Here is a 57,671-nt window from a genome sequence, read left to right as displayed (position 1 = left end):
CCTCACCGAAATGGCCGGTGGTGGTGGCATAGCCCACGGCAACCAGCAGCAGGATGAACAGGGCCGGCATCAGAATGGTGGCCGCACGCTCCAGACCACCCTTCAGACCCCGGGAAACCACCAGCACCACCAGTGCCATGAACACGGTATGCCAGATCAGCAGTTGCACCGGGCTGCCGAGCAGGCCGCCGAACAGGTCACCGATGGACTCGGCGGTACCGCCGGTAAAGTCGCCGGCGGCGGCGTGGCCAATGTAGGAAGCGGCCCAGCCACCAATCACCGAATAGAAGGAAAGGATGATGAAGGCGGCAAGCATGCCCACGATCGCCGAGATCCGCCAGACGGGGGAAGCCAGGTTACGCTCGGCCACCAGGCGGAAGCTGGTGATCGGGTTGTGCCGGCCGTTCCGGCCGATGAATACCTCGGCCATCATGATGGGGATACCGATGATGGCGATGCACAGCAGGTATACCAGGACAAAGGCGCCACCACCGTTCTCACCGGTGACGTAGGGGAATTTCCAGACGTTACCCAGGCCAACGGCAGAACCGGTCGCCGCCAGAATGAACGCCAGCCGGGACGACCAGAGGCCACGAGCGGTGTAATCGCCGTTACCCGACACAGAGTTGGATTGAGACATGTTGATTTCCTGTGCTTTTAGCTAAGGAATTGAAAGAGGATCGAGCGCCCGGGGCAGGCCCGGGCTGTTGGGTCGCGATTCTGCCAGCACTGGCGTGCCGATGCCAGTGCTGGCGTGTATCAGGCGGTAGCCGTCAGACGGGCCCGGGGGTGGAAGCGGGCATTCACCCACAGGGAAAACACGATGACCGCACCACCGATGGCCAGCCGGAGCAGATCGGCATCCCGGTTCCAGATCAACAGGTTGACCAGCAGGCCGGCGGGTACCAGGGCATTATTCATGATCGCCAGGGTGCCGGCGTCCACCTTGCAGGCACCCCGGTTCCACAGGAACAACCCGAGGCCGGAGGCGGCAAAGCCGAGCCAGGCCAGCACGCCCCACTGCAGGCCGGTGGACGGCAGTCGCTCGGGATTACCGAAGATCAGGAACGAAGGCAGGGCAATAATCAGGGCACCGAAGAAGAAATAACCAAACGTCCGGAACGAGCCCAGATCCAGCGGATACCGCTGCATGACGTGCTTGTAGCCCACCTGGCCGGCAGCAAAGGTAAAGTTGGCCACCTGCAGCAACAGGAAACCGGTGACGAAGTCCTGGCTCAGGCCGTCATAGCGGATGATCCCCGCCCCAACCGTGGCAATCGCCGCAGCCAGCAGGGCCACCGGCGAGAAACGTCGGAACAGCGCATCATCGAGCAGGGTCACGTACAGGGGCGTGAAAATGGTGAACAGCAGGACTTCCGGAACCGTCAGGTAGCTGAACGAGCGGTAGAGACACAGGTAGGTCACCCCGAACTGCAGCATACCGGTCACCAGAATGCCCAGCTTGAGTCCGGAGGGCACACCGCGCCAGCGGGTAAAGGGCAGAAAGATCAGTGACGCGATCAGCACCCGGGTCAACACAGCAAAATCACTGTCCACCTGTCCGGCAAGAAATTCTCCAATCAGGCTGAAGGAAAACGCCCAGAGAACCGTTACAAAAACCAGCAAACCCATGTTGATAATCTCTCCCATTAACCGAGGCGCGTACTGTAACCGCTTTTCGGGTAGGATGCAGGCCTGTTTCACATGGAGATCCGGGGACCAAGCGCCACGATGGACGAAACCCACCAGCCATTACCCGAAGCCCGGCAACCGCTACTGAGCCGGGTGTTTGCCGAATGGCGCACCCTCGCCATTCTTGGCGGACCGATCCTCATCGCCCAGGTTGCCCAGATGGCCAACGGGGTGATCGATACGGTCATGGCCGGCCATGCCAGTGCCGAGGACCTGGCTGCCGTAGGTATCGGCAGTAGCCTCTGGATGCCACTGTTCCTGTTTTTCATGGGCGCCCTGAGCGCCCTGCAACCCATCATCTCCGGCTACAACGGCGCCGGTAGCCGGGAAAAGATCATGCCGGCGACCTGGCAGGGCCTCTACCTGGCCGCCGCCGGCTCGGTGATCATGATCCTGCTGCTGATCAATGTGAAGCCGGTCCTCACCTTGCTGGAACTGGATGCCAACACCACCCGCATCACCCAGGGTTACCTGGATGCCTTTGCCTGGGGCGTTCCGGCCATGCTGCTGATGGCGGCCTTACGGGGACTGACGGACGGCCTGGGCCACACCCGGGTGATCATGGCATTCTCGGTGCTCAGCACTCTGATCAACCTGCCCCTGAACTACATCTTCATCTATGGCAAGCTCGGGCTTCCGGCCATGGGCGGCATCGGCTGTGGCTGGGCCACATCACTGTCCAATGGCTTTGCCGCGGTGGCGATGCTGGTTTACCTGAACCGGAGCCGCTTGTACCGGAGCTTCCACCTGATTGCCGACTGGGCCGCCCCGGACCGGGCGGGCCTGGGTTATATCCTGCGTATCGGCGTGCCGATCGGCTTCACCATTTTTGTCGAAGCGAGCATGTTCGCGGTGATTGCGCTGTTCCTGGCACCCCTCGGCCCGGTGGTGGTCGCAGGCCACCAGATTGCCCTGAACGTGGTGTCGCTGCTGTTCATGCTGCCATTGAGCCTGGGGATGGCGCTGACCCTGCGGGTGAGCTTCCTGATCGGCGCCCGGGCGCCGGACAGCGCCCGCCTGATTTCCCGCAGCTCGCTGGTACTGGCGGCAGCCATTGCCCTGGTTTTTGCCACCCTGCTCTACACCTTTTCCCCGGAAATTGCCGCGCTGTATTCCGGCGAGGCCGATGTCCAGGCAGTCACCGTGGCCCTGCTGGGCTTCGCGGCCCTGTTCCAGGTCGCCGATGTGGTGCAGGTGACCTGCATAAGTGCCCTGCGAGGTTACAAGGACACCCGCATTCCCATGTTCATCATGTTGTTTTCATTCTGGGGGATCGGCCTGCCGCTGGGTTACACCCTGACGTTCACCGACTGGATCGTGCCCGCCATGGGGGCAGCGGGGTTCTGGGTAGGACTGACCTGCGGCCTGACCTCCGCCAGCCTGCTGCTGGGCTGGCGCCTGTTCCGCTTTACGCCGGATCAGGCTGACTGAGGTACCGCGCGAATCCGGGGCTCCGCAAACACCGCCCGGTCCCGGCCGGTTTCCTTGGCCTGATACAGTGCGTCGTCGGCCCGGGCAAGCCAGCTTTCCACGCGCTCGCCCCAATCGAGCTCGGCGACACCGAAGGACGCCGTGATTGAACCACCCGGATGCTTAACATGGTTCCGGAGCAGTTGCTGGAGGTTGCCGATCACCGTCTTGAGCCCCACCCCGTCGATGGCCGGGACCAGCAGAACGAATTCTTCACCACCGTAGCGGAACAGCTGGTCGGATTTCCGGGTGTTTTTACGAAGCACGTTGACCAGATCGACAAGCACCTCATCCCCGACACTGTGACCATACTCGTCATTGATCTGTTTGAAATGATCGATATCCAGCAGGATCAGGGCACAGGAAATGCCGGTCCGGGTGGCATGGGCCTGGGCGATGGCCAGCTCCTCGTCCATGGCCCGGCGGTTCTTCACCCCGGTCAGCGGATCGATGGTGGCCAGGTGTTCCAGACGCCGGCGCTGATCCTCGTTGCGGCTGGCGAAAACGAAGGCGCAGGCACTGACCACCAGGGCAGTGGAAACGAACGAGCCCATCTGTTCAAGGCCGGAGAAGGCATCCCCCAGGGCAACCATCAGAACCACCGCCGAGACATTAATGGCGATGGCGACCCGGGGCGGTGTCAGGAAGAAACTGGTAATCAGGCAGGGGTAGAGCCAGAACAGTCCGGGGTCACCCACAAGACCCGCCACCACAACGGACCCGAACGAGGCCACGATGGCCATGACCAGGCCACTGCGCCGGGTATCCCCGGTCACCCACGCATAGACCACGCCACCGCAGACGCCGCAGAGAATCAGAACGTCGACCACACCCGTCACCACATCGCCCTGGTGAAAGCGCAACACGGCAAAAGGCGTAATGCCCAGAAAGCCGCTCAGCCCCAGCAGGGTAATGATGGACAGGCGAAAATCCGATCTAAGGCGTTGGAACATGGAAAAAAGTTTCCGACAAAGGTCGCATGGTGGTGCCAAGCGTAGCCCAACAGGTCCGACAGGTCGTCATGTCTGGCTATTTTTTAACAATGTTTCATGGTACGTACAGGTTAGTACGAAACATTCCCGTTAATGGACCTGAAAAACCATATAAATAACAGGGAATTGATAACGTAACTCCGCATTCCGGAAACCAAAATTTACCAAGCGGTAAAAAGCAGGCATCTATACTGGGATCAGCTGAAATTTCACGGTTACGGTTGCCTATGTCCAACGCTCCTACTCCCCAGTCAGACCAGGAATTACTCAACGCCCGTCTGGAACAGGCCAACCAGCAATTGCTGCAGTCGGAAAAACTGGCGGCCATCGGCCAGCTTGCCGCCGGCGTCGCTCACGAGATCAACAATCCCGTGGGCTATGTCTATTCCAACCTGCAAACCCTGGACACCTATCTCAACGACCTGTTCCGGCTGACCGAGGCAGTGGACAGCGCCAGGTCACTGGACGACCTCCGGCTGATAAAGCAGAACATTGACTACGAGTACCTGAGGGACGACCTGCGGGACCTGCTGGCTGAGTCCCGGGAAGGCATCGAGCGGGTCAAAACCATCATCGCGGCCATGAAGGACTTCTCCCACATTGAAGAGGAAGAATTCAAACCGGCGGATATCCATCGGGGCATCGAGACCACCCTGAACGTGGTCAACAACGAACTCAAGTACAAGGCCGAGGTGGTGCGGGAGTTCGGAGAGCTGCCCGAAGTGGAATGCATAATCTCCCAGATCAACCAGGTGGTGATGAACCTGCTGGTCAACGCCGCCCATGCTATTGAAAGTTTTGGCCGGATCACCATTCGCACCCGCCAGCAGGGTGACACAGTCATCATCGAAGTGCAGGACACCGGCAAAGGCATCTCGCCGGAGCACCGTCACCGGATCTTTGAACCCTTCTTTACCACCAAGCCGGTGGGCAAGGGCACGGGTCTGGGCCTTTCCCTGTCCTTCAACATCATCGAAAAGCACCAGGGCAGCCTCGACGTGGACAGCACTCCCGGTGAAGGTACCTGCTTCCGCCTGACCCTGCCCATCACTCAGCCCGACCTCAACGAATAACCGCGGCGATACGGAGACAAGCCATGATCAAGATCCAGCTGGTGGACGACGAACGCAATATTCTCAGTGCACTGCGCCGGCTGCTCAAACCCGAGGGTTGGGAGGTGCATACCTACGACAATGTCGAGGAAGCGCTCGGCAGTCTCCTGGAACACGAGTACGCGGTCATTATCTCGGATTACCGGATGCCCACCGCCGACGGCGTCACCTACCTGCAGTTCGCCAAACAGCGCCAGCCAGATGCCATCCGCCTGGTGCTCAGCGCCTATGGCGACCGGGAATCCATGATCAAGGCCATCAACCAGGCAGAAGTGCATCGGTACCTGTCCAAACCCTGGGAAGACCATGAAGTGGTGAGTGCCATCCGCTCGGCCATCGACCTGTACCAGCTGAAAAAGGAAAACCAGCGCCTGCGCCAGGAAAACGACCGCCAGAAAGACATGCTCCGGGCCCGCGAGGAAGAACTGTTGCGACTGGAGGCCGAGAATCCCGGCATCACCCGTGTCCAGCGCGACACCGACGGCTCGGTGCTGATTGGCGAGGATGACTGAACCGGACCTGCACAATGCCTGATTTCAGCCCGGAAGATAATAAGCTCGCCCTGAAGGTGGTGTTCTACGGCCCGGCCCTGAGCGGCAAGACCACCAACCTGATGCAGCTGCATTCCCTGCTCAATCCGGAGCGCAAGGGCGAGCTGATGGTGCTCGAGACCCGGGACGACCGCACCCTGTTTTTCGACATGCTGCCCATCGGTCTGCGCAGCCACTCCGGACTGGACCTGAGGCTGAAGCTCTATACCGTGCCCGGACAGGTCCAGCATGACAGCACCCGCAAGGCGGTACTGTCCCGGGCCGACGGCGTGGTGTTCGTGGCCGACTCCCAGGTCGCCCAGCAGGACAACAACGCCATCGCCTTCGGCAACCTGGAAGACAACCTGGACAAGGTAGGCCTCGATATCGACACCCTGCCCATGGTGGTGCAATTCAACAAACGAGATCTGCCTGCGGTGGTGGACGAGGCCGAACTCCAGGCACGCTGGGCCGGCACGCCCTGGGCGCCACTGGCCATGGCCTCGGCGCTGCAGGGCACGGGGGTCATCGAAACCTTCCAGGCCCTGCTCGACCGTCTTTACACGGGCATCGATGCCGAGTTCGACCTTGCCGGCAAGCACAGCATTGACCGGTCCACTTTCATTGGCCGACTGAGCGCCAGTCACGGGGTGGATGATGCGTAACTTCGAGGACGATCCGACGCTGTCCGACCTGCTGACCCCGGACCAGCTCCAGAGGCTGAGCAACGGGCTAAGCGCCCTGTGCCGGAAGCCGGTTGAGATCAGCGAAAACCGTGCCGGAGACGCCGTTCCGGTGGAGTTCAACCTGGAAACCGTCGGTTGGCTGAGCGGTGGCGCCTCTGACGGAGAACGCGAGGCCGCGGCCGAACTGGTGTCCTTCCTGATGCTGTTCGTGGCCAAGTATCGCCTGGCCGCCAATATCCACCATGACACCACCGAAGCCAGCTATGCGGAGCTTCAGCGCCAGAACGAGGCCCTCAGGGCATCCGAAGCCAAATACCGGGAACTGTCCGACCAGCTGCAGCAGAAAGTGGATGAGCAGGTCGACGTGATCCGCCAGACCCAGCAGGAACTGTACGAGAGTGCCCGGTTGCGCTCCGTTGGTCACCTGGCCGCCGGTGTCGCCCACGAGATCAACAATCCCGTCGGGTTCATCAGCAGCAACCTTCGGGTGGCCCGGGACTATGTCCAGAACCTGGAGCCCCTGCTGCCGGAAACCCTCGAGAACCGTGAGCTGCTGGAGGACTTCCAGGACCTGCTCAGCGAGTCGATCGAGGGAACTGACCGCATTGCCAGCATCGTCGCTGACCTGAAGACCTTCTCCAGCATCGATCAGGCCGATAACGCCCTGTGCGACCTGAACAGCCTGCTGCGCAGCGCCTGCCACCTGGTACAGACTGAACATGACCACCGCCTGAACATCACCGAAAACCTGGCAGAGCTGCCCAGGATCCCGGGCCACCCGTCCAGACTGTCACAGACCCTTTTCAATTTGCTGGACAACGCGGCCCGGGCGGTCGGGGACGATGGCCGCATCCTGGTCAGGACCCTGGCGGACAATACCGGCATCCAGGTGATCATCCAGGACAACGGCTGCGGCATCCCGGAGACGGTTCGCAGCCAGGTCTTCGATGCCTTTTTCACCACCCGGCCGGTGGGTTCCGGCACCGGGCTGGGACTCACCGTGGCCCGGGATACGGTCCGCGCCCACGGTGGCCAACTGACACTCGACAGCCAGGAGGGGGCGGGTACCCGAGTCGTCGTCTCACTGCCAGTCCAACAAGGTTCCTGAATGGCAAATCGCTACGCATCCCTGTTTTACGGAAACGACACCGACAAGCAACCGGCCCCGGAGCCGAGCAAGCGCACCGCGCCCTATCGCCTGCTGCTGGTGGACGACGAGCCCAACATCCTGGCGTCCCTGCGCCGGGTGTTCCAGCGGGAAAATTACGAGCTGCTGTTTGCACGTAGCGGTGCCGAGGCCCTTAAAATCCTGGAAAAGCAGCCGGTCGAGCTGATCATGACCGACTTCATGATGCCGGGGATGAATGGCAGCGAACTGCTACGGGAAGTCCGGGAGCGCTGGCCCCAGACCATCCGCATCATGCTCACCGGACACGCCAACACCGACGCGGTGATGGGCTCGATCAAGGACGGCGCCGTCTACCGCTTCATCCTCAAGCCCTGGAACGACGACGACATCCGCCTGACCATCGCCCTGGCGCTGGAGCAGTACGAGCTGATGCAACGTAACCGAAGCCTGGAGCAACAGACCCAGAAACAGGGCCGGGACCTGGAGACCATCAGCAAGCTGACCGCCACCAACCGCAGTCAATTGGCCATCCTGCTGCACAAGAAAGGCTGGCTCAATCCCCAGCAGATTCAGCAGCTGCACCGGGAAATGCAAAGCCAGAAGACACCGGTGGTGCGCCAGCTGCTCAAGCATGACTGGGTGGACTTCACCAAGGTCTTCGAGCTGCTGCGGGATGAGATGCTGTTCGAGGAAGTGGACCTGAGGGAGTTCCAGCCGGACCCCAGCCTGCTGTCCCTGATCCCCCAGAAAATCTGTACCCGCCAACTTGTGCTACCGCTGCGGGTCAGTGGCCAGCGCCTGCGCCTGGCCATGGTGGACCCCATGGACATCAACCTGATCGACGAACTCGGGTTCATGACCGGCTACACCATCCACCCCCTGCTGTGCGAAACCTCGCAGATGCAGAACAAGCTGGCGGAAATCTTTGGCGATACCAACGATCTGGACGACATCACCACCAAGGTGGGCTCTGACGATCCCTATGAAGGCATCGAGATCGTCCTGGACGAGGACGCCGATCAGGAATCCCTGGAACAGTTGCTGGGCAGCTCCGAAGAGCCACCGGCGATCCGGCTGGTAAATGCCATTATCCTCGAGGCGCTGCGCCTTGGCGCCAGCGACATCCACGTTCATCCCCGCACCAAGTCGCTGGTGGTGCGTTACCGCATTGACGGGGTGCTTCAGGACAAGATCCACATCCCGACCAACCTGCTGATGTCAGTGGTCTCGCGCATCAAGGTCATGGCCGAACTGGACATCACCGAGCGGCGTCGGCCCCAGGACGGCCGGATTACCGTCAAGACCCCGATGCGGATTGTCGACCTGCGAATCTCCACCCTGCCCACCATCAACGGCGAGAAGGTGGTCATGCGGGTGCTGGAGCGCCAGTCCTCGGCCCAATCCCTGGAGGATCTCGGGCTGTCGCAACACAACCTGGCCCGGCTCAAGCATGTCATCGCCAAGCCCCAGGGCATCATCCTGGCCACCGGCCCCACCGGCAGCGGCAAGACCACCACCCTGTATGCACTGCTGCAGCACAATGCCTCGCCGGAGCGCAATTACGTCACCATCGAGGACCCGGTGGAGTTCCATGTCGACATGGCCGGCCAGGTACCGGTCAAGGACCGCATTGGACTCGACTTTGCCAGCGTGCTGAGAGCAATCCTGCGCCAGGACCCGGATGTGATCCTGCTGGGCGAGATCCGGGACGAGGAAACCGCCGATGTGGCGTTCCACGCAGCGATGACCGGCCACCTGGTCTATTCTACCCTGCATACCAGTTCCGCCGCGGCCACCGTGGCGCGACTGCTGGATCTCGGCCTGAAGCCTTTCGTGCTGGCTTCGGCACTGGAAGCCATCATCGCCCAGCGCCTGGTGCGGCGGATCTGCACCCACTGCCGGGAAGAGACCGAACGGCCGACGGAGGTTCTCGAGCAGCTGGGGCCGCAGTTCCTGAGTGAGGATCTGCGTTTCTATCGGGGCCGGGGCTGCGAGAAATGTCACAAGGGCTACAAGGGCCGGGTCGCCATTCACGAAGTACTGACCATGAACGAGGAACTCCGGATTGCCATTACCGAAGGGGCCAGCGCCATGCAGATCGAGACCCTCGCCCGGGAAAAGGGCATGATGGTACTGCTGGACGATGCCCTGGAAAAACTGCGCGACGGCCTGACCACCGCCGACGAAATCCTGCGCCTGCTGGGACCCCAGGTACTCCATGGTTAACGCGCTCAAGCGACCGGCCTTCTGGTACTGCCTGACCCTCGCCCTGGCCATATCCCTGGGTTCCGTGGGTCTGATCATCCTGATCGACTTCGGCATCAGTGGGCCGGAAGGTGTCGGCCGTCTGTCACTGCGTCCCGGCGGCGGGCTGATTGCGCTGACCCTGTGCGCTGCCTTCCTGGCGCTGTTGCTGCGCTACCGCTGGCTTGCGACCGGCCTTGGCTTCGGCCTCATTGCCCTGGCCTCACTGCTGACGCTGGCACCCCGTTTGCCCGAGAGCGACTGGCTGGACATCGCCGCTCTCAACCCGTTACTGCTGCTCGTGATTCTGCTGATCAGCCTGAGCGGGCTGGCTGCCATGCACCTGTCCCGGGGCTGGTTTGTCGGGCTGGTCTGCGGCCCGATGGTGTTCGGCCTCGGCCTGGTGTCCCTGCTGTCTCACTGGTATCCGGGACTGTCCGCTCTGGGGCTGGGCAATCTCACGGAAGCCACCCTGGTTCTCAGCCCCCTGGTGATGCTCGCGGGCTTGATCCTGCCGTTCCTGTATTCCATCTATCACAGCGAAGTGCAGTTCTATTCCAAGGGCCTGCTCGTACTTGGCATCCTGGGTATCCTGATCACCACTCTGAGCTGGCACGCCCTGCGCCTGCAATCCGGCGAGCGCCTGATCGAACGGGCCGAGTCACTGGCGAGTCAGCTCGAGGCTTCGGCCGACTCCGCGTTTGGCGTCAAACTGGCGTTGATCCGCCGCCTGGCCGAGCGTTGGGAGCTGCTCGACGGCGTCCCCTCACAGTCGTTCTGGGAGCAGGAAGTGAGCAGCTACCTCCGTGATTTCCCGGACCTGCGGCTGATCACCATCCTCAACCGGGACCACAGCCCGGTGCGCACCGAATCCCGCACCCTCGACTACCGCGGCTGGCTGGAAATCTTCCTGTCAGACCAGCGAAACCGGGATTGGCTCAATCACACCATCGAGGCCCGCAGCGCACATCTCAGTGCACCACTGGTGGACAACCAGGACCGTTATCACGCAGCGATCGCCGTCCCGATCACTCCGGGCCCGGGTTATTCGTGGTCAGTTCTTGCCGTCGTGGATCTCCAGACCGTCTACGAAAAGTTGACGGCCTATTACGACGGCAACCTGCACGTAAAGGTCTACCACCAGAACCAGAAGGTATTCGATACCGCCCCCGATATTACCGGGGAACAGGAATCCATGCTGGCCTCCCAGCGGATCACGCCACACCACGACAGTGAACGCCGGATCGAAGTCTACACCCGCAGAGGAAGCCTTCCCCCGGGCGAACTCTACCTGCCACCGGCGGTTTTGTTCACGGGCCTGGGACTGAGCTTCCTGGTGATGCTGTCGCATTTTTTCTGGCGTCAGTCCGAACAACGCACCCGAAGCCTGGCGGAACTGAACGAGGTGCTGAACCAGCACCTGGAGGAGGAGCGGGAACTAAGGACCACCAACGAGACCCTGTCCCGGGAACGGGACCAGTTTTTCGCCCTGTCTCCGGACATGTTCTGTATCGTTGACCTCAACAGCCATTTCTTCGAGCTCAACGAAACCTTTGTCCATACCCTGGGCTACACCCGCGACCAGCTGCTGGGCAGCTCCTACATGAAGCTGGTTCACGCCGAGGACCACGAGAAAACCATCCGGGCGGTGCAATCCCTGACCGAGGGCCACGAGGTCAAGGACCTGCTGATCCGGGTCCTGGACTGCGACGGCAACCCGCACTGGCTGCAGATCAACGCCATTCTCAGTGCCGATGACCTGATCTACGTGGTCGCCCGGGACACCACCGACCAGCTGGCAATTGAAGAGAAACTCAGGGAAAACGAGGCCCTGCTCAAACTCGCCGAGCGCCTGGCGCAGCTGGGCGGTTGGGTGGTTGACCTGTCAACCGGCAAATCGGTCTGGTCGGATGCCGTCTGTGACATCCACGAGTTACCCCGGGGCCAGGCGCCGGACGTGGAGGACGCCATCAATTTCTATGTCGACGAGCACCGGGAGCAGATCCGGGCAGCGGTGCTGCTGTGTGCGGAAACCGGCATTCCGTTCGACGAGGAACTGCAGATACGCACCGCCAAGGGCAACCTGCGCTGGGTGCGGGCTATTGGTCATGCCGTGCAGGACGACGAGGGCAAGGTGGTGAAACTCCAGGGCGCGTTCCAGGACATCACCGCCAGCCATCAGGCCATGGAGCAGATCCGACGCTATGCGGAACGACAGGCGATCATCTTCGAGAGCATCACCGACGCTTTCTACACCGTCGACAACGACTGGCGCTTTACCTACGTCAACCGCAAATCTGAAGAGCTGCTACGCAAAAACCGGGACGACTTGCTCGGTCACAACCTCTGGGAGGTCTTCCCCGACACCATCGGCACGGAGCTGGATGATCAGTATCGCTACGCAATGGAAACCGGCAACTCGGTGTCGTTCGAATTTTATTACCCGCCCCTGAACGAATGGCTCGAGGTCAGCGCCTACCCGTCCGACGAGGGCCTGGCGGTCTACTACCGCAGCATCTGGGAGCGCAAGGAAGCACAGCAGAAACTGGAAGCGGCCATGGCCGAACTGGAACGCAGCAACCGCGAACTCCAGGACTTCGCCTTCGTGGCATCCCACGACCTGCAGGAACCCCTGCGCAAGATCCAGGCTTTCTCCGACCGGCTGATGACCAAATCCGACCAGTTCGGCCCCAGCGAACAGGATTACCTGAAACGCATGCAGTCCGCTGCCGGACGCATGCAGCAGCTGATCGAGGATCTTCTAAGTTATTCCCGGGTCACCACCCGGGCCAAGCCGATGGCGCTGTGCCACACCGATGACGTCCTTACCGGAGTACTTCAGGATCTGGACACCGCCATTACCCACGAGCAGGCCCGCATCAAGGTTCAACCGCTGCCCGACCTGGTGGGAGACGCGACCCAGCTGCGCCAGGTGTTCCAGAACCTGCTTAGCAACGCCATCAAATTCCACGCTCCCGACACACCACCGGAAATTTCCGTCTATGCTGAGAATGTCAGTGACTCGGGCTGGACCCTGGTGGTGCAGGACCAGGGGATCGGATTCGATCCACGCTACACCCAGAAACTGTTCCACCCGTTCCAGCGCCTGCATAGCCGGGACGGGTATGCGGGTACCGGGATTGGCATGGCCATTGTGAAAAAAATCCTGGATCGCCACGGTGCGGAGATCACCGTGGTTAGCGCGCCCGGGGAAGGAACCACGTTCCGGATCCGGTTCACAAGCAGTCCTGCACAGGAGCAGAGCAAGGATGAATAAACCTGTAAAACCCGCCCTGGTGGTGGTTGCCGATGATGACCCGGACGACTGCCTGATGATCCGGGAAGCCTTCGAGGACCAGTGTGCCGACTGCACCCTGTGTTTTGTCCACGACGGCGAAGAACTGATGGATTTCCTCCATGGCCAGCATCCGGACCGCGAGGGCCAGACCTGTCCGGTTCCGGACCTGTTGCTGCTGGACCTGAACATGCCGCTCAAGGATGGCCGCCAGTCCCTGCAGGAGATCAAGTCGGATCCCCGGCTGCAGGTACTGCCTACGGTCATCATGACCACATCCAGTGACCAGGATGACCGGGACTTCTGCCAGCAGCGGGGTGCCAACGACTACATCGTCAAGCCCCGGAAATACAGCGATTTGCTGGATGTCGTAGAGTCACTCACAAAACAGTGGATTAACAAGGAACATGACTGACCCGATGCTCCGTGTCCTGCTCATCGAGGACGACGAAGACGATTACCTGATCACACGGGATCTCCTGCACGACGTCAGCCCTTCTGGCGTTGAACTGATCTGGCGGGACACCATGCTGGCCGGACTTGAAGCCCTGGAGCAGGAGCGGATCGATGTCACCCTCGTCGATCTGCGCCTGGGTCCGGATTCCGGCCTGGATGTCATCCGGGAAGCCCAGGACCGGGGAATTACCTCTCCTTTTATCCTGCTCACCGGCCAGGGCGATGCCGATCTGGATGCCCGTGCCGTGGAACTGGGCGCGGCGGATTACCTCGTCAAGGGCCGGCTGGACGGTCATATCCTGATTCGCAGCATCCGCTATGCAGTAGACCGGGCCGCCGCCAACGAGGATCTGGCCAGCAGCGAAGCCCATTATCGCCTGCTGTTTGAAAACAATCCCGCGCCCATGTACCTGGTGCAGCCGGAATCGGGGCGTATCGAGTCCATGAACCGTGCCGCCATGGCGCTCTATGGCTTCCATACTGGGGAAGCCGTTGACCTGTCACTGCCGGATCTGCGGTGCAATACCAGCCCCGTTGCCCGGGAAGGCGTCATCCTGCGCGAGGGCAGCACCCTGGAAGAACACCGGACCCGGGATGGCGACAGCCTGTACCTTGAACTACTGACCGAGCGCATTGTTCTCGATCATCACCCCCTCGATCTGGTGATGGTCACCGACATGACCCGTCAGATTGATAACAGCCGTCGGCTGCGTCTACTGCAACAGTGCATCGAATCCAGCTCCAACGGCATCGTCATCGCCGATGCCCAGCAGCCGGACATGCCACTGGTGTACGTGAACCCCACGTTCGAACGTATCACCGGCTTCAGCCCGGAAGAGTCGGTCGGCCGGAACTGCCGGTTCCTGCAGGGCTACAGTGACGATCCGAGCAACGAACAGGCGCTCGCCGAGATCCGGAAGGCCCTCGCCACTGGCGGCGAAACCTCCGTGGTACTGCGCAACTTCCGCAAGGACGGCACGCCGTTCTGGAACGACCTGTACCTGTCGCCGATCCGGAACGACGAGGGCGAGGTGACCCACTTCGTCGGGGTCCAGAACGATATTTCCGAGCGCAAGGATGTGGAGAACCAGCTGGCCTACAACGCCAGCCATGACGTACTCACCCAGCTGCCCAACCGGGCGCTGCTGGAGGATCGTCTGGAACAGGCCTGCCGCTTTACCCAGCGCCACGGCCGGACCCTGGCCCTGTTGTTCATCGATCTGGACGGCTTCAAGCTGATCAATGACTCCCTCGGCCACCGTACCGGGGACAAGCTGCTGATCGAGGTGGCCCGCCGGCTCATGGAGGTCTGCCGGACCGGCGATACGGTGGCGCGGGTCAGTGGCGACGAGTATGTGATGTTGCTGCCGGATCTGGCCCGCAATGAAGATGCGCTGATGGTGGTCGAGCAGATCATGCGCACCCTCTCCGCGCCCTATAACGTCAACGACGAAAACCTGCACCTGACCGCCAGCGTTGGTATCGCCACCACCGACGGCAGCATCAGCCAGCCCACGGAACTGATCCAGCAGGCCGACCTGGCCATGTACCGGGCCAAGCAGATGGGGCGAAACACCTATCAGTGGTTCTCAGAGCAGCTCAACACCGAGGCCAGTTACCGGGTCAAACTGCGCAACGAGCTGCAGGATGCCATCGACAATGAGCGGCTCACCCTCTATTACCAGCCACTGATCGATTCCCGAACCGGCAAGGCACGGGCCGTGGAAGCCCTGGTGCGCTGGAACCACCCGGAACGGGGCCTGGTATCACCGGGAGATTTCCTGCCCCTGGCGGAAGAGACCGGGCAGATCATCGCCCTGGGCCAGTGGGTACTGGAGCAGGCCTGCAGAGACATGCTTCGGCTTCACAAGGCCGGGTTCAAGGACTGCACGGTAGCCGTGAACGTGTCACCCATGCAGGTACGCAAGGCCGGCTTTATCGGCGCCGTAAGCGATGCGCTGGAAGCCTCCGGCCTGCCCCCGGAAGCCCTGGAACTGGAAATTGTCGAGTCGGCGGTGCTCTACGACGCCGACCAGGTGATCCGGACCCTGCATGATCTGAGAGATCTCGGGGTCGGTATTGCCATTGACGATTTCGGCACCGGTTTTTCCAGTCTCAGCTACATCAAGCTGTTGCCGGCCAACAAGATCAAGATCGACCGCTCCTTCATCCGGGATGTCATCCAGGACCGCAGTGACGCCGCCATCACCCAGGGGGTGATTTCCATGGCCCACCACCTGTCCCTGGACGTGGTGGCGGAAGGGGTGGAGACCGACGCCCAGGCCGCTTTCCTGCGACGGAACCAGTGCGACCTGCTGCAGGGGTTCCTGTTCGCCCGGCCCATGCCGCTCAACCTGCTGGAAGAGTACATGCATACCCGCGGCGGCTACGCCAGCAGCGCTGCCGATGATCAGGACAGCCCGGACAAAACCCTGTTGCTGCTGGATGACGAGAGCAACATCCTGCGGGCACTGACCCGGGTATTACGGCGGGATGGCTACCGGATCCTGACCACCACCAGTGTGCATGAAGCATTCAGCCTGCTGGCCGAGAACGACGTCCAGGTGATCATCTCGGACCAGCGGATGCCGGAAATGTCGGGCACGGAGTTTCTCAGCCGGGTGAAGGCAATACACCCGGATACCGTCCGCATCGTGCTATCCGGTTACACCGACCTGAAATCGGTGACTGAAGCCATCAACGAGGGCTCGATCTACAAGTTCCTGACCAAGCCCTGGGACGACAAACAGATCCGGGAGCACGTGCAGAAGGCGTTCCAACACCACCAGACCCTTCAGGGCTGATCAGATCAGCCCGAGGGCCCTGGCATGATGGTTCAGGTGATCGTCGATGAACGAGGCGATGAAGAAATAGCTATGGTCGTAACCCCGGTGCATGCGCAGGTTGATGTGGTGGTGGAACTTTTCACAGATGTCCGCCAGCGCCTCCGGGTTGAGCTGGGTCTCCAGAAACTCGTCGGCGGTGCCCTGGTCCACCAGCAGCGGCAGACGTTCCCGGGCCGTGGGGATCAGCAGGGTAGCATCCCACTGCTCCCAGCTTGACCGATCGTCCCCCAGGTAACCGCTGAACGCCTTCTGGCCCCAAGGGCATTCGGTAGGATTGGCAATCGGCGCAAAGGCCGACACCGACTGGTAGCGCCCCGGGTTTTTCAGGGCACAGATCAGGGCACCGTGTCCGCCCATGGAATGGCCACTGACCGATCGCTGGTCCGTCACCGGCAATTCGTTTTCCACCAGCTGCGGCAATTCCTTCACCACATAATCGTACATCCGGTAATGGGGAGCCCAGGGCTGCTGGGTGGCATTGATGTAGAAACCCGCGCCGGTTCCGAAATCGTAGCTGTCATCCTCGCCCGGCAGGTTGAGTCCCCGTGGGCTGGTGTCCGGGCACACGATGGCCAGACCCAGTTTCGCGGCCAGTTTCTGGGCACCGGCTTTCTGCATGAAGTTCTGGTCGGTGCAGGTCAGCCCGGACAGCCAGTAGAGTACCGGTGCCGGCCTGGGTGAGCTGCCCACGGCGGAGGGAGGCAGAAACACCGCGAACTCCATATCGCATTCGAGGCTCGCGGAGGTGTGGCGGTAACGGCGGTGCTCGCCACCGAAACAAACGTTTGTGGATAGCAGTTCCATAATGGATCCCGGTCTGAAAAGGTGAACTCAGTCCTCGTCCGCGCTGGCGTATTTCGGCAATTCAAGACCACAGCCGGTTCGGGCCAGCTCGGACAGGATAGCACTACGTGTGACAATGCCGACCAGTTTGCCATGGTCGACCACCGGATACACTTTCGGCTTGCCGGCGCCAAGATTCTGCGCCAGATCCACCACCGCCATCTCCGGTGAGATGGTCAGGGGCTGACGGAACATGACATCGTCCACGATCGGGTCACCCTCACAGTGGTAACTGCTCACCAGCAGGGAATGGATGCAGTCCTGCTCGGAAACAAACCCCAGGACGCGCCGCTGGTCATCCACCACGGGCAGACCGGTGACATGGTTGATCAGCAGGGTCTTGACCACCTTTGTCAGTGGTGTGCCGCAGCGAATTGGCTCAATGTGGTTCCACATCACATCGGATACTTTCAGTGACCGCATGGGCAAATCCCTCCACTTCCGTTTTCATCGCAGGCCAAACCGGCACGCCTATCCCTAAACATAGGCAATCAGGGGACAAAAGGAAAACCGATTCGGTGAAAACGGTTTACAGGTGAAAATAACTGACTAAACTCAATCAGTTATACCCAAGACAGGGTAAATCCACTTTCTCAATCCATGGCAAACGCAGGGAGATCCCCATGTCAGCCATTGAAAACTTTATTGGTCAGATCAACGGTTTGGTGTGGGGCCCTCCCATGCTGGTCATGATTCTCGGGGTCGGGCTGTTCCTCAGTATCGGCCTCAAACTGATGCCGGTCCTCAAGCTGGGAGCCGGCTTCAAACTTATGTGGCAGGGGCGCAAGGCCACCGGTGCCGAAACCGAAGGTGAAATCCCGCCGTTCCAGGCCCTGATGACCGCGCTCTCGGCAACCGTCGGAACCGGTAACATTGCCGGCGTGGCCACTGCGGTGTTCCTGGGTGGACCGGGTGCCCTGTTCTGGATGTGGCTGACAGCCCTGGTGGGTATGGCCACCAAGTACTCCGAGGCGGTACTGGCGGTACGGTTCCGTGAGGTGGATGAGCGTGGCAATCACGTGGGTGGTCCGATGTATTACATCCGCAATGGCCTGGGCAGCAAATGGACCTGGCTGGGTGTCCTGTTCGCGATTTTCGCCGCTATCGCCGGCTTCGGTATCGGCAACACGGTACAGGCCAACTCCGTGGCGGATGTGATGGAAGCCAACTTCGGTCTGCCCCACTGGGCCACCGGCGTGATCCTTATGGTGCTGGTCGGGATGGTACTGATTGGCGGTATCCGCCGGATCGGCCATGTGGCCAGCGCCCTGGTTCCGCTGATGGCCATCTCCTATCTGCTGGCCGGCATCGTGGTGCTCGCCATCAACGCCGCGGATATTCCCGCCGCCTTCGCGCTGGTGTTCAAGCATGCCTTCAGCCCGATTGCCGCCGAGGGCGGTTTTGCCGGTGCCGCCGTCTGGGCCGCCATCCGCTTCGGTGTCGCCCGTGGTGTCTTCTCCAATGAGGCGGGACTGGGCTCCGCGCCCATTGCCCACGCCGCCGCACAGACCCGTGACCCGATCAACCAGGGCATGGTGGCGATGCTGGGTACCTTCATCGACACCATCATCATCTGCACCATCACCGGCCTGGTGATCATCACCTCCGGGGTCTGGACCAGCGGCGTTTCCGGTGCCGAACTCACCTCCCTGGCATTTGCCGATGCACTCCCGGGTGTGGGCAACTATATTGTGGCTATTGCCCTGGCGGTGTTTGCCTTTACCACCATTCTGGGCTGGTCGTTCTATGGCGAGCGCAGCATCGAATTCCTGTTCGGTGTGAAGGCGATCGTGCCTTACCGGGTTGCCTGGATCATTGCGATCCCCATCGGCGCCACCCTGAAGCTGGGATTTGTCTGGCTGGTGGCGGACACCCTCAACGCCATGATGGCGCTGCCCAACCTGGTGGCCCTGTTACTGCTCAGTCCGGTGGTGTTCAAGCTGACCCGGGAGCACTTTGCCCGGGAGAAAGCACTGGGGGTTGATTGATAGGCAGGTTCTCAAATTCCTGTTATATCGATGTAAAAAAGTGTTTGGATGAGATGGATCATTGCACCCTTGTATTCACCTCATCCAGCACCAGAATACTTGTATACACTCAAGAAACCGGAACGACCATCAGAGGAGAGAATCTATGAGTTTGCGTCTTGGAGATACCGCACCGGATTTCGAACAGGATTCAACAGAAGGCAAGATCCATTTCTACGACTGGCTTGGCGACAGCTGGGGGGTCCTGTTCTCGCACCCGGCAGACTTCACCCCGGTGTGCACCACCGAGCTCGGCCTCACCGCCAAGCTGAAGGACCAGTTCGCCAAGCGTAACGTCAAGGCCATCGCCCTGAGTGTCGACCCGGTCGACTCCCACAAGGAATGGGTAAAAGACATCGAGGAAACCCAGGGCTGCTCGGTGAACTTCCCGATCATCGCCGACGAGGACCGCAAGGTTTCCGAGCTGTACGACATGATCCACCCCAATGCCGACAGCAGCCTGACCGTGCGCTCCCTGTTCGTAATCGATCCGAACAAGAAGGTGCGCCTGATCATCACCTATCCGGCCTCTACCGGTCGTAACTTCAATGAAGTACTGCGGGTCATCGACTCCCTGCAGCTGACCGACGAGCACAAGGTCGCGACCCCGGGTAACTGGGAGCGTGGCGGTGATGTGGTAATCGTACCGTCCCTGCAGGACGAGGAAGAGATCAAGGAACGGTTCCCGCAGGGTTACAAGGCGGTGAAGTCCTACCTGCGCATGACACCGGATCCCAAGACCAACTGGGGTGGTGACTGAGGAATGGAGAAGGGGTCAGAAGAAAAACTTCTTCTGACCCCGGAGTTAGGACCCAAGATGGGGTCAGATGAAAGCTTTCATCTGACCCCTTTTTTATGAGCCGGAGTCTGAAGCCCACGGGGTCTGAAGAACTCGTTCTTCTGACCCCTCTTTTACATCCCTATCAGAACGCCGGAACAACGGCACCCTCATACTTCTCCATAATAAAGTCCTTCACGGCATCGGACTTCAGCGCCGCCGCCAGCTTCTGCATGGCTTCGCTGTCCTTGTTGTCCGGACGGGCAACCAGGATGTTCACGTACGGAGACTCGGAACCCTCGATCACCAGGGCGTCTTCAGACGGGTTCAGGCCCGCTTCCAGCGCGTAGTTGGTGTTGATCAGAGCCAGGTCCACCTGGTTCAGGATGCGCGGCAGGGTGGCTGCTTCCAGTTCCTTGAACTCCAGGCCCTTCGGATTTTCGGCAATGTCACGCGGGGTCGCGGTGATCTTGCTCTCGTCCTTCAGCTTGATCAGACCGGCCTTCTGCAGCAGGAGCAGGGCACGGCCACCGTTGGTCGGGTCGTTCGGAATCGCCACCACAGCACCGTCTTCCAGCGCGTCCAGGGAATCGATCTTGCTGGAGTAGGCACCGAACGGCTCAACGTGAACGCCGGTGACAGTGACCAGGTTGGTACCACGACCTTCATTGAACTCGTCCAGGTACGGCTGGTGCTGGAAGAAGTTGGCGTCCATCCGCTTCTGGTCCACCTGGATGTTGGGCTGGATGTAGTCGGTGAATACTTTCACGTCCAGCTCCACACCTTGCTCAGCCAGGGTCGGCTTCACAAACTCCAGGATTTCCGCGTGGGGAACCGGAGTCGCGGCGACGGACAGTTCCTCGGCGGAAGCGGCAACGGAAAAAGTGGCGGCAGCGGCAAACGCGGCCAGTGTTTTCTTGATATTCATAACCTGTTCTCCTGTGTAAAAGACATTGAAGTTAGATGATCCTGTTGGCTCGGGCCGCCGACGGGCGATGCTTCCCGAAAACGTGGAGCGCCAGGGATGGCGCGACCGAGCCCTACAGGGACGTATTCACGGGCGTTTTTCGGGAAGCATCGCCCGTCGGCGGCTCCCCCCAAACTCTGACGGTTATTTGCGGCTGAAATAGAGCACCAGACGGTCGCCAACCATCTGGAGTACTTGTACAAAAATCACCAACAGCGCCACAGTAATCACCATCACGTCGGTCTGGAATCGCTGATAACCGAAGCGGATGGCCAGGTCACCCAGGCCGCCGCCACCGATGACGCCGGACATGGCGGCATAGGACACCAGGGTAATAGCGGTAACGGTAATGCCGGCGATGATGCCCGGCAGTGCCTCCGGCAGTAAAGCCCCGAGAATGATCTGGCGCACGTTGGCGCCCATGGCCTGGGTAGCTTCGATGATGCCCCGGTCCACTTCCCGCAGTGAGGTTTCCACCAGGCGGGCGAAGAAAGGCGCACCCCCAGCCACCAGCGGCGGAATCGCACCGGCGACACCGAGCGAGGTGCCGATCAGCATGACGGTGAACGGGATCATTACGATCAGCAGGATGATGAACGGCACCGATCGCAGCACGTTCACGACAAATGACAACACCGCGTAAGCCACCGGCTGCTCCAGCAACTGGCGTTTGCCGGTAAGGAACAGCAGCACCCCGATGGGCAGGCCGATCAGCACGCTGAACAGCAGGGACATGCCCACCATCACCAGGGTGTCCCAGCTGGCCCAGCCGATTTCGCTCCAGTCGACGTTACTCAATAAGGCTTCCATCAGCGCAGCACCTCCACATGGACGTCGGCGGCTTCGAATTCCTGCATGGCCACGTTCAGGTCACCACCGACCAGAGACAGTGTCAGCTGGCCGTAGGGGGTGTCCTTGATGTGGTCGATGCGGCCGGACAGGATGCTGAAATCCACGCCGGATTTGCGGGCCACGCTGCCCAGCAGCGGCTGGTAGGTGGATTCGCCCTTGAAGGTCAGGCGCAGGATGCGGCCATCGGCTTTCTGCAAGTCTTCCTGCAGCTCCTCGTGGTCGATACTCTCGCTCTCGAATACAAAATCCCGGGTGGTGGGATGCTGCGGGTGCAGGAACACCTCACTCACCGGTCCCATTTCCACCACGCGACCGGCATCCATCACTGCCACCCGGTCGCAAACGCGGCGCACCACATCCATCTCGTGGGTGATCAGCACGATGGTCAGGCCCAGCTCGCGGTTGATGTCCGCCAACAGTTTCAACACCGACTGGGTGGTCTGCGGATCCAGCGCACTGGTGGCCTCGTCGCACAGCAGGATGGTCGGTCGGCAGGCCAGGGCACGGGCAATGCCGACCCGCTGCTTCTGGCCACCGGAGAGCTGGGACGGGTACTTGTTGGCATGGTCGGTCAGGCTGACCCGGGCCAGCAATTCCTCGACCCGGTCCCGGATCTCGGTTTTCGAGTAGATACCCGCCAGCTTCATCGGAAAGGCAATGTTGTCCGCCACGGTCTTGGAGGACAACAGATTGAAGTGCTGGAAGATCATGCCCACCTTGCGGCGGAATGCCCGCAACTGGGCCGGGTTATAGCCGGTGATGTCCTCGTCGTCGATCAGGATGCGGCCACCGGTGGGTGGTTCCAGCAGGTTGATCAGACGCACCAGCGTGGACTTGCCCGCCCCGGAGTGACCGACGATGCCGAAGACCTCGCCGGTTTCAATCGTCATATCGGTGGGATGCAGCGCAGGGATCGCCCGGCCGCCCACCTGATACGACTTCTGTACCTGGTCAAATACAATCACAGTCAGCGCCTTGTGGGTGCAGCGTTAAAACCGGCGATTATAGCGCAATCCGTGACCAAACCCGAATGGGAATGAATTACGAACCCTGGCCGGGGCATGGGTACATGCCCTTACAGCCGCGGTCCAAAAGGCCAGAAAATGGGGTGGCAGGGGCAGGAATGGTGAGCGGTAGCCGTTGCCGGCTACCGCATTGTCGGTGTCAATGCAGGGCGCGCATCTGGCGCGGGTAAAGTGCGGCACTCACTTCCGGTTCCTCAAGAAGATCCGCCAGCTCGCGATCCACATCCGTTTCCTCACCCTCGGCCGGCAACGGCTCAAAGAGCGTATTCAGCCAGGCAGTGACCGACGGTGCCTCGTCCCGCCGGTAATCCGTGGACAGCGCCTTGATCCGGCGGAAGCCGATGATGCGCTGGTGGCGTGGATCCCGGATCTGTTCAAACCCCCGCCAGTAAACATGATCCCGGGTGTGGAGCTGAACAAACAGGGTGTCGATGGGGCCGCCGTCATCGTCGTCCGAGGCGGCTTCATTTGCGTCGTTTTCTTCGCCTTCTTCGGTTTTCTTATGGCGAATAGTGGTCCAGGCCGGGTAGAGCACCGCCACGGCGTCTGCTTCCACGTGCTCCCGCGCAGCACGGAGAATCAGTCCCCAACGGGCCTTGTCGGCATTGCTTTCAAGGGAGTTAATGGGCAAGTCGTAGCTTTGTTCACTGGACAGGACGATTGCCATCATCGGGGCGTCAAGTTCCCCCATGGCCTCGGCCTGTGCTACTGATACCAGTTCGTCGATTGCCATCGGTTGGTTCATAAGACGCTCGCCTCCTCGATGCCATCTGGTGGGTCAGGAAGAAGATGCCTTCCTGACTCACAGCATAGCCTGTTCCACATACAAAGATAAACGTGGAGTTTCAGGAGCCGGATCACAACCCCTCAGAATGCATCTTCCAGGCGCTCATAGTGACTGAACCAGGGCGCGGCCTCCTCAAGCTGCGCCGCCAGCTGGAACAGCACATCCTCACCACCGTGGGGTGCCCCGAACTGGACACCGACCGGCAGTCCCGACAGCGTCCAGTGCAGGGGCACGGACATGGCCGGCGTACCGGTCAGGTTGGCCAGCTGGGTGAACGGCGTGCGTGCCAGGCTTTCCATGGCCATCTGGTCCACCTGGCCGCTGCGGTGCACCAGCCGGCCCGCTTTCAGCGCCAGCATCATCTTGGCGGCGAATTTCAGATGGGACGGCGTATCAAGTTCGCCGATGCGGGCCGGCAACTGGCCCGTGGTCGGACACAGGTAGAGATCATAACTCTCGAAGAAGGTGCCCAGCGCCCGGGCGAAGTCGTTCCACTGCTGGCGCCGGCGAACATACTCCGGTAAGGGCATGGTCCGGCCGAGCATGGCGATCAGCCGGGTGTCCAGTTCGAAGTCATCGTCGGTGGCACCGAACTGCTCCCGGGCCCGCTCCATCAGGGCCGACACCTCGCCGAAGTACAGCCCGAGGTAACAGCGAGCCAGCGCCATGCCGTCGAATTCGGGCTGGGCGTATTCGACCATATGCCCCAGACGCTCCAGGGTGCGCGCAGTTTCCTCCACGGCGGCGATACACTCAGGCGCGACCTCGGTATCATAGGGGGATTCGGTAAACACACCGATGCGCAGCCGGCCTGGGGCCTTCTGCATCAGCTCGGCGTAGGGGGCCGGCGGTGGTGCAATGACAAAGGGATCACCCGTGGCGGGCCCGGCCAGCACATCGAGCATGGCCGCGCTGTCGCGGACGGTTCGGGTCACCACGTGGTCGACGGACGCCCCGGTCCAGGTCTCACCCAGGAACGGCCCACTGGATATCCTGCCCCGGGAGGGCTTGAGCCCGAACAGCCCGTTGTAGGCCGCCGGAATACGAATGGAGCCACCGCCATCGTTGGCACCGGCCATCGGCACCACACCGGCGGCCACGGCGGCGCCGGAACCCCCGCTGGAACCACCCGGCGTGAGATCAAGGTTCCAGGGGTTGCGGCTCGCGCCCCAGAGCTCCGATTCGGTCACGGCCTTCAGCCCGAATTCGGGGGTGGTGGTTCGCCCCAGGAATACGAGGCCACCCTGGCCGGCACGCCGGGTAAACTCGGAATCCACCGGCGCAATATTGTTTTTCAGACCTCGGCTACCATAGCTGCACGGGTGACCGGCCTGCTCCTGGGCCAGGTCCTTGAACAGAAACGGGACACCGCTAAAGGGAGCGGATTCGGTAAACTTCTGTTCCAGTGCTTCGGAAAACTGGGGGTGGCAAATGGCATTCAGGGTGCCATTGACCCGGGTTGCCCGATCAATAGCCGCTTCGCAGACATCCCGGGCACGGATCTCGCCACGTCGGATCAGGTCGGCGAGGGCAGTGGCATCAAGTCTCAGATACTCGGATTGCTTCATGATCACGTCCGTTTGTTATTGTGTTATCTGAATGGTGACGGGTATTAAGATATGAACCGGAAAATCGGAAGCTTACGCCAGCGCGTTCTGTTTTTCATCCTGGCCCTGCAGGCCTTTGCAGCAACCGGAGCTGCGTCACAGGACGACAGCGAAAACGACGGCTGGACCGGCATTATCCGCGAGTCACCGTATTGGGTCAGCCAGGGGGTCTATCAGAACATCCAGACCATCCGCAGCTGGGTGCTCGCCGAGAATGCCTATTGCTCGGAATCCGAACGCCACATCCTGTTCGACATGCGCGGCCGGTTCCTGGGCTGGATTGCCGATGGCCCCGACAGTGCCAGCACCCAGCAAAAGTTGAACAGTACCCGCCAGTCTCTCCATGATCGCGGCGAGGTGGACAGCTGGCTGGCCGGCAGTGAGGGGCAGACCGGCTATCCCTTCGCCCTGGCCTGTGATCAGCCTCACGTCAACCTACCGGAAGCGCTCGCCCGTTATCTCGGCACTCTGCCCGCCGACCGCCTATGGGGCCGCTGGGACGACCTGAGCTTCGCCAGCAGCGAACAGCCGGGCAACCTTCACGATGCCCTGCTATACGTGTACAACACCCGCCAGCAACAGGGGCGACTGGACCTGCCAGCCACCATGCCCCTCTATCTTGCCGGCCAGCTGTTGATCGAGAGCGGCGGCCAGGCCCGGGCCCACTCGGCCGCCAACGCCCGGGGCATATTGCAGCTTTCCCCCAGCGCGCTGTCCGATTGCGGCCTCAGGCCCGAAAACTATTGGCACCGCCTGGCGCAGATCGACTGCGCCCTGCGCCTGACCAACCAGAATGCCCGCAATCTTCGCCCGACGTTCGAATCACGGTTCGGGCACCTGCCGGCGGACAAACAAGACCGGCTGTTCACCCTGCTGCTGATCCAGGCCTATCATGGCGGAGCAGCGCGGGTGCAGTCGCTGCTCGACGATGAGACCCTGGCCCGGCCCGCAGCCTATTTTGCCGAACACCAGGAGCGCTTTTCCGCCGGCGATATCGCCTTCGGCATGGTCTTCCACAACCTCGGTCGCGACCGGTTCGGCCTGGCGTCACTGTACTATGTGGCCGACGTACAGCTTGCGACCGAGGCCCTGTGCCGTAGCCCCCGACTCAAGGACACGGATTTCTGCCAATGGAACTGACCCTGATCCCGGAGGTGCTGTCGCCGGGGATTGCCCTGTTCCTGCTGGCCTGCTCGACGCTGACCTCGATGATCACCGCCAGCCTGGGCGCAGGCGGTGGCCTGCTGTTACTGGTCCTCATGGCGAGCTGGCTACCACCCACCGCCATCATCCCGGTTCACGGCATGATCCAGATGGGCTCCAACGCCGGTCGTATGGTACTGACCTGGAAACACATCGACTGGAAAGTGATCGCCGCCTTCGCACCGGGTGTTGTCGCCGGTGCCGGCATCGGGGCCTGGCTGCTGGTGAACCTGCCTGAACACCTCTGGCAACTGGCCATTGCCCTGTTCGTGCTCTATCTGTGCTGGGGACCGGCCCTGCCGAAAGCGGCCTTCGGACGCCTGGGCGTTTTCCTAGCGTCCGGGCTGACCAGTTTCATCAGTCTGTTCGTGGGCGCCACCGGTCCCCTGGTGGCCGCCTTCATCAAGCAAATCCACCGGGATCGGTTTGCCACGGTCGCCACCTTCGCCACGACCATGACCCTGCAGCATTTGCCCAAGGCACTGGTGTTCGGATTTGCCGGTTTTGTCTTCGCCGACTGGCTGGTGTTCATCCTGGCCATGGTGGCATTCGGCTTTGCCGGCACCTGGCTCGGGCTGCACGTGCTCCGGTCCATGGGTAACCGCTGGTTCACGCTGGTATTCAACGTGATGCTCACGACCCTGGCTCTGCGACTGCTCTGGCAGGCGGGCATCACCGCCGGCTGGTGGTCAGCGCCCTTCTAGCTAGCCGGGGGCACGGGCACCACCACGACGGCATTTCGCCCCCGGGATTTGGCCACGTAACAGCCCTCATCCGCCCGGGCCAGCACCTCACGGGGGCCGCTGTTCGTGGCCGTAAGTTCCGTCAGGCCTATCGATGCGGTCACCCCGAAACTGCGGCCCTCATGCGCAATACGCAGCGCCTCTACGCCGGCGCGGATCTTTTCCGCCAGCAGCTCAGCCGGTCCGAGCCCGCAGGAAGGCAGGATCACGCCAAACTCATCGCCCCCGAGGCGGGCGACCGTATCCGAATGGCGTACGGAGTCCTTGAGCAGGTCCGCCAGCCGACGGAGCAGGTCGTCACCGAGCAGGTGGCCACCCTGATCGTTGACCGGTTTGAAGTGATCCAGGTCGATCAGCATCAGCACTGAAGGCGTATCCTGCCGAGCAGCTTCGCCCAGCAGTTTAACCAGGGTTGCGGTAAAGGCACGGCGATTCAACAACTGGGTCAGGCTGTCGTGGGTTGCCTCCCAGGACAACCGCTGTTCCTCCCGACGGCGCTCGGTATCGTCCCTCAGCACAAACACCATCTGCTCGTTGTGCAGGCCCTGACGGATGTGGAGGAGGGTCAGGTCGATGTCGAACTCCAGCTCCCGGCGATTGCGCAGGGTGGCGTACAGACTGTCGATGTCCTCGCCCTGGAGAAAATCGGTGCGATGCCAGGGTTTGCCATCCACCTCGATGGTCACCCGGTCGAAAAAATTCTCGCCCAGGCAATCCTCGTCGACTCCGATGAACCGACAGGCCGCCCCGTTGGCAAAACGGATCATGCCGTCTGTATCGAGCATCAGGACCCCTTCCTGCAGGACACCCAGAATACTCTCTGCCCGCTGCTGCTCCTGGTGCAGAGTTTCGGTCACTGTGTTGAAGACCTCGGCAACCCGTCGGATTTCGCGGCCACCGGCCACGTCCACGGGGTTTCTCCGGGTACCACGATAGCGCTCCTGGATCTGCTCGCTCAGGGTCTGCAGGGGAGCCATCAGGCGACGGAAACGCCACAACGCCAGCGGTACGAGGATGACGATGACGGCGAGCAGAATCCAGATGAAGGTGTCCGCCACCCGAGTGAGAGGTGCATAGGCTTCCCGGGCCGGCCAGACAGCGACCACGAACCAGGGCACCTGGGCCATCTGTTGAAAGGACATAATGCTCGTCTTACCAACACTGCTCTGATTGAGAACAGTACCCTCGAAACCTTCCAGTGCCTCACTCAGGGAGGAATATTCCCTGCCTACCGGGATCATCATCTCACCGGTACCGCCATGGCTGATAATCATCCCTCGCCGGCTGACCACCTCGATATAGCCGGTTTTGCCCAGAGTCAAACCGGCGAATTCCTCAAGGAAGTTATCGCTTTCAAGCAAGATGGCGCCACCGAGCATGCCAATAAACCGGCCCTTGTGATTGAAGATCGGTGCCGCAATCATCACCGCCGGCTTGTCCTTATAGTTGGACGTGTATGGCTCGCTGATCACCGGTGAGAGCTGACTGGTGATCTGACTGAAATACTCCCGGGAGCTGACGTTAAGTCCGGTCTGACCGTATGCTTCGGGGTACTCCGCCAATACTTCGCCCGTCGGATCGATCAGGTAAACCCCATCAAACTGGTGATGCAGGGCAACCTGTTGCTGCACCAGCACCCGCGCACGCCCCCGCAGCGCCGTTTCACTCATGGTGAGACTGGCGGCTACCTCGGTCAGGATCTCCAGCCGGCGCCCGAGCTTGTCATCCAGCTCCACCGCGACCAGCTCGGCGATGGTGGCGACCTGGTTACGAGCCTGCTGCTCCAGTTCCGCCCGGCTGAGCAGGGAGCCTGCTCCGGCGACAATCAACGCGGTCACCAGTATAACGATAGTCACCAGGGCCACCGCCCGGTTCACCAGACTTCCGAACCACCGTTGGATCAGCACGTCGGGCCAACTCCCCAGTCGAGTATCAAGGGTGCGATAGATCTCCCCCCGTTGAACAGAATTCCGTCATCAGCCAGTTTAGCGAGCCGGCAACCCCCTGCAAAAGACCAACACAGGCCAGTCCACAACATTTAACATGTTTGAAATTTTACTGATAATCGTTATTATTTAGATCCAACCTTTAAAGCCGAGAGGATTCCAATGTCTGATCCTGCCAATGTAGTCAGTTTTCCCTTCCTGCAGGGTCCGATTGCGCAACTGATTGATATGGGTGGCCCGGTCATGGTGGTGTTGCTGGTTCTTGCCGCCCTGGGCTTGGTGACGTTTTTCTACCTGATGCTCTCGGGCACTCTCTACGCCCCAAGGCTGAACCGGCACCTGAAACAGACCCTTCGCCATTGGCAGGCCAACCCCGGCGCCGTTGACCCGGAGCACCTCCGCAGCCAGGCCCGATTCCGGGACCGGATGAACCCACTGCTTCACCTGGTGGCGGACACGATCGACGCCTGCAAGAAGCGTGTTGACGGCCAGCAGATCCGGGAAACCGCTGCACGGGACGCACAGCATGCCCTGGAGCCCTTTGAAGCACCGTTGAAAATCATTGAAGTGATTGCCGCCCTTGCCCCTCTGCTGGGGCTTCTCGGTACGGTTATGGGAATGATGGAGGCCTTCAGTGCCATGGCCGCCACCGAAGGCCGCGCCAACGCCGCACAACTCAGCGGCGGCATCTACGAGGCCCTGACCACCACCGCGGCCGGTCTGGTCGTGGCCATTCCCTTTGCCGCCCTGGCCGCCTGGATCGAATTCCGCCTGCGCCGGATTCACAAGACCATCAACAGCACCCTGGTCAGCATCCTGAGCGTAGCGGACACACCCCGGAGCAACGAGGACGAGCTTTCGCCCTCCGGAGAGGCCGGCGCCGCTAGGCCTCGGGAACAGGCTGAGAACAACGGATTCACCGGCAGGCAGCGGTTTGCCCATGCAACTGGTTGATCCCCGGCCCAACCGCCCCATCCCGATCCGCATCACGCCGTTGATCGACGTGGTGTTCATCCTGCTGGTGTTCTTCATGCTCACCAGCCGGCTGTTGCCGGTGGGCGCCCTGGAACTGGCCAACGACACCAGCCAGCGCGGTGGCGCAGAAGGCACCCCGTTGCCGGCATTGACCGTCATCAGTGACGGAAAGGTGCGCTGGGAAGATCGCACCTACCAACCCGATGAACTGGCAACAGCGCTGAAGCAGCGGGGCATCAACGAAGTCAACCTGGCCACGGAAGGTCAGACACCGCTTTCGGGCTTCACCCGAACCCTGAGCCTGCTCGACGGGCAGGGCATTACCACCCACTGGCAACGAACAGATCCGAAACAACCATGACCAACCTGGTTCCGCCTCCGGCCACCTCCGGCAAGTCCCTGCTGGAACGGGTGGAGGACGCCCTGCTACCACTCATCAACCTGGTCTTTCTGCTGCTGATGTTCTTCATCGTGGCGGGCCAGCTTGCCAATGAGCCCTTACCCGAGCTGCCGGGCGCTGCCGCCAGCGGGCAGGAACAGACACCGGACGCCGACCTGAAAGTCACCGAAGGCGGCGGCTGGCTGGCCGGCGCCAGCAGCGTCGATGAACAGACCCTGCTGGCCAGCCTGCCGGAACCGGGGGCCGGGCAACCCTTGCGAGTGGCTGCTGCCGAATCCGTGACCATGGCCGAACTGGAGCGACTGTTCCGGATCCTCGAGCGTGGTGGTTACAAGGACGTCCTGCTATTGACGGAGCCCGGCCCATGAACCCCTCCCGTCCCCTGCAAAAAACCGGGTTGGTGATCCTGGCCATGCTGCTGACGGCAGCAGTCCTGGTATGGGCCGCTCCGCAACAGCCGCTCAATCTTGAGCCCCTGGGCGAGGAGGCCATCAACCCGGCACCGGCCATTCGCATCAGCCTCGCCGGTCAGGCGCCGGAGCCAAAGGAGCCCGATTCCCTGCAAGAACCGGAGCCAGCACCTGAACCCTCCCCCAAACCGGCGCCAAAGCCAGAACCCAAACCTGAGCCCAAACCTGAGCCTGAGCCTGAGCCTGAGCCTGAGCCTGAGCCTGAGCCTGAAACGAAGCCTAGTCCGGCTATCCCGGATCCGGAACCCGAGCCGGAGCCCGCCCCAATGACGACAACGGCGAACCCGGAGTCCCCGGACAAAACCGCCAGCGAAAAGCAGCCGGTGGCCCTGCAGAAGGCGGGATCGTCCTCGGACGTGGATAACTATCTCTCAAAGCTCAGTCGTCACCTTGCGCGCTTCTATGACTATCCAAGGCGGGCACGCCGCCTGGGGCAGGAGGGCACCCCGGTGATCGCGTTCGAATTCCAGCGGGACGGCACCCTGGTCCGCCACGACCTCAGGGACTCCTCCGGGCATGAGCTTCTGGATGAGGCAGCCCTGAACATGCTGGCCCAGGCTGCGCCCCTGCCCGAAGTTCCGGACCGGATGAAAGGACAGAGCTTCAGCTATGCCCTGCCGGTTCGGTTCCGCCTGCGCTGACGACTATCTGGTACAGGCGAGAACTTGCCACCAAGGCAAATTCTGGCCACGGATGCAGGCACGATGTTGCCTGCATCCCGCATGAAATCCGCTCGAAAATATCTACTTCATTGTTTTTAGTGCAATTTCAAGATCTGGCACGAGACTTGTTGGTGACATGGACGTCCAGGGAAGAACCCAGGGACAATCATTCATCATGTCAAGGAGCAGACTCATGCCAACCCCGTGTTACATCAGTATCGAAGGCCAGACCCAGGGCAATATCACCGCCGGTGCCTTTACTTCCGATTCAGTCGGTAACATCTACGTGGAAGGCCACGAAGACGAGGTCCTGGTTCAGGAATTCAGCCATGTGGTCACCGTGCCGACTGACCCGCAGTCCGGCCAACCCTCCGGTCAGCGGGTACACAAACCCTTCAAATTTACCGCCGCCCTGAACAAGGCAACACCATTGATGTACAACGCCCTGGCTTCCGGCGAAATGCTGCCCAAGGTGGAACTGAAGTGGTACCGCACTTCCGTTGAAGGCAAACAGGAGCATTTCTTCTCCACCATCCTGGAAGATGCCACTGTCATCAACATCGACTGCAACATGCCCCACTGCCAGGATCCGGCCAAGGCTGAATTCACCCAACTGGTGGAAGTGTCCCTGGCCTACCGCAAGGTAACCTGGGAACACGCCGTTGCCGGCACGTCCGGTGCCGATGACTGGCGTTCGCCGATCGAGGCCTGATTCCAACGTTCCGAACGAGGGAAACGGCTGGCCCAAGGGCCGGCCGTTTTCATTTGTGCTGTCTGCCCGGCGCCGTTAATATGATGCTCTGCACAACAGGTTCATCATGCGCGACTCATCTTCTGCCCTACACCAGATCGGCCAACTCATGTGCGAGGCCACCCGGGATATCCTCTGGCAGCCTTCTGCCGACTGGCTTAGCTCACAGTCCACCGGGGGTGCCCTGCGTTGCCGGGTCGGGTCCGGGCAAGCCACCTACCATCGCTACGATCCCCGGAAGAAGCAGCACCTGATCAACTACGGGCTGCGCATGATTGCCGCCAAGCTGCAGCCAGAGACTGCCGAGGGGTGGCTGTCGACCCGGGAAATCCGCGGGCGGGGCTATTTCGATGGCGAGCTGAGCACCCTGAACCTGCTGGCTCATACCTGCTGCCATGAGTTTTCCCACTTGCTCCAGTACAGTGCCGGCCAGCGTTCCTTCGGTTCGGTCCATAACCGGCATTTCTACGAGATTCTTGACCAGTTGCACGAGAGCGGAGGGGCGGTGGCTACCAGGCACTTCCTTGCCGAACAGGCCCGTACCCGAGGGCTGGAGCTTCCGGCTGCGACCTTCGAGCTGCCCGACAGCCGTCATCTGGCACAGCGATGGCAGGTAGGAGAAACCGTCACTTTCGGCGAAGGCACTGGGCAAAAACACGGCGAGATCATCCGGGTAAACCGGAAAACCTGTACGGTACGAGGCAAAGGCCCCGCCCGGGGTACCCGTTACCGGGTACCGCTGTCCATGTTACGCAAGACCGGGTAGCCGCCGACTGGGGGCCTTAATTCCGTGCACGCCGCCCCGCCAGGGGGCGAAAATCCCCACCACCTACTGTGACAAAACCGATCCGCCCTTCCACCTCCATGTTTTTCATAGAATTATAGAGTTGGCATGAAGATCGCTAAGTTCTCTGCAGGGATGAACGTCCCGGCCAGGGATTCGGCCGGACCATCAGATCATTGTTGTTGGCATTGGCACCGGGCTCACAAATCCTTTGCGGGAGGCGGAGTCCGGTTTTTTTGCTGAATAGCACGGGCAATTGCCGGTTTTCGCATCCAGTCATTACCAGAGGTCAATTCCCGTCCGGCAAGACTAGGGTAAGATCACGGAAAACAGAACGACAAGGATGCGCCCCGTGAAGCCCCTGAGTCCCACCGACCAGCTGTTCCTCTGGCTCGAGAAACGCCAGCAACCCATGCATGTGGGTGGCCTGCAGCTGTTTTCCTTCCCGGAGGATGCGCCGGACGACTACGTAGCCCGACTCGCTGATCAGCTCCGGGAACATACGCTGGTCACCCCGCCATTCAACCAGCGTCTGGATTACCGCTTCGGCCAACCAGTGTGGGTGGAGGATGAGCATCTGGACCTGGAGCACCATTTCCGTTTCGAGGCGTTGCCTACACCGGGCCGCATCCGTGAGCTTCTGACCTTTATTTCCGCGGAGCATTCGCACCTGATGGACCGGGAACGGCCGATGTGGGAGGTGCACCTGATCGAGGGACTGGGAGAGCGGCAATTTGCTCTGTACACCAAGGTGCACCACTCGCTGGTGGACGGCGTCTCGGCCATGCGCATGGTGACCCGTACGTTGTCCGAAGATCCGGAGCAACGGGGCATGCCGCCCATCTGGGCCTTGCCTCCGAGGGTTCGGAGCGAATCGGGTGAGGGCGCGTCACTCTGGCGCAGTGTCGGACACCTGTTGGGGGAATCCGGCAAACAACTGGGTACCATACCGACCGTGGCCCGGGAGCTGCTGCGAACGGTCAATGAAGCCCGCAAGGATCCGGCCTACCACTCCATTTTCCACGCGCCCCGCAGTGTACTTAACCAGAGGATCACCGGCTCCCGGCGGTTTGCCGCCCAATCCTTCTGCCTGAAGCGGATCAAGGCAGTCTGCCAGGCCTACGGCACCACCGTGAACGATGTGGTCACGGCCATGTGCGCCACGGCGTTGCGGGGCTATCTGATGAATCAGGAAGCGCTGCCGGCCAAGCCACTGATTGCCATGGTGCCGGTGTCCCTGCGCCGGGACGACAGCTCCGGTGGCAATCAGGTGGGCGTGATCCTGGCCAACCTGCATACGGATGAGCCGGATCCGGCGGAGCGGCTGGTGAAGATCCACCAGGGCATGCAGGAAGCCAAGGAGCGCTATGCCCACATGTCGCCTGAGGAGATCATCAACTATACCGCGCTGACCCTGGCGCCGGCCGCGTTCCACCTGCTCACCGGGATGGCTCCGAACTGGCAGACCTTCAATGTGGTGATTTCCAATGTCCCGGGGCCGGGCGAAACCCGGTACTGGAACGGTGCAAAAATGGAAGGCATGTATCCGGTGTCGATTGCCATGGACCGGCTGGCGCTGAACATGACGCTGACCAGTTATAACGATCAGGTGGAATTCGGTCTGATCGGTTGCCGGCGCACCCTGCCCAGTCTCCAGCGCATGCTGGATTACCTGGACGAGGGTCTGGCCGAACTGGAGGCCGCCGCCGGGCTGTGATCAGCCGAAGCGGCGTTCTTCGTTGCGGACGGAAACCTGGTCATTCAGTGTCCAGAAGTCGTAAAGCACGCCGATCATGAACAGGCCGCCGGTCAACAGGTACAGGAGACCGGTCAGCCACTTGCCCATGTACATCCGGTGAATCCCGAAGACCCCGAGGAAGGTGAGCAGCAACCAGGCGATGTTGTAGCTGATCTCGCCCTGACGGAAGCGCAGATCGGCTTCCCGGTCCATGGCGGGGATCAGGAACAGGTCGATGATCCAGCCGATGAAGAACAGGCCGAGGGTGAAGAACCAGATGGTTCCGGTTACCGGCTTGCCGTAGTAGAAGCGGTGCGAGCCCAGGAATCCGAAGATCCAGAGGAGGTAGCCAAAGATTTTGCTGTGGGTGTTGGGTCTGTCGGTCATTTACACGTCCTGGTGGTTTTTTGGATTCGGGGACATATATGGGAGTCTGATCTTAATTTAGCAAGGCCTGATGGTTTGTGCCGGGCCGGAGGGCGGGGAATTTTCCCAGCCGGTAAAAACAACTCGCTTCGCTCAGACAATTTTCCCGGCTGGGAAAATTCCCCGCCCCCCGTCCTGCTGGACCTCACGATAACGCTTTTGAAACCACAGACTTCAGGGGCCGACCTCTGGCGCTGGATCCGGGCCATCTGCCCGGAATTCGCTGGCCGACTTGCCGGTCCATTTACGGAACGCGCGGCTGAAGTTGGACAGGTCGGCGTAATCCAGTTCGTAGGCGATCTCGCTGACGGACTGGTTGGTGTAACGCAGCAGCTGGATGGCCCGGTCCTTGAGCACCGATTCGAGGATTTCCCGGTAGCTGGTTTCCTTGTCCGCCAGCCGCCGTTTCAGGGTTCGGGAGGAGACGCAGAACCGATCTGCCATGGCCTCCAGGGAAGGTAGCGGACCGGGGGTCATGCGGAGCATGTTGCGGACCGCGAGGGCGATGTCGCCCTGCTCTTTGAGGGCCTTCTGCAGCTCGAATTCGCATTGTTCCCGGGCCATGGCGGAGGCGTCGGCATCGGCCAGGCGCATGCGGACGTCGAGCATGGCCTTGGGGAAGATCATCATTTGTTCTGGCTGGCCGTACTCGAAGCGTACCGGCAGTTGGTCGGCGAACTTGCGGTAATAGCGCGGTTCCGGTGCACTCAGGTGGACGGAGACGCCGGGGAGTTTGCCGTCTTCCAGGGCGAAGCCCCGGGCTTCGGCGTCTTCCCGGTCGAGGAGCTGCTCGGTAAGCAGGATCAGCGTGGCGCTGACGGTTTCGGCGAGGAAGGCATAGAGCTCCGGCACGTCGAATTCAGCGCACAGTTGCACCAGGACCTGGTCCCCTGCCAGGGACTGGTTCATGGTGAGGAACGGGGCGCGCAGTTGCAGGTAGCGGCGCACGGAGTCCAGCGCTCCCTCGAAGGTGGGGCTTGTGAGTGCGGCAAAACCCAAGGTGCCGTGGATGGTCAGCCGCAGTTCCCGGGCGAGGGCAAAGCTCAGGCCCTCGTCACCGGCCAGCTCCCGGGCCCGCTGGGCCATGATGGTGGCGTCGGTGACGAAGACCCGGCTGTCGTTGGCTTTCAGGTCACCGGCGGTGAATGACAGCCCTTCATACAACTTCCGTTCGTTGTGGCCCAGTTTCCGGACAGTCTCCGCCAGCACCCGGAGGTACACGCCGGGCACCAGGAAAAATCCCAGCATCTGCCGCTCGTTGTCCGGGGTACCTGTTGCCATACGCGGTTCCTGATTCCTGTGTTGGTTGTTACCGGACTCTATCAGAAGCCGCCGGCCCGGACAGTGGGGCCACACACACCACCGGCAACGTCACCGGAGTCAATCGACCCAAGGCGCCTGTGTCCCATCCTGAATGATGGCCGTCCCGTTCGAGCATTCAGCCTTGCCGTTGACCGGCGCACACTGGTGCCATGACATCAGCCAAAGTGCGCAAGCGCAGAGGAGTAGCACCATGCTGAATACCAAGACTGCCGGAACCACCACCCCGGTTTCCCAGACCCCGGACCACGTTGCCATCAAACCACAGCGGATGGGCTTCGAGTTCGGCGAACAGGTCCCCCGTTACTGGCTCAATGACAATTACCTGCTGAGCCACATGATGAATGCGTTGTCGGTGCTGTTTCCCCAGGGCGAGCAGTTTTTCGTGGATTCGGTCCGGCAGTTCCGTGACCAGATCACCGACCCCAAACTCAAGGAGGAGGTCCGGGGCTTCATCGGCCAGGAGGCCATGCACTCCCTGGAACACATTGCGATGAACCAGCACGTGCGTGATCAGGGCATGCCGGTGGAGGAGATGGAGAAACACCTGGAGGTGGTCCTGGGAATCGCCAGTAAGCTGCCCAAACGGCACCAGCTGGCCATCACCTGCGCCCTTGAGCACATGACGGCGATGATGGCAGACATGCTGCTGGCGCGGGACGACGTGCGCGAGGACATGCACGAGTCCATGCGCCCGCTGTGGGTTTGGCACGCCATCGAGGAGACCGAGCACAAGGCGGTCACCTACGATGTGTTCCAGCAGGTCGGTGGCACCTACGCCGAACGTTCTTTCTACCTTGCGTTCAGCACCGCCGCCCTGGGGGTGATGGCCACCTACTTCACCACGCGGATGATGCTGAACGACCGCAAGGGTTTCTCACTGAAGGACGCCGGCAAGGGCCTGTGGCGCATGTGGGGCAAAAACGGCACTTTCTCGAGCCTGATTCCCACCTGGCTGGAGTATTTCAAGCCGGACTTCCATCCCTGGGATCACGACAACAGCGAGCTGATTGCCCGGTTCAAGGAACAGATCCAGGCTCATATCGCACCCCAGTACCGTAACGGTAACCGTCGCACACTGCAGTAAACGGGGTCAGTCGGGCCGAGCAGGCGCCAGGCCCGACTGTACCACCTCGCCCTTGCGCCAGAGGCGCCACTCCCCGGGCTGGTAGATATCCCAGGTTTCATCGGTGGTTAGCGGTTCGGTCACGATCACGCTGACGATGTCATTGGGGGTGGTTTCCGCCTCGAAATCCACGGTGACATCGGCATCCTTGAGTCGCGCGGGACCAAATGGTGCCCGGCGGGTGATGCTGGCCATTTTCGTAGTGCAGTAGGTGAACAGCCAGTCTCCGTTACTCAGCAGCAGGTTGAACACGCCCTGGCGGGCGTAGCCGCTGGATAACCGGACCAGGCGCTCGACAATCTCTTCGGTGGGGCAATCCCGGTCACAATGCGCTCGCAGGTGATTGAGGATGTCGCAGAACAGTGCCTCGCTGTCGGTGGTGCCCACCGGCTCGTAAAAGCCACCGCTGTAATGGAAGTCACTCAGCTGTCCGTTGTGGGCAAAAACCCAGTAACGGCCCCACAGCTCCCGCATGAACGGGTGAGTATTGGCCAGGCAAATCGAACCTACATTGGCCTGCCGGATATGGCAGATGGCCACTTCACTCTTGATGGGGTGGGTCTGTACCACCTCGGCAATGCGGGAGTTGGCGCTGGCGTCGGCATCGTGGAAGGCCCGCACGCCCTTACCCTCATAGAAGGCCACACCCCAGCCATCCTTGTGCGGCCCGGTGTCGCCACCCCGACGGGTGAGGCCGGTAAAGCTGAAACACAGATCGGTTGGGGTGTTGGCACTCATGGCCAGCAATTCGCACATGGACTTGAAGACTTCCTGACGGTTCCGGGTTCACCCCAAGAATACCGGAATCAGGTTCCTGTGCCAGCCAGCAGGTCACCCTGACCCGCGCTGAGGTTCACGCCAGCCCCGGCTACCTGGTTGCGTCCGGCACGTTTGCCGCCCAGCAGACAATGGTCAGCCACCCGGAACAGGGTCTCGGCGTCCCGCCCGTTCTCCGGCCACTGGGCAATGCCAAATGAAGCGGTCACCCGTATGGTTCTGTCGCCATAGGTCAGTTCATTACTGGCGATACACAGGCGCAACTCCTCGATCAGTTCGTAGGCGTCCGCCGGCTTCACATCCCTCAGGATCAGGCCGAACTCCTCGCCGCCAAGCCGGCCCACGGAATCGGTACTGCGAAGCCGCTCGGTCAGGCAGGCGCCGATGTGGCCCAGGACGTGGTCTCCGGCGTCATGGCCCAGGGTATCGTTCACCTGTTTGAAGTGATCAATGTCCATGATCGCCAGAGCAAACCCCGAACCACTTCGCTCACACTCCGCGATGGTCCGGCTCAGTGTGCTCTGGAAACTGGACCGGTTGGCCAGCCCGGTCAGGGCATCGGTCTGGGCCAGATCCACCAGGCGCTGTTCGGCGGCTTCCCGCCGCACCTCGTACATGTGAATGAACACCAGCATCAGTGCACCACAGAGCACCATGTTCAGCAGGTCAATCAGGGCATGGGGGCTGGCCAGGTTACCGAGGTGAATCCAGTAAACCACGCCACCGGCGAGCATGAAGGGCAGGCTGAGCATCATGCCCTCACGCTTGCCCAGCAGCAGGTAGGCGAGTACCGGCATCATCAGTACCCACACAAAGGCCGACACCGATGCATCCGGTAACAACATGATGACCAGGAAGAAGCTGAACAGCGGGATGAGATAGCCGTAGATCCACTGCTGCAACCGGCGGGTTCGTTCGAGGCGCCAAAAACCGTAGAACAGCAGGGCACTGGCCGTAAGTTCGCCAACCCCGATCCAGAGGAATCCGTTAAGGATCTGCAGGCAGGCAAAAACCACCAGCGCACTGCCGGTGACCAGAAACAGAAGCCGCGTCAGGGAGCGGCGATGACCCTGTCGGAGACCCGAGCGACTCTGCTCCAGTGTCGCTCCCAGGTCCGTATGCTGAGGCAATTTCATGCTGTATCTTCCCTGGATGAACAGCAAGTATAGTCTGACGACATTGTATGTGAAATGTACAGCAGGTTGGCGTCCCGTCCAACCTGCTGACACTGGCAGGCTTCAGATATAGAGGTTCTTGCGGGAGAAGCGTTCCACCAAAGGCTGGTAGGCAGAACCCAGGAGCCGGTTGATGGCGTCGATGCCCCAGGCATCCGGGCCCACCAGGATCCGGGATTCGTCCCGGAGGATGCCCTTGACAATGGTCTCTGCCGCCTTGTCCGGGGTGGTCATGGCCAGCTTTTCGAACCCCTTGCGCTGGGCCGCGCCGTTCTCGGACTTGCCCATACGGGCGGAGTTGGCGATGTTGGTCCGGATACCGCCGGGGTGGACACAGCTGACCGACACTGGCTGGCCCTCAAGCTTCATCTCCTGACGCAGGGACTCGGTGAAGCCCCGCACCGCAAACTTGGCGGCGTTGTAGGCACTTTGTTTGGGGACGCCGATCAGCCCGAAGACACTGGAAATGTTGACCACGTGTCCGTCACCGGAAGCGATCAGGTGCGGCAGAAAGGCCCGGGAGCCATGGGCCACGCCCCAGAAATCGATATCCATGATCCACTTGAAGTCCTCGTCGGTCATTTCCCGGACCGACGCAGACAGGGCGACACCGGCGTTGTTGATCACCAGGTTGACCTGACCGAAATCCCGGACCACCTCGTCCGCGTGGGCGTAGACCGCCTCACGGTCTGACACGTCCAGCCGGTAACTGCGGACGTCCGCATCCTTGAGTTCGGCTGCGGTTTCCGCCAGACCGGTTTCATTCACGTCCGAGATCGCCAGTCGGCAACCCCGTGCCGCCAGAGCCTTGGCAAGGGACCGGCCGATACCGGAGCCTGCCCCGGTGACCACGGCGACTTTGTTGTTCAGATCCTTCATGGCGGGAGCCTCTTGTAGTGGTTTTCCTTGTATAGCAGAACTGCTATGGAAAACCACTTTAGGCCCCGGACGCACCCGAGCCTATGGCAGCATGTGCTCCCCGAGCCAGGCAGTGTGGTCAGTCGCCCAGCAGGTTATCCAGCGGCTGGTCATAACTGGGGGCGAAAACCTCGAGGAAATACTGCACTTCCGGCAGTCCATCCTGCTCGAGCCTTATCCGGATCTGGCTGGCAGCAGGCCCGAACTCCTGGTTGCCCGCGCGGATCTCCGCCTGGCACTTGAGCCAGGCCGACAGCCGGTCGGCGGCCTTGATCAGCTCCTTCTCCTCACTTGCCAGCTTCGACTCCTGCAGATAGGGCGCGAACGGTCCCTGCAGGTCTTCCGGCAGCAGGGCCAGCAGCTCCGCCTCGGCCTTGTGCTCGATATCACCAAAGGCTTCGCGCATAACCCGCGAGTGATACTTCACCGGTGTCGGCATGTCGCCGGTAATCACCTCGGTGGCATCGTGATAGAGCGCCGCGGCGGCAATGCGATCCGCATTGACCGTGCCGTTGAACCGGTGGTTGCGGATGATCGCCAGGGCGTGGGCCAGGGTAGCCACTTCCCAGGAGTGGGTGGCAACATTCTCCTCGATGGCATTACGCATCAGGCCCCAGCGCTTTATCCAGCGCAGGCGTGACACATAGGCGAAGAAGTGGCTTGCGATGGCGGCCATACCCCGATTCCTTTTTTCATTAATTGATGACGCGTGAAACCTATTTCAGGTATCTGCGTGTTAGCTTTAGAACTGGTGAATGTGTTGCGATCTTAGCAGGTGGATTATACGTGCCCGGACTCCGATGTTTCTGCAAGCTGGTGTTGATTACGCTGTTCCCGCTGGCACCGCTGCCGGCCGCCTGGGCAGACACGGACATCGTTGTCGGTGTCTACGATTTCCCGCCGGTTGCCCGCATCGACGAGGACAAAAAGGTTGAGGGCCTGCTGGGAGACCTTCTGACGGAGCTGGAAACATTCCATCAGGATGTTACTTTCCGGATCTTCCACACCTCCCCCAAACGCCGTTACCTGGATTTCGACGCGCACCTGTACGACGTCATATTCTTTGAAAGCCCGAGTTGGGAGTGGCAGGACAAACAGGCGCTGATCAGCCCGCCACTCCTGATGGACGAAGATATCTACATCGCCCTCAACAAGCCGGGCCGGGACGCGAGCTTTTTCGAAGATCTTGAGCAGCGAAATATTGTCGCCCTTTCCGGCTACCACTATGGGTTTGCCGGTATGGAAACCGATCCGCAGGAACTCGAACAACGCTTCAACATCGAGTTCTCGGACAGTCACAGTCGCAACCTGGATCTGATCAAGGCAGACCGGCCCTCCGTCGCTCAGGTGGCCATCATCAACGACTCGTACCTGCAGATGCATCTGGACCAGCATCCTGAAGACCGGAACCGGTTCCTGATTTCGGACCAACCGGACCAGAGCTACCAGCTGAGCATCATCACGCATCCCGAGGGGCCCGTCACCGCCCGGGACATGATGGATCTCCTGGCGCCGCTGATCGAGACCGGTCGTTACCAGAGTCTGGTGCAGAAGTGGGGGCTGGATCTGCCCCCCTCTCTTTCACCTGACTCCGGAGAAAACTGACAGCACACTCAGCGGACATCCAGAGTGAAGGGCACCACCACATTGCCTTCGGCACCCACCTGGGCATCCCGCGCCGGGTCCAGCAGGAACAGCTGATTGCCCGGCACCTCCTGGGTATCGGTCAGCAAGCGGCGCACCGCGAGGCCCCGGTCCCGGGCGAGGTTGTTGAGCGCCTCTGGTGACAGGGTCCGTTCACCCGAGAGATAGGCCTCGCGGGCACTTGCCCAGGCCTCCTCCGAGAGCTCTTTCTGGCCGCCATTGGTCAGTTCATCCCGCAGCAGCGCCAGACCATCGGTTTCCGGTGACACCGCACCACGCACATTCAGCAGTAACTCGGGACGCTCGCGCAGGGCATCCGCCAGCGCTGACAGTTTGGCCGCCTCACCTTCCGCCAGCTCGACACTGCCAGGCACGAAGCTGACCTGGCCCAGGTCCTCGCCGGTCAGGCCCGCCATCTCGGCAATGGAGCCCAGCATGCTGAACGGTGAAGCCGCCGCCTTGACCAGCAGGTTCACGAACGCACGCATGACCACCTGGCCGACGCTGAAGTCCGGGTCCGACAGGTCGCCGCTGATCGGCAGATCCACCTCGATGATGCCCTTCCGGTCCTGCAGCAGTGCCAGCCCCAGTTTCACCGGTGCGTTAACGGCCTCGTCACTGGCCACCGCCTGACCCAGCTGTAACCGGTCCATTACGACCAGGTTCGAGGCATCGATACGGCTGCCGGCAATTTCGTAATCGAGGTCCAGGTTGAGCTTTCCACTGTCAACACCGTAACCCAGGTAACGGCCGAAATAGGGTGACAGCTCCGGCAGGGACAGGTTGTCCATGGCCAGCGTGAGATCACTGACGTCATCGGTACCCAAGGTGCCGAGGGTACCCTGGAAATTCACGTTACCCACCTGGCCAACCCGGCCCTTAAGAGACACCTTGCCCTGTTGTGGCGGGATATTGCTGATCCCGATCACCGAGCCGGAAAGGTCGTCAAAGGAGGTGGTGAACGCCGGACTCAGGGTCCGGTCCGTGTAGGCCACCGAACCGTTCTCGATGGCCAGCTCCCCGATCCGGAAGATTAATGAGGGCTGGCCGTTTCCGGAGTCCGCGGCTTCGTCTGATCCGGGATCCGATGCCGCCCCACCGCCGGACACCGGAATCCGCTCGACGTTATGCACGGCATCGGTGCCGCGTACGATGTTGGCAACCGGCTGCACCACGCTGATAGTACCGATTTCCAGACGCGCAGGGCTGACGTTGTATTCGATTGGAGCAAGGCGCACCGTCTGCCAGGACATTAGTCGGTCCTGCTGGCCGGCCAGGCGCAGATTCAGGTTGCTGACCTCTGCGGTGCCGCTGAAGGTTCCGGTCATCGGTTCCTGCTGGCTGTCCAGGTCGAGATTACCATCAAAACCCAGTTGGCCATTGGCGACACTCAGGTTGGCACCCTGCTGCAGGTAGGGTTCGAAGGCGGCCAGGGTGATCCCCGATCCGGACACCGCCGCTTCAAACGTGAATGGCGCCGGTGTTACCTGACCCTGCAGCGCCAGTCGGCCGCCGCTGGCCAGGGTGGCACTCAAATCATAGCTGACCGGCTCTTCCAGGCGGTGGCTTACGTTTCCGGTGGAGAGGGAGATTTCCTGCAGCCGCAGATCTGCCTCGCTGGCCGGAACCCGGTCCTGCCAGCGTACCGCGGAACGGGCGACGCGGATGCCGTCCACCGACCAGCGGAACGGCCGGGTGTCGGCCGCCGATTCTGGTGCGGACTCATCGGCCTCTGCACCGGCGGTGTCACCCGCCAGCGGTGCCAGCCAGTCGATCGATCCCCCGGCATCCCGGGCCACTGCCAGGTCCAGGTTATCCACCGTTACCTGTCCAACCCGGGCCTCCCGGGCGGTCAGGTCGAACCCGATCTGGTCTACACCGATACGCCCCGTGGTCAGCCTGCTGGCCTCCGACTCCGCGTCGAGAGCGACCGCCAGATCCTCCAGGGACAACTCGCCATTCTCCGTGGCCAGGTAAAACACCTCACCCGCCTGAAGCTCATAGTCAGACCGGACAGTAACATTGCCCCCGCGCAGGTCGTAGGGCAGATAGGGTGCCAGGAAATGTTCGAGGGTTTCATAACTGATGTCGGCAATGCGCAGGGTGCCCCGTGAATAGAGCGGCGTCACGCTCAGGTCGCCCTGCCATTCAACCGTCTGGCTGCCAATAGCCGCCAGCAGATAGTAGTTGCTGTCGCCTTCCTCCCGCGGCCAGGTGGCCAGGTCATTGAGAGAAAGATCCAGAGGCGTGATCCGGAACTCGGCCGGCTCGGCCTGACTGAAATCCCGGAACAGGAGTTCGCCGCCATCAATGGCCAGCTGCTGGAAGAACAACTTCGGAGGACCGCTGTCCTCACCGGAGGTTTCGGGTTCTGCCGCCGGCTGCGGTTCCGGGTGAGCGACCTGCCAGTCCCGCGCGAAATTGATGCCGTAGTCCTCGAGCAGGTCAACCCGGATATAGGGTTCCTGCAGGCGGATCTCCTGGAAACCGACAATACCCCGGAACAACTGGAAAAAACTGAGGTTCACAAACAGCCGGTCGAAGCCAAGGACCTTCTCACCGTCCCTGTCGTTGGCAGACAGTTCCGTCGCTTCGACCGTCAGGGCAAACGGATTGATGGCAAGGTCTGTTACCTGCGCCTGCCACCCCATCTGCTGATCCAGCTGCTCAGGGACTGCGCTCTTGAGCCACCAGGGCAACAGCAGGAAGCCCGCGAGGGCGTAAAGAACAACCAGAACGACGACCGCGATGGCGAGGTTCCTTGGTAGACGACTCTTTTGACGGCTCCGGGCCACGAAACTCTCCTTTGTGTTCGGCGGAAAACCGGGGCTTTAACAGCCCTCTGCCTGACACAAGGATAGTCGGCCCGGTGTCCGTTTGTCAGCTTGCGGTATTCTGACCGGGCAAAACCAGGTCGGGATCGGCCTTTACATTGTCGAACCGGCCAATCTGGTCCAGATCCCGGGGAACCATCGCCGCCCGGACCAGCTTGCGGCTGGAATTGCCGGTAAGCGGAAACACCGACTGGCCCGCTCGCCAGGTCACCGGCATGGCCGGCGTGCCGATGCGCTGGTCCAGCTCCCTCAGGCGCTTGTACATGAAGCTATAGGAGGGATCGGAAAAATCCGGAACCATCAGGAAGAAGGTACTGGCGGAATACCGGGCCAGGTAGACCGGCTCTGGCGCCAGGTCCCGGATCGCCAGCGTAATTTCCCGCAGCACAGCATTCATCGACTCCGAACCCAGGCTTCCGGACAACTCCCGGTAGTTGGCAATATCCAGGTAGATCAGGGCAAAGGGATGCTCCCGCGCGCTGTCCCGCGCCAGGGTCTCCAGTAGCCGCTGTTCCAGGGCGGAGCGATTGGGCAGCCCGGTCGCCGCATCCAGGAACGCCATGCGCGCAACCCGGGCATTCTCTTCCGCCTTCCGGCGGGCCAGCTGACGTTGCTGACGGATATCGAAAGCGGCAACGAACACGCTCACGGCCAGCAGCGCGACACAGAACAGAGCCAGGGGGATACCCATCCAGTCACCGCGAAGGCCGTTGTCGGCTGCGGGCATTGCACCCTCCGGGAAGGTCATGGCGAGCATACCGGTATAATGCATGCCGCAGATGGCGGCCGCCATCACCAGGGCGGCACCGAAGCGGGCCGCCGATACACGGCTGCCCTGCAGCGACCGGATCTTGCGGGACACACCCAGCGCTGCGGCGGAGGCAGCAACGGCAATGGCAATCGAGACCGCCAGCCAGACGCCGTCAAAAACCGGCGGCGCCGACATTCTCATGGCGTACATGCCAAGGTAATGCATGACGACGATGCCCCCGGACATTGTCAGTGTAGCGGCCGCGAACAATCCCGCGCCAATCTTCTCGCGCCCGATAATGTGCAGGGCCACCCCGGAGGCGAGCACCGCCGCCAGCCAGGAAATGACGGTCATGCCGCTATCAAATGTCATCGCCATGTCCATGGGCATGGCCCGCATGCCGACAAAATGCATGGTCCAGACGCCGGTGCCCATGGCCAGGCCTCCGGTCACCAGCCAGGGCAGCCGTTTGCCGTCGCCAACGGAACCGATCCGGGCTCCGAAAAAGAGAGCCGTGTATGCGGCCAGTACAGCCACCACGTATGAAGCTATTACAAGCGATAGATCGTAATGGGTCATCATTTTCTGTACTCATCGATTTTTGTGGGTAAAGGCTGCCTGCAAGCCCGAGGATTTACGCCGACAATGTGAACTGGCTCTCAAAAATATGTAGAGATATGTAACCATCAGCAACAGGTCGTGCCAGCACTGGTGACTGACACGATGGTGTGAACCCGCTATGCTCTGAGGCCGTACCTGAACACGGTTACCGCGGCGGTTGAGCAAGACGAGGAGGAGTGGATGGACATCGGCGACATGCGTCGTGATTTCGAGAGCGAAGGTCTGGATCGGGAGCATCTGGATGACAATCCGGTCCGGCAGTTCCAGCAGTGGTTCGAGGATGCCCGGACAGCCGGCATACTGGAGCCGAACGCCATGTCCCTGGCAACCACCGGCCACGATGGCATGCCGGACCTGCGCACGGTTCTGCTCAAGTATTTTGATGAGCAGGGCTTTGTGTTCTACACCAACTACGGCAGCCGCAAGGCCCGCGAGATCGAGGAGAACCCCCGCGCAGCCCTGTTGTTCCCCTGGATCGGTCTGAACCGCCAGGTACGGATCCAGGGCGCGGTCGAGAAAGTCAGCAAGGCCGAATCCCTGCGTTATTTTGCCTCCCGGCCCCGGGGCAGCCAGATTGGTGCCTGGGTATCCGAGCAGAGCAAGGCCATCACCTCCCGCGGTCTGCTGGAACAGAAGGTCGCCGAAATCAGGCGCAAGTTCTCCGAGGGTGAAGTCCCGCTGCCGAGTTTCTGGGGCGGTTACCGGGTGGTTCCGGAACGTATCGAATTCTGGCAGGGGCGCCCCAGCCGGCTACACGATCGCTTCGAGTATGTGAGGGAAGGCGATGGCTGGCTCATCCAAAGACTCCAACCCTGAACAAGTAGTTAGCCCGATGCCGCAGATCTGGCTGTGCCATGAGACACCGGGTGGGGATCCCGAGATTCCGGGATGGCTCACCGATTACGAGCGGAAGACCGTCGCGAAATTCGGTGGTCCACGCAAACGGGAATACCTGACCAGCCGCTGGCTGATCCGCCAGGCCATCAGCCGCACCAGTGGCGAACTGGTCTCCGATTGCCGCCCGGTACCCGGGCGGCCGAACCGCTCGGAGGTACCATCCGGGTTTTACCTGTCCCTGAGTCACAGCCATGGTCTGTCGGCCTGTGTGGCCGGCCCGGTGGCCGGCCTGGGAATCGACATCGAGCCCCTGCAGCGGCATCCTCAGTGGCACAAAGTGGTCAAACGCTGGTTTACACCCAGGGAGCAGGAATGGCTGTTCCGTACCGATGATCCGGGCAACTTCCTGGTCACCTGGACCCTCAAGGAGGCCTGGCTGAAGGCGACCGGCCGCGGTATCGCCAACAACCTGCAGACCCTGGAGGTCCTGGAGGGTTTTGAACTCTATGGCGATCAGGACGACAGTGACTGGTCGGCGTACTGCTACGAGTGCGAGGGATTCCTGGTGACGCTGGTCTGCCGGCAACCCGGGATAACCGGCCAGCCCGGCTGGCCCTCCATCCAGTTGCTGCAACCGCCCGCCGAGGACTTCGGCCTGGGTGAGGCGGAGGATCTGGACACTTACTGGGAACCCCATGTCCAGCGCATCATCCACCCTGCAACCCGGACAGAGTGAGAGGTAACATGACCGAATCCGGACGCTGCCCCTGGTGCGGCACCGATCCGCTGTACGTGCATTACCACGATACCGTCTGGGGCCGGCCCGAATACGACGACCGCGCCCTGTTCGAGAAACTTTGTCTGGATGGCCAGCAGGCCGGCCTGAGCTGGATCACCATCCTGCGCAAGCAGGACAGTTACCGGTCCGCCTACGACGGCTTCGATCCCGAACGGATTGTCCGCTATGGCGACGACAAGGTGGCCGAATTGCTGGCCAACCCCGGGATCATCCGTAACCGACTGAAAGTTCAGTCGATCATCCGCAATGCCAGGGGCTACCTGGAGCTCCGGGAACGGGGCCAGGGGTTTGCCGATTTCCTGTGGTCCTTCGTGGCTGGCCAACCCATCCAGAACCGGTGGCGCACGCTCGACGAAGTGCCGGTTACCACCAATGAATCCGAGGCCATGTCCCGGGCCCTGAAGAAACAGGGGTTTACGTTCGTCGGCCCCACCATTGTCTACGCCTTCATGCAGGCCACCGGGATGGTCAATGACCACCTGACCGGTTGCCCGCAACATCACCAGTGTGCACAGCTGGCCGGATGATCCTGTCACGCCGGAAGCGCGTAAATACCGGGGTAACACCAACTCCGGAGATTCATTGTGAGAATCACCCTCGAAGAGCTCAGGGATACCAAAGACCTGGTCGTTGACCTGCTGGAAATCCTCTCGCTGGAAGGCCAGCAGTACATGGCCCGACTGGTTATCGCCGACCAGACCCTCCTGCTATCTGATGCCGGGGGCAAGACCGCCCTGTTCCGAAGCGCCTGGCAAATCCAGGACACCCTCGGATCGTTCAATATCCTCGAAACCCAGGTGGTACACCCATCTGCCTATCACGAGATGGTCGGCATGGCGCCAGCCGATATCGAACCCATGAGAATCAGGATCCAGAGGCAGCGCCAGTGATTTCTGTGGCACGACTTGCGGTCCTGGTGGGTATCGCCGGGCTGATTCCGTTCATCGTCGGCACTGTGGGGCTGTTCCTGATGCCCGGGAACAGCGTGGCAATCGTGGCCTACTTCTACCTCTACAGCGCCGGCATCCTGGCCTTCATGGCGGGTATTTACTGGCCCATCGCCATGCAACTGGAGAATCGCTGCTATCCACTGTCTCCGCTGGTGACGATGCTGCTGAGCCAGGCCTTTTTCGTCACCGCCGGCATCGGCCTGCTGCTACCGACAGCGGCCCAGGTTGTGGTCTATACCCTGGCCTACGCCGCACTCTACCTGGTGGACGCCCGCTGGATGAAAATCTACTGGCCAGCCTGGTACCGGCAGATGCGCCTGATGCTCACCACCGTCGTCCTGGTGTGCCAGGTGACTGTCGGTGCCTGGTTCTTCCTCCTCCATGGCGCCTGAATTCAGGCGCCCGTTTCTTCTCCGGCGGAGCCAAACCGGCTCTTCAGTTTGCGCAAGGCGCCTTTCTCGATCTGCCGGACCCGTTCCCGGCTGATACCAAGAGCGTCGGAAATCACCTGCAGGGTCTCCGGATCGGGCAGGTCCAGGCCGAATCGGCGCGACAGGATATCCCGCTCCCGATCACTGAGTTCGCTCAGCATCATGCGCAGCTCGCTGCGCCGGTCCCGCTGCGTCATCGGGTGATCCGGAGCCAGTTGCTCACCGGCCGGAAGAACATCGACCATGGTGGCCGAGCCGTCCTCCAGGATCGAAACGTCGGTAGACACTTCCCGGGCCGCCAGTGCCCGCAGCTCCCCAATCCTTGATGGCGTCGCCTCCATCGCTCTCGCCAGCTCGGATTGCGATGGCGTACGGCCAAGCTGCTGATGCAGCCGCAGCGATACCTTCTGGAGTTGACGGATTTCGTCCACCACATTCTCCGGAGTGTGGACCACCCGGGTGCCCCGCTGCAGACAGCGTTTCACTTCCTCGCTGATCCACCAGTAGGCATACGTGGAGAATCGGAAACCCTTGGTGGGATCAAACCGTTCCACCGCCTTGATCAGGCCGACATTGGCGTCCTGGATCAGGTCCGGCATGGGAATTCCATGCTGGTTGTACCTTCGGGCGATGTGCACCGCGAGGCGCAAGTTGCTCTGGATCAGCTTGCGCCGGCAGGCCATGGCCAGGTGGTAGGCCCGGCGACACCGGCTGGAGAACGCGCAGGCGTCCCCGAGGCTGCCAATCACCTCACGGAAGGTCTGGGGTGTGGATTCTGGAAGGCCAAGCTCGGAGCTGACGATCCGGAAGCACAGGGACAGTTTTCGGGACAGACGACGCTCCTGATCGTCCGAGAGTATGTGATAACGGGACGCATCCCTGAAATACAGCCCGACCAGGGAATCCCTTTCACCATCGTTGGGCGGAGTCGGAGACGGTCCCAGCCTGTCATCTTTTCGCATGGCTACGGTACCGGTCTGGATCAGAATATTCGTGAAAAGATACGCTTGGAGCAGGCAGTCAGATTGGCGCGGTAGGGGCAAATGCGGAGGCTGGAGTCAGGTCGGTCATGCCGTGGAAATGGAGGGCAAGGCAGGGGATCGGCCGCGCCCGGCCATGAGAACTCACCTGAAGTGAGCCGGCCGACCGGGCGCCCGATCTGGAGGCAAGACGACCTCCATTACCAGTGAGCGGAGCGACCGGTTCCGCCCACCGGTAATCCTTTACTCGATGGATGCCGCCACGATGGCGTACTCGTGGTTGTGAGGCTCAATCAGGCTCGCGTGCAGGGCACTGATCGCCTTCTTGTAGTTGTCCTCATCCACCACGAACTGGATGTCCACCTGGCGCATGCACTGGTGAATCGCCAGTACGCTGATGTCCTCATCCGCGAGCGACTTCACGGAACGCGCCAGGATGCCCGGCACTTTCATGTCGCTGCCGATGGCCGATACCAGCGACACCTTGCGGGTACTGATCTCGGCGTTCGGGAACTCTTCTTTCAGCGCCTTGACCACACGCCTGACATGCTTGAGCGTGGTGTCCACGTAGTGGGTGATGGTATTGGCATTGGTGTCCTTGGACATGAAGCGCACCTTGAAGCGGCTCAGCACGTCCAGGATCCGGCGGTCGGAACCCGGCTCGCCCTGCATGTCCTGGTCGAACACCTCGATGGCGAACACACCCTTGGCGCCGGCAATGATTTCCACCTGCGGGGTCTCGCTGATGTAATCACCGGTGATCAGGGTACCGGTATGCTCCGGCTCGAAGGTGTTCATCACCCGCAGCGGGATCTCGTTCTGGCGCAGACCCTTACCGGCGCGGGGGTGGATCGCTTCCATACCCAGGTTAGCCAGCTGGTCGGCCACGTCATAGTTGGTCCGCCCAAGGGGCACCACCTTGTCCGCGCCAACGATGTTCGGGTCGGCGGAGCTCAAGTGATATTCCTTGTGGATGATGGCTTCACGGGCATTGGTGATCACCGCCACCCGGCTGAAGGTCATCTCGCTGTAGCCCCGGTCGAAGGTCCGCATCAGACCTTCCTTGCACTGGGCATAACCGGTCACGATGGGCAGCTCGCGGGTGAGGTCCACGGCATCGAAGGCCTGCTTGAGCTTCTCGTCCAGCGGCAGCAGTTCGCTGTCACGCCAGCCGGTCAGGTCGACAAAGCGGGCGTTGATGCCTTCCTGCTGCAGTTTCAGCGCGGTGTTGAAGGCACTGTGGGCCTCGCCGATACCGGCCAGCATCTCACGGACAGTCAGCAGGTGCTCTTCCAGTTGGAACTGGCCATAGGAGCACAGGCGCTGGAGATCAATCAGGCAGCCGCGAACCCCCTCGATACGGTCGGTGATGAACTGGTCCGCCTGCTGCTTGAGCATCGGATCCTGGAACAGCTCACCGTTGATGTCGGTGAGGAACTTCACCAGCTTGGTGAGGTCGTCGCCCCAGGCCCAGTCCGACTCGGCGTCCGCAAACAGGGCATAGACCCCGGGCTCACCGGTCTTCTTGTGCTCGAGCAGTTCGTTGGTCACGCCACCGTAGGCGGACACCACGAAGATGCGCTGGTACAGGTCGTCCTTGCTGCGATTACCAATGATGATATTGTCGCGAACGGCCTCGTAGTTACTCATGGAAGTACCGCCGATCTTCTCGACGGTATGTTGTGCGGTAGTCATAAAGTCGCCTTCGCTATCCTGCAGAATGAATGTCCCGGAAGTGCGGGCGCCTTACGACGCCTCGCTGACTCCTTCCTGCATGATCTCGTCGACACTTTCCGCCAGCAGGGCAGCACCCTTGCGGAGATCGTCCTCACTGGTGGTGAGCGGCATCAGGCACTTGATGACTTCGTCGTTCGGACCACTGGTCTCGATGATCAGGCCACGCTCGAAGGCGCGCTTGGTGATCGGACCGGTCAGATCCGCATCCTTGGCTTCGATACCGCGCATCAGGCCCCGGCCCTTCATCTTGAACTCGCCCGGGTACTTGTCACAGATGGCCTGCAGGGCATCGCCCAGGACCTTGGTCTTGGCCTTCACTTCGTTGGCAAAGGCGTCGTCCTTCCAGTAGGTCTCGATCGCGGTACGGGCAGTGATGAACGCCATGTTGTTACCACGGAAGGTACCGTTATGCTCGCCCGGATCCCAAACATCCAGCTCCGGCTTGAACAGCACCAGCGCCATCGGCAGGCCGTAGCCACTGAGGGACTTGGACACGGTCACGATGTCCGGCTTGATGCCGGCAAATTCAAAGCTGAAGAACTCACCGGTCCGGCCGTTACCAGCCTGGATGTCGTCAACGATCAGCAGGATGTCGTGCTTCTTGCACAGCTCGGACAGGCCTTTGAGCCACTCGGCACGGGCAGCGTTTAGACCACCTTCACCCTGGACCGCCTCAACGATTACAGCGGCCGGCAGTTCGACACCGGAGGAGCTGTCTGAAAGCACCTTGTCCATGATCTCCAGGGTGTCCACGTCTTCACCCAGGTAGCCGTCGTAGAACATGAAATCCACGTGGCCAAGGGGAACGCCGACACCACCGCGGTGATGTTCGTTACCGGTGGCGGCAACAGCACCGGCGGTTACACCGTGGAAACCGTTGGTGAAGGAAATGATGTTGGTACGACCTTTCACCTTACGGGCCAGCTTCATGGCCGCTTCCACACAGTTGGTACCGGTGGGGCCGGTGAACTGCATCTTGTAGTCCAGGCCACGGGGATCAAGGATGTACTTCTTGTACGATTCCATGAAGTCGTGCTTGGCGGTGGTGAACAGGTCCAGGCCTTGGCTCACACCGTCTGCCTCGATGTACTCGAGCAGAGCCTTCTTCAGGATGTCGTTGTTGTGGCCGTAGTTCAGGGAACCGGCGCCGGCCAGAAAATCCAGGTACTCCTTGCCGTCTTCGGTGTACAGATGTGCGTTCTTGGCACGGTTAAAAATCACCGGAAAGGCACGGGAATAAACGCGTACTTCAGATTCGGTCGACTTGAAAATTTCCATTGTCTTGCCTCTTAGCATTTCAGGTTCGAGGTAGATGCGCGGGGGCCTGTCGGTTAATACATTTCGGTCGCGACAAGCCCGCCGTGCGTTGGTTTAAGCCTTGATGGCAGACCTACCTCGGGTGGTCTGCCGGCTAGTCCAAATCACAGTCAGTCATTCACGATGAGAAATCGTGAGACCAGGGCTCTCAGACAGGCTTCGTGAAAGGTCCGATGCGCAGCAGGAATTCAGAATCATGCTTGCCACCGAAGTGCTTCTCTTTCTCGAAGTGCTCGTGGTAGGTGAGCTCGGCTCCCATATCACGGGCGAATGAACGGAACAGCGCCCAGGAGGCCTCGTTGTCCTCGGTGATGGTCGTCTCCATGTGGGTGACGTCTTTGCACGCATCGCGGGAAACGATCTCTTTGAGCATCCGCTTGGCGAGGCCCTGTCCACGACCTTTCTCGTGAACCGCCACCTGCCAGACAAACACGGTCTCGGGCTGTTGGGGAGGGATGTATCCGGAGATAAAGCCGACCAGATCGCCTTCCTTCTCCGCGGCCACGCCGGTCTCGGCAAAGTGGCTGCACTGCAACAGGTTGCAGTAAATCGAGTTGGGGTCCAGCGGCGGGCACTCGGCCACCAGCTGGTGGAGCCTGTAGCCATCGTCTTTCGTGGGTGTACGAAGACTGATGGCGGTGGTATTCGAACCTTCTGATGTCATAACGTGATCAATTCGCTTCTAAAAGTTAGTGCTGAATTATATAGACCACAAAATATATTTCAAGTTGCGGTCCATTTACCCACAGCAGGACGCCCGCTCTCACGCTTTAAGAATAGACCGGATTGAAGCAATCGCCAGTGACAATCAGATTAAAAACCGGAAGGAAAAACGACATCTCCGGGCGCCAGGGAAGTACCGTTGAGAAGGCGATTCCGATAGGAGACCTCGGCATCGGAACCAGACGGCCAGAGTGCATCAAACCGGGTCAGCCAGGCCCGCTGATCAAAGGCGACGGGCACCAGCGAAAAGTGCAGGCCACGGCGTTCCAGCGCTGCCACAGGCTCAATAGAGGGCCCGGGTGCACTGATACGGGTAATCAGCCCGCGGGGATCGCGATGCAGATTGCCCATGCCGGCCGAGCCATTATTGACTACCACGCGGGCCTGCTTTGCCACCAGCCCGGACCAAAGCACCGGCAGGCAGGTGTGGGTGCAGACGATGGCATCGGCATCGGTTGCATTGAACCATTCAGCCAGGGAGCTTTCGTTACCTTCGGCAAAGGCCTCGTGGGCCAGACCCCAACCGGCCAGGGATTCGGGATCGCCGTGCAACACCAAAATCTTTAGGCCTCCAAACATCAGGCAGCGATACCGGGGTAAATCGGCCAGTTGCTTACGGATACCGGGGCAGGCCAAGGCCACGCCCTGAAGCCGCTCGATGATCCGGTTGGAGCGTTCCACCACGCCCTGATCGACAAACTCGGGATAGGCGCAACCGCAACCCGCCCCGGGGCTCGGATTGGCCAGTTCGTACTCGACATTGCCCAGGCTGACGGTATGCCTGAGCACACGTTCATTGACCTCCCGGAACAGATCATCACTGGCGTTGAACCAGTTGAAATCCCCATTGAATACCAGCTGGACGCGCCGGCCTTCTCGTTCCTCCGCCCGGGCCATGCGCTCGATCTCGTCCAGCGCAAGCACATTGCCGTAAAGCCCACCGATCACATACAACACATCCGCGGAACTCTCACTGACTTGCCGGCACAAATCGGCGGGATCGTACCGGTAAGCCAACGGACAACTGCGACCTTCCTGCGCCATGAATCAGGCCTCCCCGGCAGCCAGCGAACGCCCCGCCAGACGCCGCAACACCAGCGGGACAAAGAACCCGGCGGAACAGATCAGGAAGCCCCAGGCGTTGACGCCCAGCAGCATGGCGTACTTGCCATCACCGATGGCCCAGCTCGCGGGAATCAGGCCCATGGCCAGCAAGACACCCAGGCCCAGACCGGTCCAGAAACTCAGGTGGAAACTCCAGGGCGACCAGCGGGTGAAACCATAGAACAGGAACACCGGCGCCAGCCCCATCACCATGGTGCCGGAGATGGTCGTGGCCTTGAGAATGTCGGTTCCGGCAAACATCGGCAGGTTACCCAGGAACGCAAACACCACCATCACCACCGCACCAACCCGCATACTGGGCAACCGGTCCTTGGCGCGCCGGGCCAGCCGGGGCAGATCCACGGCCAGGGATTTCGCCAACGAGGTAAAGGTGGAATCCAGGGTGGAGCCGGCCGAAGTCATCATCACCACACTCATGAAGAACAGCGCCGCCAGCCCCAGGGACTGCCCCACGGCTGCCGGTGCATTACCCATGGCATCGATACCGTTGAGTCGGGCATGGACACCCACCAGGCTGAAGATAAATACCGCCACAAAACCCAGCAGACCGGCCACCACGAAGCTCTTGAGCATGGTCTTTTCCTTGTTCACTAACCCCCGGTCGGTCAGGACCGGATCGTGGAACGGGTAACTGAACAACTGCAGCAGGGCGACCAGCAACAGGTCGAAGCCGGCGTTGAGCCGGAACTCACCATTGCTGAGCAGGGCACTGGTATCGTTGGCCGGAATGATCAGGAACAACACCGCCCCGACAAAGAACACGAACACGAAAGCCTGGATCACGTCGGTAAAGATCGACGAACGCAGCCCGCCTTTCAGGCTGTAGGCCAGGGTAAACACGGTGAAGAGCATCGCCGCCGCGTAATACTCCCACTCCCCGGGCAGTCCGAAGTAACCGCCCACGACCGCGGTGTTACTCCACACCTCGTTATACAGCCGGATCAGGATCGCCGCCGCAAAGGCCAGACCGGCCAGCCGGCCAAACCGGGAAGTCAGAAAGTCCTGCAGACTCCGGGCCCCGGTCTGGGTCCGAATCAGGTAGATGACATAACCGGCCACCGGAATCGACAGCCAGTAACTGGCGTACGCCAGACCACCGACCACGCCGTAAGCCGCCCCCAGATTGGCCGCATTGGTCACCGACTTGGCGAAGATCCAGCTGATAAAAATACTGGCTGTCAGTGACCACTGACCAACCGGATTCCCCTGATCATCGGCGCCTTTATAGAACGAATTCGCGTTCTTGCTCTTTGGCGACAGCACATACATCACCACGCCGTATACCAGCAGAAATCCCCAGAACAGGGAGGCTTCTGTAAAATTCATTGTCTTGTTCCTGGTTCTTTTTCTTTAACGTCATTCAACGAACAGCAAAGCCGTATCCGCGGTCTGGGGGGTGGGGGTAATTTATCCGCCGGAAAAAGATGTCTGAGCGAAGCGAGTTGTTTTTCCAAGGAGAAATTACCCCCACCCCCCAGGCCGCCAATGACCAGCCATCAGTCCTGCAATCGACAATGCCCAAGCCTAGGCAGGCGCCGAACAACTAGCCCCAAAGCGGTAACAGGAAAAACACCGGTGATGCCGCAACATGATCCGCTCATCCATGCTCTCGGCCAACGACCCACCGAGGTCATACTGAGGATCATCATCCACCAGCGTGCAGGCATACACCCGCACCGCATCGCCCTTCTTCACCAGCATCCGGGTATAGGTACACATGAAGTGCGCCCGCGACTCTTTGGTTGGATATTTCTCCATGCAGGTCTCGGTAATCTCCGGGCTGCCATCCTCGGAACCCGGTGTGCCGAGATCCGGAAACGCGGTAAAGGCCAGGTTCTCCGGAATGTTCCACTCACGGAAAATGTCACGGAAAGCCGCTTCCACATCCGAGGGAATCTCTTCCGGGTCGGTCTGGCGCGCGATGGACACCTTGAAGCCCTGCTCGATCAGCCAGCGAATACCCTCCAGCGCCTGATCGAAGCTGCCTTCACCCCGGTCCTTGTCGTGCCGGGCCCGGTCCGGAAAATCGAGACTGACCCGGAAGTGGATCGGATAGGGATTGTCCAGTAGCGGCAACACCTGGTGCCGGCGTTTCAGCAGCGGCTCGGTGGCGTTGGTAAGCACGAAGCAGGGCCGGTGCTGGCTGGCGTAATCGAGGATGTTGACGAAA

53 protein-coding genes (2 of these 53 running past the window's edge) are annotated in these 57,671 nt (G+C 61.0%); 27 read left to right on the top strand and 26 right to left on the bottom strand.

The features are described 5' to 3' along the window. Together BM254_RS03875 and BM254_RS03870 are read right to left on the bottom strand one after the other, a co-directional pair. A protein-coding gene (locus tag BM254_RS03875) for a sodium-dependent transporter (protein WP_091998884.1) crosses the window boundary here: on the bottom strand, window positions 1-640 show its beginning. It extends 758 nt beyond the left edge of the window; only the first 640 of its 1,398 coding nucleotides appear in the window; it begins with the start codon at window positions 638-640; its stop codon lies beyond the left edge, outside the window. Window positions 641-759: 119 nt separating this feature from the next. Further along, window positions 760-1,632 (bottom strand): carboxylate/amino acid/amine transporter, encoded by an 873-nt coding sequence (locus tag BM254_RS03870; RefSeq protein ID WP_091999203.1) that lies wholly within the window; start codon window positions 1,630-1,632, stop codon window positions 760-762. Window positions 1,633-1,731: 99 nt separating this feature from the next. On the opposite strand from BM254_RS03870, the gene BM254_RS03865 reads away from it, so the two are divergent. Beyond that, entirely contained in the window at window positions 1,732-3,123 is a 1,392-nt protein-coding gene (locus tag BM254_RS03865; protein WP_091998880.1) for an MATE family efflux transporter, read from the top strand. Here BM254_RS03865 and BM254_RS03860 read toward each other — a convergent pair. Continuing rightward, on the bottom strand, window positions 3,111-4,115 hold the full coding sequence (locus BM254_RS03860; protein ID WP_091998877.1) for a GGDEF domain-containing protein: 1,005 nt from the start codon (window positions 4,113-4,115) through the stop codon (window positions 3,111-3,113). The genes BM254_RS03865 and BM254_RS03860 overlap by 13 nt on opposite strands. 266 nt (window positions 4,116-4,381) lie before the next feature. Between BM254_RS03860 and BM254_RS03855 the strand changes: the two genes are divergently transcribed. Genes BM254_RS03855 through BM254_RS03820 form a run of 8 tightly spaced genes read left to right on the top strand, consistent with a single transcriptional unit; the run spans window position 4,382 to window position 16,410 of the window. Next, window positions 4,382-5,227: an ATP-binding protein gene (locus BM254_RS03855; protein ID WP_091998875.1), complete on the top strand. Its 846-nt coding sequence runs from the start codon at window positions 4,382-4,384 to the stop codon at window positions 5,225-5,227. 23 nt (window positions 5,228-5,250) lie between these two features. After that, on the top strand, window positions 5,251-5,778 hold the full coding sequence (locus BM254_RS03850; protein WP_091998872.1) for a response regulator: 528 nt from the start codon (window positions 5,251-5,253) through the stop codon (window positions 5,776-5,778). 14 nt (window positions 5,779-5,792) lie between these two features. After that, on the top strand, window positions 5,793-6,461 hold the full coding sequence (locus BM254_RS03845; RefSeq protein WP_091998869.1) for a GTP-binding protein: 669 nt from the start codon (window positions 5,793-5,795) through the stop codon (window positions 6,459-6,461). Beyond that, entirely contained in the window at window positions 6,454-7,590 is a 1,137-nt protein-coding gene (locus tag BM254_RS03840; RefSeq protein ID WP_091998867.1) for a sensor histidine kinase, read from the top strand. The genes BM254_RS03845 and BM254_RS03840 overlap by 8 nt, the downstream gene beginning before the upstream one ends. Then, the gene (locus tag BM254_RS03835; RefSeq protein WP_091998865.1) at window positions 7,591-9,837 is read left to right on the top strand and encodes an ATPase, T2SS/T4P/T4SS family; all 2,247 of its coding nucleotides are present in this window, start codon (window positions 7,591-7,593) and stop codon (window positions 9,835-9,837) included. Next, entirely contained in the window at window positions 9,830-13,132 is a 3,303-nt protein-coding gene (locus BM254_RS03830) for a PAS domain-containing protein (protein ID WP_091998863.1), read from the top strand. Before BM254_RS03835 ends, BM254_RS03830 begins: the two co-directional genes overlap by 8 nt. After that, the gene (locus BM254_RS03825) at window positions 13,125-13,565 is read left to right on the top strand and encodes a response regulator (protein WP_091998861.1); all 441 of its coding nucleotides are present in this window, start codon (window positions 13,125-13,127) and stop codon (window positions 13,563-13,565) included. Before BM254_RS03830 ends, BM254_RS03825 begins: the two co-directional genes overlap by 8 nt. Then, the gene (locus BM254_RS03820; RefSeq protein ID WP_091998857.1) at window positions 13,558-16,410 is read left to right on the top strand and encodes an EAL domain-containing protein; all 2,853 of its coding nucleotides are present in this window, start codon (window positions 13,558-13,560) and stop codon (window positions 16,408-16,410) included. Before BM254_RS03825 ends, BM254_RS03820 begins: the two co-directional genes overlap by 8 nt. Here the strand turns inward: BM254_RS03820 and fghA are convergent, their stop codons facing one another. Further along, window positions 16,411-17,256: an S-formylglutathione hydrolase gene (gene fghA / locus BM254_RS03815; protein ID WP_091998854.1), complete on the bottom strand. Its 846-nt coding sequence runs from the start codon at window positions 17,254-17,256 to the stop codon at window positions 16,411-16,413. It lies immediately after the preceding gene. Between the two features lie 27 nt (window positions 17,257-17,283). Further along, complete coding sequence (locus BM254_RS03810; protein ID WP_091998851.1) at window positions 17,284-17,718, bottom strand: CBS domain-containing protein; 435 nt, start codon at window positions 17,716-17,718, stop codon at window positions 17,284-17,286. 200 nt (window positions 17,719-17,918) lie between these two features. Here BM254_RS03810 and BM254_RS03805 point away from each other — a divergent pair, with 200 nt between their 5' ends. Next, window positions 17,919-19,283 carry an alanine/glycine:cation symporter family protein gene (locus tag BM254_RS03805; RefSeq protein WP_091998849.1) on the top strand — a complete coding sequence of 455 codons (1,365 nt, stop codon included), beginning with the start codon at window positions 17,919-17,921 and terminating at the stop codon, window positions 19,281-19,283. 145 nt (window positions 19,284-19,428) lie between these two features. Next, window positions 19,429-20,082: a peroxiredoxin gene (locus BM254_RS03800; protein ID WP_091998845.1), complete on the top strand. Its 654-nt coding sequence runs from the start codon at window positions 19,429-19,431 to the stop codon at window positions 20,080-20,082. Between the two features lie 163 nt (window positions 20,083-20,245). Here the strand turns inward: BM254_RS03800 and BM254_RS03795 are convergent, their stop codons facing one another. The 5 genes from BM254_RS03795 to BM254_RS03775 form a co-directional block, all read right to left on the bottom strand. Beyond that, window positions 20,246-21,028: a MetQ/NlpA family ABC transporter substrate-binding protein gene (locus tag BM254_RS03795; protein WP_091998839.1), complete on the bottom strand. Its 783-nt coding sequence runs from the start codon at window positions 21,026-21,028 to the stop codon at window positions 20,246-20,248. A 183-nt stretch (window positions 21,029-21,211) separates the two neighbouring features. Then, window positions 21,212-21,877, bottom strand: a complete 666-nt coding sequence (locus tag BM254_RS03790) for a methionine ABC transporter permease (RefSeq protein WP_091998835.1) — start codon at window positions 21,875-21,877, stop codon at window positions 21,212-21,214. Continuing rightward, window positions 21,877-22,884, bottom strand: a complete 1,008-nt coding sequence (locus BM254_RS03785; RefSeq protein ID WP_091998833.1) for a methionine ABC transporter ATP-binding protein — start codon at window positions 22,882-22,884, stop codon at window positions 21,877-21,879. Before BM254_RS03785 ends, BM254_RS03790 begins: the two co-directional genes overlap by 1 nt. Before the next feature lie 199 nt (window positions 22,885-23,083). Next, window positions 23,084-23,689: a hypothetical protein gene (locus tag BM254_RS03780; protein WP_091998831.1), complete on the bottom strand. Its 606-nt coding sequence runs from the start codon at window positions 23,687-23,689 to the stop codon at window positions 23,084-23,086. A gap of 122 nt (window positions 23,690-23,811) precedes the next feature. Next, complete coding sequence (locus BM254_RS03775; protein ID WP_091998828.1) at window positions 23,812-25,299, bottom strand: amidase; 1,488 nt, start codon at window positions 25,297-25,299, stop codon at window positions 23,812-23,814. Between the two features lie 51 nt (window positions 25,300-25,350). On the opposite strand from BM254_RS03775, the gene BM254_RS03770 reads away from it, so the two are divergent. Both BM254_RS03770 and BM254_RS03765 read left to right on the top strand, forming a co-directional pair. Further along, window positions 25,351-26,478 carry a lysozyme family protein gene (locus tag BM254_RS03770; RefSeq protein ID WP_091998825.1) on the top strand — a complete coding sequence of 376 codons (1,128 nt, stop codon included), beginning with the start codon at window positions 25,351-25,353 and terminating at the stop codon, window positions 26,476-26,478. Beyond that, a complete protein-coding gene (locus BM254_RS03765; protein ID WP_091998823.1) occupies window positions 26,469-27,245 on the top strand; it encodes a sulfite exporter TauE/SafE family protein in 777 nt (258 codons plus the stop codon). The genes BM254_RS03770 and BM254_RS03765 overlap by 10 nt, the downstream gene beginning before the upstream one ends. Here the strand turns inward: BM254_RS03765 and BM254_RS03760 are convergent. Then, complete coding sequence (locus BM254_RS03760; protein WP_342714218.1) at window positions 27,242-29,191, bottom strand: sensor domain-containing diguanylate cyclase; 1,950 nt, start codon at window positions 29,189-29,191, stop codon at window positions 27,242-27,244. The two genes, BM254_RS03765 and BM254_RS03760, sit on opposite strands and share 4 nt — an antisense overlap. A 201-nt stretch (window positions 29,192-29,392) precedes the next feature. Here BM254_RS03760 and BM254_RS03755 point away from each other — a divergent pair, with 201 nt between their 5' ends. From BM254_RS03755 to BM254_RS03725, 7 genes are all read left to right on the top strand, one after another. Beyond that, entirely contained in the window at window positions 29,393-30,184 is a 792-nt protein-coding gene (locus BM254_RS03755) for a MotA/TolQ/ExbB proton channel family protein (RefSeq protein WP_091998820.1), read from the top strand. Then, a complete protein-coding gene (locus BM254_RS03750) occupies window positions 30,171-30,566 on the top strand; it encodes an ExbD/TolR family protein (protein WP_091998817.1) in 396 nt (131 codons plus the stop codon). Before BM254_RS03755 ends, BM254_RS03750 begins: the two co-directional genes overlap by 14 nt. Continuing rightward, complete coding sequence (locus BM254_RS03745; RefSeq protein WP_091998814.1) at window positions 30,563-30,973, top strand: ExbD/TolR family protein; 411 nt, start codon at window positions 30,563-30,565, stop codon at window positions 30,971-30,973. The genes BM254_RS03750 and BM254_RS03745 overlap by 4 nt, the downstream gene beginning before the upstream one ends. Continuing rightward, the gene (locus BM254_RS03740; RefSeq protein WP_091998811.1) at window positions 30,970-31,716 is read left to right on the top strand and encodes an energy transducer TonB; all 747 of its coding nucleotides are present in this window, start codon (window positions 30,970-30,972) and stop codon (window positions 31,714-31,716) included. Before BM254_RS03745 ends, BM254_RS03740 begins: the two co-directional genes overlap by 4 nt. Before the next feature lie 214 nt (window positions 31,717-31,930). Continuing rightward, window positions 31,931-32,449, top strand: a complete 519-nt coding sequence (locus BM254_RS03735; protein WP_091998809.1) for an Hcp family type VI secretion system effector — start codon at window positions 31,931-31,933, stop codon at window positions 32,447-32,449. 106 nt (window positions 32,450-32,555) lie between these two features. Then, complete coding sequence (locus BM254_RS03730; RefSeq protein ID WP_245777346.1) at window positions 32,556-33,254, top strand: hypothetical protein; 699 nt, start codon at window positions 32,556-32,558, stop codon at window positions 33,252-33,254. Between the two features lie 370 nt (window positions 33,255-33,624). After that, window positions 33,625-34,989, top strand: coding sequence for a WS/DGAT/MGAT family O-acyltransferase (locus tag BM254_RS03725; protein ID WP_091999197.1), 1,365 nt, complete (start codon window positions 33,625-33,627; stop codon window positions 34,987-34,989). Here BM254_RS03725 and BM254_RS03720 read toward each other — a convergent pair whose 3' ends face one another. Continuing rightward, window positions 34,990-35,397, bottom strand: a complete 408-nt coding sequence (locus tag BM254_RS03720) for an NINE protein (protein ID WP_091998801.1) — start codon at window positions 35,395-35,397, stop codon at window positions 34,990-34,992. A 213-nt stretch (window positions 35,398-35,610) separates the two neighbouring features. Further along, complete coding sequence (locus tag BM254_RS03715) at window positions 35,611-36,717, bottom strand: AraC family transcriptional regulator (protein ID WP_091998798.1); 1,107 nt, start codon at window positions 36,715-36,717, stop codon at window positions 35,611-35,613. A 232-nt stretch (window positions 36,718-36,949) separates the two neighbouring features. Between BM254_RS03715 and BM254_RS03710 the strand changes: the two genes are divergently transcribed. Beyond that, the gene (locus tag BM254_RS03710) at window positions 36,950-37,843 is read left to right on the top strand and encodes a metal-dependent hydrolase (RefSeq protein WP_091998796.1); all 894 of its coding nucleotides are present in this window, start codon (window positions 36,950-36,952) and stop codon (window positions 37,841-37,843) included. A 6-nt stretch (window positions 37,844-37,849) separates the two neighbouring features. Here the strand turns inward: BM254_RS03710 and BM254_RS03705 are convergent, their stop codons facing one another. The 4 genes from BM254_RS03705 to yfbR form a co-directional block, all read right to left on the bottom strand. Next, window positions 37,850-38,638, bottom strand: coding sequence for a class II glutamine amidotransferase (locus BM254_RS03705; protein ID WP_091998794.1), 789 nt, complete (start codon window positions 38,636-38,638; stop codon window positions 37,850-37,852). Window positions 38,639-38,688: 50 nt separating this feature from the next. Next, window positions 38,689-39,795: a GGDEF domain-containing protein gene (locus BM254_RS03700; protein WP_091998792.1), complete on the bottom strand. Its 1,107-nt coding sequence runs from the start codon at window positions 39,793-39,795 to the stop codon at window positions 38,689-38,691. A 102-nt stretch (window positions 39,796-39,897) separates the two neighbouring features. After that, entirely contained in the window at window positions 39,898-40,713 is an 816-nt protein-coding gene (locus BM254_RS03695) for an SDR family NAD(P)-dependent oxidoreductase (RefSeq protein WP_091998789.1), read from the bottom strand. A 118-nt stretch (window positions 40,714-40,831) separates the two neighbouring features. Beyond that, window positions 40,832-41,428 (bottom strand): 5'-deoxynucleotidase, encoded by a 597-nt coding sequence (gene yfbR, locus BM254_RS03690; protein WP_091998787.1) that lies wholly within the window; start codon window positions 41,426-41,428, stop codon window positions 40,832-40,834. Window positions 41,429-41,538: 110 nt separating this feature from the next. Here yfbR and BM254_RS03685 point away from each other — a divergent pair, with 110 nt between their 5' ends. Continuing rightward, entirely contained in the window at window positions 41,539-42,357 is an 819-nt protein-coding gene (locus BM254_RS03685; protein ID WP_245777345.1) for a substrate-binding periplasmic protein, read from the top strand. An 8-nt stretch (window positions 42,358-42,365) separates the two neighbouring features. On the opposite strand, the gene BM254_RS03680 is transcribed toward BM254_RS03685, so the two are convergent. Both BM254_RS03680 and BM254_RS03675 read right to left on the bottom strand, forming a co-directional pair. After that, the gene (locus BM254_RS03680; protein WP_091998781.1) at window positions 42,366-45,191 is read right to left on the bottom strand and encodes a DUF748 domain-containing protein; all 2,826 of its coding nucleotides are present in this window, start codon (window positions 45,189-45,191) and stop codon (window positions 42,366-42,368) included. Window positions 45,192-45,276: 85 nt separating this feature from the next. Further along, window positions 45,277-46,563, bottom strand: coding sequence for an MHYT domain-containing protein (locus tag BM254_RS03675; RefSeq protein WP_091998778.1), 1,287 nt, complete (start codon window positions 46,561-46,563; stop codon window positions 45,277-45,279). Window positions 46,564-46,782: 219 nt separating this feature from the next. Between BM254_RS03675 and pdxH the strand changes: the two genes are divergently transcribed. From pdxH to BM254_RS03650, 5 genes are read left to right on the top strand one after another with little or no spacing between them, the layout of a single operon-like run. After that, window positions 46,783-47,418, top strand: coding sequence for a pyridoxamine 5'-phosphate oxidase (pdxH, locus tag BM254_RS03670; RefSeq protein ID WP_091998775.1), 636 nt, complete (start codon window positions 46,783-46,785; stop codon window positions 47,416-47,418). Between the two features lie 16 nt (window positions 47,419-47,434). Continuing rightward, a complete protein-coding gene (locus tag BM254_RS03665) occupies window positions 47,435-48,175 on the top strand; it encodes a 4'-phosphopantetheinyl transferase family protein (RefSeq protein WP_245777344.1) in 741 nt (246 codons plus the stop codon). Window positions 48,176-48,183: 8 nt separating this feature from the next. After that, window positions 48,184-48,765 carry a DNA-3-methyladenine glycosylase I gene (locus BM254_RS03660; protein ID WP_091998769.1) on the top strand — a complete coding sequence of 194 codons (582 nt, stop codon included), beginning with the start codon at window positions 48,184-48,186 and terminating at the stop codon, window positions 48,763-48,765. A 57-nt stretch (window positions 48,766-48,822) separates the two neighbouring features. After that, entirely contained in the window at window positions 48,823-49,128 is a 306-nt protein-coding gene (locus BM254_RS03655) for a DUF6482 family protein (protein ID WP_091998766.1), read from the top strand. Then, a complete protein-coding gene (locus BM254_RS03650; protein WP_091998763.1) occupies window positions 49,125-49,580 on the top strand; it encodes a DUF3429 domain-containing protein in 456 nt (151 codons plus the stop codon). Before BM254_RS03655 ends, BM254_RS03650 begins: the two co-directional genes overlap by 4 nt. A gap of 2 nt (window positions 49,581-49,582) precedes the next feature. Here BM254_RS03650 and BM254_RS03645 read toward each other — a convergent pair whose 3' ends face one another. The 7 genes from BM254_RS03645 to BM254_RS03610 all read right to left on the bottom strand — a co-directional run. After that, window positions 49,583-50,581 carry a sigma-70 family RNA polymerase sigma factor gene (locus BM254_RS03645; RefSeq protein ID WP_091998760.1) on the bottom strand — a complete coding sequence of 333 codons (999 nt, stop codon included), beginning with the start codon at window positions 50,579-50,581 and terminating at the stop codon, window positions 49,583-49,585. Window positions 50,582-50,842: 261 nt separating this feature from the next. Then, window positions 50,843-52,294 (bottom strand): aspartate kinase, encoded by a 1,452-nt coding sequence (locus BM254_RS03640; RefSeq protein ID WP_091998758.1) that lies wholly within the window; start codon window positions 52,292-52,294, stop codon window positions 50,843-50,845. A 51-nt stretch (window positions 52,295-52,345) separates the two neighbouring features. Then, window positions 52,346-53,614 carry a diaminobutyrate--2-oxoglutarate transaminase gene (ectB, locus tag BM254_RS03635; protein ID WP_091998755.1) on the bottom strand — a complete coding sequence of 423 codons (1,269 nt, stop codon included), beginning with the start codon at window positions 53,612-53,614 and terminating at the stop codon, window positions 52,346-52,348. A 187-nt stretch (window positions 53,615-53,801) separates the two neighbouring features. Beyond that, on the bottom strand, window positions 53,802-54,317 hold the full coding sequence (gene ectA / locus BM254_RS03630; protein ID WP_091998752.1) for a diaminobutyrate acetyltransferase: 516 nt from the start codon (window positions 54,315-54,317) through the stop codon (window positions 53,802-53,804). Between the two features lie 149 nt (window positions 54,318-54,466). After that, window positions 54,467-55,420: a metallophosphoesterase family protein gene (locus BM254_RS03625; RefSeq protein ID WP_091998747.1), complete on the bottom strand. Its 954-nt coding sequence runs from the start codon at window positions 55,418-55,420 to the stop codon at window positions 54,467-54,469. A gap of 3 nt (window positions 55,421-55,423) precedes the next feature. Continuing rightward, window positions 55,424-56,827 carry a sodium:solute symporter family transporter gene (locus tag BM254_RS03620; protein WP_091998744.1) on the bottom strand — a complete coding sequence of 468 codons (1,404 nt, stop codon included), beginning with the start codon at window positions 56,825-56,827 and terminating at the stop codon, window positions 55,424-55,426. 198 nt (window positions 56,828-57,025) lie between these two features. Further along, window positions 57,026-57,671: the 3' portion of a radical SAM protein gene (locus tag BM254_RS03610; RefSeq protein WP_091998739.1), read on the bottom strand. The gene runs 326 nt beyond the window's last position; the window shows 646 of its 972 coding nt (coding positions 327-972); the start codon falls outside the window, past its right edge; its stop codon occupies window positions 57,026-57,028.

Source organism: Marinobacter pelagius (assembly GCF_900114925.1).
Taxonomy (GTDB): domain Bacteria; phylum Pseudomonadota; class Gammaproteobacteria; order Pseudomonadales; family Oleiphilaceae; genus Marinobacter; species Marinobacter pelagius.
The sequence above is the reverse complement of the archived record's forward strand: the minus strand, read 5'-3'. Positions and strand labels throughout refer to the sequence as shown.

Bases quoted from the DNA above. Each gene is read 5' to 3' on its own strand.
- BM254_RS03705 (WP_091998794.1), bottom strand. From the start codon at position 38,638: ATGTGCGAATTGCTGGCCATGAGTGCCAACACCCCAACCGATCTGTGT.
- BM254_RS03765 (WP_091998823.1), top strand. From the start codon at position 26,469: ATGGAACTGACCCTGATCCCGGAGGTGCTGTCGCCGGGGATTGCCCTG.
- BM254_RS03750 (WP_091998817.1), top strand. From the start codon at position 30,171: ATGCAACTGGTTGATCCCCGGCCCAACCGCCCCATCCCGATCCGCATC.
- BM254_RS03810 (WP_091998851.1), bottom strand. From the start codon at position 17,718: ATGCGGTCACTGAAAGTATCCGATGTGATGTGGAACCACATTGAGCCA.
- BM254_RS03755 (WP_091998820.1), top strand. From the start codon at position 29,393: ATGTCTGATCCTGCCAATGTAGTCAGTTTTCCCTTCCTGCAGGGTCCG.
- BM254_RS03820 (WP_091998857.1), top strand. From the start codon at position 13,558: ATGACTGACCCGATGCTCCGTGTCCTGCTCATCGAGGACGACGAAGAC.
- BM254_RS03625 (WP_091998747.1), bottom strand. From the start codon at position 55,420: ATGGCGCAGGAAGGTCGCAGTTGTCCGTTGGCTTACCGGTACGATCCC.
- ectB (WP_091998755.1), bottom strand. From the start codon at position 53,614: ATGGAAATTTTCAAGTCGACCGAATCTGAAGTACGCGTTTATTCCCGT.
- BM254_RS03730 (WP_245777346.1), top strand. From the start codon at position 32,556: ATGCGCGACTCATCTTCTGCCCTACACCAGATCGGCCAACTCATGTGC.
- BM254_RS03835 (WP_091998865.1), top strand. From the start codon at position 7,591: ATGGCAAATCGCTACGCATCCCTGTTTTACGGAAACGACACCGACAAG.
- BM254_RS03735 (WP_091998809.1), top strand. From the start codon at position 31,931: ATGCCAACCCCGTGTTACATCAGTATCGAAGGCCAGACCCAGGGCAAT.
- BM254_RS03845 (WP_091998869.1), top strand. From the start codon at position 5,793: ATGCCTGATTTCAGCCCGGAAGATAATAAGCTCGCCCTGAAGGTGGTG.
- BM254_RS03775 (WP_091998828.1), bottom strand. From the start codon at position 25,299: ATGAAGCAATCCGAGTATCTGAGACTTGATGCCACTGCCCTCGCCGAC.
- BM254_RS03710 (WP_091998796.1), top strand. From the start codon at position 36,950: ATGCTGAATACCAAGACTGCCGGAACCACCACCCCGGTTTCCCAGACC.
- BM254_RS03675 (WP_091998778.1), bottom strand. From the start codon at position 46,563: ATGATGACCCATTACGATCTATCGCTTGTAATAGCTTCATACGTGGTG.
- pdxH (WP_091998775.1), top strand. From the start codon at position 46,783: ATGGACATCGGCGACATGCGTCGTGATTTCGAGAGCGAAGGTCTGGAT.
- BM254_RS03825 (WP_091998861.1), top strand. From the start codon at position 13,125: ATGAATAAACCTGTAAAACCCGCCCTGGTGGTGGTTGCCGATGATGAC.
- BM254_RS03805 (WP_091998849.1), top strand. From the start codon at position 17,919: ATGTCAGCCATTGAAAACTTTATTGGTCAGATCAACGGTTTGGTGTGG.
- BM254_RS03665 (WP_245777344.1), top strand. From the start codon at position 47,435: ATGCCGCAGATCTGGCTGTGCCATGAGACACCGGGTGGGGATCCCGAG.
- BM254_RS03700 (WP_091998792.1), bottom strand. From the start codon at position 39,795: ATGAAATTGCCTCAGCATACGGACCTGGGAGCGACACTGGAGCAGAGT.
- BM254_RS03865 (WP_091998880.1), top strand. From the start codon at position 1,732: ATGGACGAAACCCACCAGCCATTACCCGAAGCCCGGCAACCGCTACTG.
- BM254_RS03800 (WP_091998845.1), top strand. From the start codon at position 19,429: ATGAGTTTGCGTCTTGGAGATACCGCACCGGATTTCGAACAGGATTCA.
- BM254_RS03740 (WP_091998811.1), top strand. From the start codon at position 30,970: ATGAACCCCTCCCGTCCCCTGCAAAAAACCGGGTTGGTGATCCTGGCC.
- BM254_RS03855 (WP_091998875.1), top strand. From the start codon at position 4,382: ATGTCCAACGCTCCTACTCCCCAGTCAGACCAGGAATTACTCAACGCC.
- BM254_RS03850 (WP_091998872.1), top strand. From the start codon at position 5,251: ATGATCAAGATCCAGCTGGTGGACGACGAACGCAATATTCTCAGTGCA.
- BM254_RS03620 (WP_091998744.1), bottom strand. From the start codon at position 56,827: ATGAATTTTACAGAAGCCTCCCTGTTCTGGGGATTTCTGCTGGTATAC.
- BM254_RS03770 (WP_091998825.1), top strand. From the start codon at position 25,351: ATGAACCGGAAAATCGGAAGCTTACGCCAGCGCGTTCTGTTTTTCATC.
- yfbR (WP_091998787.1), bottom strand. From the start codon at position 41,428: ATGGCCGCCATCGCAAGCCACTTCTTCGCCTATGTGTCACGCCTGCGC.
- BM254_RS03860 (WP_091998877.1), bottom strand. From the start codon at position 4,115: ATGTTCCAACGCCTTAGATCGGATTTTCGCCTGTCCATCATTACCCTG.
- BM254_RS03830 (WP_091998863.1), top strand. From the start codon at position 9,830: ATGGTTAACGCGCTCAAGCGACCGGCCTTCTGGTACTGCCTGACCCTC.
- ectA (WP_091998752.1), bottom strand. From the start codon at position 54,317: ATGACATCAGAAGGTTCGAATACCACCGCCATCAGTCTTCGTACACCC.
- BM254_RS03745 (WP_091998814.1), top strand. From the start codon at position 30,563: ATGACCAACCTGGTTCCGCCTCCGGCCACCTCCGGCAAGTCCCTGCTG.
- BM254_RS03715 (WP_091998798.1), bottom strand. From the start codon at position 36,717: ATGGCAACAGGTACCCCGGACAACGAGCGGCAGATGCTGGGATTTTTC.
- BM254_RS03645 (WP_091998760.1), bottom strand. From the start codon at position 50,581: ATGCGAAAAGATGACAGGCTGGGACCGTCTCCGACTCCGCCCAACGAT.
- BM254_RS03795 (WP_091998839.1), bottom strand. From the start codon at position 21,028: ATGAATATCAAGAAAACACTGGCCGCGTTTGCCGCTGCCGCCACTTTT.
- BM254_RS03870 (WP_091999203.1), bottom strand. From the start codon at position 1,632: ATGGGTTTGCTGGTTTTTGTAACGGTTCTCTGGGCGTTTTCCTTCAGC.
- BM254_RS03640 (WP_091998758.1), bottom strand. From the start codon at position 52,294: ATGACTACCGCACAACATACCGTCGAGAAGATCGGCGGTACTTCCATG.
- BM254_RS03695 (WP_091998789.1), bottom strand. From the start codon at position 40,713: ATGAAGGATCTGAACAACAAAGTCGCCGTGGTCACCGGGGCAGGCTCC.
- BM254_RS03840 (WP_091998867.1), top strand. From the start codon at position 6,454: ATGCGTAACTTCGAGGACGATCCGACGCTGTCCGACCTGCTGACCCCG.
- BM254_RS03660 (WP_091998769.1), top strand. From the start codon at position 48,184: ATGACCGAATCCGGACGCTGCCCCTGGTGCGGCACCGATCCGCTGTAC.
- BM254_RS03720 (WP_091998801.1), bottom strand. From the start codon at position 35,397: ATGACCGACAGACCCAACACCCACAGCAAAATCTTTGGCTACCTCCTC.
- BM254_RS03780 (WP_091998831.1), bottom strand. From the start codon at position 23,689: ATGAACCAACCGATGGCAATCGACGAACTGGTATCAGTAGCACAGGCC.
- fghA (WP_091998854.1), bottom strand. From the start codon at position 17,256: ATGGAACTGCTATCCACAAACGTTTGTTTCGGTGGCGAGCACCGCCGT.
- BM254_RS03790 (WP_091998835.1), bottom strand. From the start codon at position 21,877: ATGGAAGCCTTATTGAGTAACGTCGACTGGAGCGAAATCGGCTGGGCC.